Origin of the sequence: Microcoleus sp. w1-18aA5, assembly GCF_036701705.1 — a bacterium.
Lineage (GTDB): Bacteria > Cyanobacteriota > Cyanobacteriia > Cyanobacteriales > Microcoleaceae > Microcoleus.
Genome location: NZ_JAUPTE010000037.1, coordinates 1 through 57384, shown reverse-complemented (window position 1 = coordinate 57384; position 57384 = coordinate 1). Strand labels below are relative to the sequence as shown.

Genomic DNA, 57384 nt, shown 5'->3' with positions numbered 1-57384 from the left:
TCGAGCATCCTGTCCCTTTTCTTGCAAGAGTTCTTGCAGCGAAGTGGCTTGTTCCTCGGTAATCCGCCGTAAAGGAGAGCCGCCACCGATTTGGCGGTAGTTTTCCTGGGATTTTTGAAAGCGCAGGGTCGAAATCAACCAGGCGAGCGGTTTTTGCATCCACGGAAACGGAATGCGAATGATTTCCGGGTCAGCAAACAAGTTGAACAGGAAAGGACGGACATCCTCGATTTGATCTGGCCCGCCCAAGTTTAATAGCAATACTCCCACACGACCCATAGCGGTTACAGCTCTCCCATCGTCTCAGTTCTGTTACTTATCTTTATCATATAACTTAATAATATCTTAAGTCGATAGCAAGGTATACATAATTTTGACTATGGCAACAATTTTTAGAGATTTAAGTTATCGGTATCAGTGTCTCTAGGATTGCGATCGCGCGTCTGGCTGCTTTGAGCGTAGGTGGCCAAGCTCGTTTGAGTCAACTAGCCTGGGAAAATTTGACCGTCAGCGCCGAAACTAAAGTTTTAGACGGTTGCTGCGGTAGCGGTCAAACTAAGCAATTTCTGGTGCAATATTTCCAGGATGTCACAGGACTTGACGCTTGGCCATTATCTCTGCAACGGCCAACGAAAAATGTACCATCAGCCAATAATTATTTAAAAGCTTTTGCCGACTGTCAGTTTGACAGGAGTACACAGCAGCGTTGCGATGCACGAAATGCAACGGGCGCAATTGCGACAAATCTTTCAGGAAGTATACCGCGTGCTTAAGCCCGGTGGTCTATTCATTTTGGTAGATATTCATCGGCATACAAATCCGGTATTTAGGTCAGGGTTGGCTGTATTTTTGTGGTTGTTTGAGACTGAAACTGACTTGGGGAGTTTGTTGGCAGAGGTAGAATGGCGATCGTACAATTCCGAAGAAGCTCAACAACCAAAACTTTATGCTGGCGGCAGCATTCAAGTAATCCAAGTTCAAAAGTCATTAGTCAGCAGTTATTAGTCAGCAGTCATTAGTAATGGACGCGCCAATTATTGACTAAACACTGCTGAATTCTTACTTTTAAAATAAGGAATTTTTACTCATCGCTAATCCTTCATAACTAATGACTAATGACTAATGACTGATGACTAATGACTAATGACTAATGACTAATGACTAATGACTAATGACTAATGACTAATGACTAAACAAACTTTTTCGCTGCTGCCAAAGCAGCCTCAAACTTGAGCAATACATCTTTTTCTGTGTGAATAGCTTTCTCTTGTTCCAGCAGCGGTCGACCAAAGCGAAAAATGCCGTCCTGTTCTACGTGGTCTACATAAGGGAGCGTTTCTGGATGTGGCAAAAATTTTCTGCCGATGGTGTACGGCGTGTGGAAAGAAAAACTAAAATCGGGAAACTTGTCGCTCTTGATTTCGAGATAGTAAAGTGAGTAATAATCTTTGGTTTCGCAGTACACACATTCGCGGCACTTATTTACCAATTTGCGGTTCTGATAAAAAAAGTCCCACTTATCCCAATAGTAGGCATCTTTCATCATTTCCTGGTGGTCGTCGCACAGTTCAAGATATAATTTGTCAGAATCAGCCGGACGGTAGAAGTAAAGCATGGCGTAGGGCATTTCAATCAGTAACTTGACTGCTTGATTTTTTCGCTGGTACCATTCCTGCTGGTGAGTTTCGTAGACTTCCTTATATTTAATTGCTTTAAAGCTGTTGAGCTGATTTTCTTTGGCCCAGCGCGACGCCCAAACAGTCCAGTAAGCTAGCTGGAAGGTTGCTGAAATTTCTTCCGAACCTTGTTCTTTCCAGTCGGCTATGATTTTTTCCCACTCGGAACTAAAAGCTACTCGTGATAGTTCGTTTTCTTCAGGCGTTTCTGTATTGATTGGGGTGGGTATTTCGCGATTATTTTTAATCAGCCCTTTGGGTTCTTTGCGCCAATTATTAATATCGGTTGGCGTTAGACTTAAGATGAATCTTCTGTCGTGAACGGGATATTCTAGATGGATTCCTGATTTGCGGAAAGAGCGGTATTCTAAAATAGGGAGTTTGTCTTGTTCAATCCACTGCTGGCGTTCTGCTGGCGAACACTTGAGTATTGTTTCTAATTCTACCGGATCGACGGCTAATTCACTTTTGAATGTCTCCCAAAATCTTTCTTGTTCGGCTGGATTTGCTTCCAGCAGGGATACAATTCGGTTGACGAGATGATCGGTTTGGTCTTGGCAATTTTCGGGAAGTCCTAAGAAGTCGAGGAGTTTGGTCTTGAGTATTCGTCTGGCTGAGATTAGCTCGGCTAACATGAGAAGCTCCAGTAGAGTCATGACTTGCGCCCTTGAATTGGCAAGATTTGCACAAGTCTTATATATCTTAATAGATTCTCTTGGGTTGTCGGCAATTGAAATGTCGGCGCGAGGGAAGCTACCCCATTGCGCCTGCGGGCCCGTTGCGGTAGGGTATCGCCCAACCTCCGCCCCATCACTAAGCCAAAATACTCAAAACAAGGGCAAAAGACCGATCGACCTTTTGCCCTTTTTGGCTAAAATCGATAATTGCGATCGCGCACCCACAAACTTACAGGCACAGCATGGCCTGTTTTGTCAACCTTTACTTCTACCAAAAAAGATTGTCGCTGCTTCCTTTGAGCTTCGCTAATGTCCTGATTGACTTTTTCCCTTTCATCCTCTGGCATATAATAAGTTTCTAAGCCGTATTCCATTTGCCAACCGTTATATTTGCCCTTAATTGCGATTTGATTGGCGGGCAAATTAACGGGATTTTCTCGACTGACGCGGACGGGTTTCCAGGCTTGGGGGCGCCCCGGATTAGTCGCGGCTTTTGGGGCTTCTAAGATTACATAAAAACTGGTTTGTGGTTTGAGATTGTGCGTATTTTTTGGACAAACAATTCCGGGCGGACAAGGCTTTTTTTCGGTAGGTAAATCTTTCCAGTCGGGGAGTTTTTGGAGATTTGTGAGATCGGAAATATCATATCTCAAAACTTGGTAATATCCGCGCAAAAAGTCGTAAGGATCTACTGGTGCTGTTTGCAGGACAACTGTTTTGCCAGTAATAAAAGTGTAAACTGCGGTGGCGGGTACGGCGGCAATTAGTCCGATTTGCAAAAGTAAAGGAACCCACATTCGCCACGCGGGAAGGCGTTTTGCTTCCGGGGGAAGGGTGAATGATGGGGGATTAGCGCTGGTATTTGCTATTTCGGAACTTGGAGGTGTTAAATCTGGATTTTCGGTGTTCATATTGGGAATTGGGAATTGGTTCGCAGAATAATATCGTTGACCTTTGAATCGGCATAATCATCTTCCGAGTGCAGTGCAAGGGGGACGATCGCACTATAGTAGAATGCTCCTATTCATCGGGGATTTTTGCGAAGTGGCGCTCGAACCACAAACCAGCAGCAATTACGCCTATTCCACACAAAACAAAGACAAATGATTTGAGCAACAATCCTGTGTTATATTCAAATACTCTGCTGATAATTTGCAGGGTAATTAATACCATGCCTCCCCAAAAAGTCCGGCGGTTTCCTAATGCTAAACCTTCTCGGATTAAGCCGACAGCGAGCAAAAATGATAAAACATTGAACAGAAAAGTTGCTAATTGAGGAAGGGGAGTAAAATTGAGGTGGATAAGCGGTATAAAGGCGCTGGCGAGGATTAAAATGCCGATCGCACTTGTAGTCAAATCCACTGCTTTTTGTCTTGGTCGCCGCAGTTCCAAACGTCCCAAACGCAGCCACTCAAACAGCGTGAAACCGGCCAGAACAGCCACATTTGTCAGCAAAACCCAATTCGACTCCGTTGGCGCAGGATTAGGCAAATCTTGCCACCACCAGTGGAAAGAAAGAACATAAAACACACCGGCGAGAAATAGCAGTGCTAAACTGCGGGCGGTAGGTTGAAACAGCCTGCTGTGTACCTTCGGCCAGATTGCATCGTCGTATCCCCACAGCAAAGCGGGCGGTAGGGCGCAAAAAATTGGTGTACCCCAGGTTAGATTTAAGCCTTGGACGATAGAAACTTGTAGGGAAAAAATTATCGCGATCGCACCTATGGCAAAAATAGCACGCGATCGACACCAATAAGCCAGCGGCACAAACATTATACTGGCTGCGATCGGCATTTGCCGCACCAAAACTTCCAGCCAAGAAAACTCGACTTTGGAAGACCAATCTAACACGGCAAGCCAATAGCCCAAACCGATTAAAAGTGCGGACAAAACGCCCAAGGAAGTCAACCGCAAACTGTAAGCCATTCCGAGCACGCCGATTCCCCAAGCAAGGAAAAGTCCGTAGGAAGAACCGCCAATGTGGAACATTTGCGCCATCAAAGCCATATTTGCTCCTAAAATCAGAGCTCCTAACAGCAACAATCCTTCACCTAGGAGTTTGTTTCGCCCTTTTGTTGCGGGCATATTGGGATTGGAGTTTTGGCTTCGGGATGGGGGAATTCGCCACAGATAGAAACCTGCTGCATTGACTGCTACGAAAAGACTTAGCAGCAGTGCAACTCTCACTTCTCGCGACCAAACTTGCCAGTTTGCGGCTACAAAGGTGATGACTCCTATACCGAGGAGGATGCCGCCGAGACTGATGAGAATGCTGAGGAATCGGTTGCGGGAGGCGGTTTCGAGTGTGTTGAATTGGTAGCGTTCCGAAAGTTGTTGGTAGAATGAAGTGTCGATGAGTCCTTCTGCTTGCCAGAGTTTGGCTTGTTCTCGCAACTCGCGTCGAAATTTATCTGAAATCATTTTTAATATTCCAGAGGATTTGAACTGTGATAGTTTTTAATATGTCACTTGTGCGTCGATTGTCGATGGAGGCTGGGACACCTGCTGAACTTGCACAGCAGATTTGATTGATATCCTTCGGCTGTTGAAACCGTTTCTACATAAACAAACTCCCAGCAGAAAGAAACGAATAAATCAAGGAATATAATATTATGGTACAATCTCAATCTAAAAAATTAACTTTTAACGAGTACCTTAATTACTCAAATGATACGGGTCAACGCTATGAGTTAATTGATGGGGAGTTAATAGCTTTGCCACCTGAATCTGAACCTAATAATTTTATTGCTAATTATCTATTTTTCTATCTTGCTAGCAGCGGGCTAGTGCCACTCAGGCTGATTAAAACGCATAATTGCGAGGTTCAAGTTGCCGTTTTGCGATCGGGAGATGCGGCCAACCGCTACCCCGATTTGATAATTCTGGAACCTGAACACATTCCGCTGACAGCAAACAGGCTAACTATCACTTTCGATATGCTGCCTCCTCGGTTTGTTGTGGAGGTAGTGAGTCCGGGTAGAGTGGGCAGGGATCGGGATTACGATCCTCTTCGAGGGCTTCGCCAACGCAAACGAGCTCAGTACGCAGCGCGGGGCATCGCAGAGTATTGGGTGATCGATCCAATAGAAGAAGTGGTGACGGTTTTGCGGCTTAAGGAGGGGCAATATGTTGAGGTTGGGGTGTTTCGGGATGGAGAGGCGATCGTATCTCCGATGTTTCCACAGCTAAGTTTGACGGTTCAACAGATTTTGAGTGGAGAGGTTTAAGGGCGGATCGATAGCTAATTGGTTAGCATTCATCTAACCACCTACCGATTAGTGAAAATCTCCACCCTCCAGTTGATTGAGGCCATGTTTCAATCCCTGATAGGGATTTAGGTTGATTGCAACCTGTAAGTTTCGCTAACAGTCACACCATTTTTAGATAGTGACGTGAGAATATCACCAACCTTACTTTGCTAAATAAGTCTAGGCGGGGAAAATCACATTTCCCCGCCTAAGTCCTGTAACCATTGTAGTTACGTCTAGAAGAATTACACAACACTAAATCCTCACTCATTATGTTTTATCATTTTCTATCAGTTCTCTTAAATACTCACAACAATATTCACACCATGTTTCCTCCCAATCATAACCTATTGTTATTGCTCCGCATTTATCACAATGTGTTAAAGACGTGTATTCATAACATCTTTTATTAGTACAAACCCCCGCAAATTCTCCTTCAAAAATAAGTTCTTTTTCATTACATTTAGGACAATTACCAAAAATATCGTGATCATCACCTGTTTCATAAACATAAATTTCATTAGCTTTCTTTATATCTCGTAAAACCCTTAGTCTAACTTTTTTAAAATTTTTAACTTTTTCTTCACCAAGTGCTTGAATTTCGCGTTTAGAATCTTCAATCATACGGTCATAAATCGGCTTTATTGAAAGTATTTTCACTCTCATTTCATGAGTAATATTAAGCGGAGGAGAAGTAATATTAATTTCTAAATGTTGGTTAAGAAAGCGGTTAATCACATCAATAAAATCAATAATTACCTCTTTAAGTTTAAGAGTATCTACGTTATCAATTTTATAGTGTTCAAAAACATTTCTATAATCCTGTATGTCTTTAATGATGGATTTATCACGTTCATTGAAAACAACTTGATTTTCCATGTTATCTAAGTTTTTTAATCTCTCAGTAGCTTGCTTATAATTGACCGTTTTTTCACCGTTCGTATATATAAGACTGGGTGTATCGCGGTACAACTTCTCTTTAAGTAACAAAATAAAACCAGCATATAGGTGAAGTATTCCATATTTATAATCTTTTTGAGGTTGAGAAATAGGTGTTATAAACCGTTCTTCATATTCACTATTATCATATAATTCATCTAAACCTCTTATAATGAAATCCAAAGCATTTTCTAACAAACTAAGGGTGATATTCTCTATGGTCATTTTTCAAACCTCGTTTAGATGAAATATATTTTTTATGCTTACTCTAAAAATAAAACTTGCTAGCGTCCAACCCCATCAACTTTAAACAGGCATTCTACGGGGTCTAGCGTCACCCTTAAGCCTTGTTAAACTTCTAAACTTAAAAGACCCAGATGATAATCTAGGAGTCTTAAATTTCGTTCTTATGCTTGTGTTTGTTTAGCCACCTAAATATTTACTACCGTCTTCAGAAAATAACGATTTTAAAATTTTCCATTCTTTATCCGTACCTAAACCCTCCCAATATGCCCATATCCAATTCAACCTTAGTGTTTCTACGGTATTCTTTTGTTTCTCTGTCCACTGGGTTTCATCAGCAGTAAGTGGGCGGTCTTCTAGCAAACTAGAAAGTTCATAAAAAAGCTCACCTACTTTAGGTTTATCTAAAACTTCAGTACCAAGGTATTGGTTTTCATCATCAAACAACGGGCTAATTAACTCACAAATTTCGTCTTTATCACTTAAATCACTAATCCAATGTTCGCGTAACTCCATATAAGCTACATATTTGTGGATATTCCAAGTAGAACTATCAGGGTTTTTGGGACAACGTTTAATGAGCTTTTTAATTTCTTTAATTGTAGGTTCAGGCATACATTTTAAATTAGTAGTAATCACAACCAGTCCTAGTAGAGTTAACCAAGTCTATGATTGCGTTTATATCGAGGTGTTATGGGCTTGAAAATAGGTACACCGCAATAGTTGCCTGTAGCATAGTCAAACAGTGAAGCTAATAACTCATGACTATTATTCCCCCACCATTTGTAATAAAGTCTCATCAAGGCTCGCTTCTGATCTTTAGTCCAGGTGGATTGGTCGAGGTTGGTCGGGCATTGGGCTAACAGAGTCTCAATATCATCTGGGGAGGTCATTGAATTCACATGGTTTTTACTGTGACCCATCAAGCGTATCACATAACCTACGACCTCTCAGAACGTCTTGAGCGCTTGATAAATCTCAAAATGTACCACTTCCCAAAAAAACCACAACACCCTCTAAATGGTGCATTTTGCCAGCTTGCCAGTGCCAGCAGTCCGATCGCCCCGTTGCCTCGGAGTCATCCGATCGCCCTGTTGAATCTGGCAATTTGAAGGGGTAACGACAGACTAAAAAAATTACCCCCTCAAAAAAACACCTACCCACAGGCGCAAATTTTATCCATCAACCCGATTCAAATTCCAGTCGTAAGGCAAAAAAACGATCGCCCATCCATCACCCACAGCCGCCTCGGGCCCCAAATAACCACCCACATACTCAGCCACCGAACCCGCCGCCTTGACAAAATCCTCGCCGTACCACTTAAAAATCTTGCTCAAATAAAGCGTCTTTTTCTCGGCATCATATCGCACCTTATCAGGATTGTGAATAAAACGGCTGGCGTCTGCTTCTAGTTGAGTCCGTACCGACTCGGGGAAATAAGCCCCCCGGCGCAGCAGCGGGCACCCGACTGAAGCGCAAACTAATGCAAAATGGATGCGCGGTTCGGCAAATTCCGGCCGCAAAATTGCGTGTTCGATTTGATTGAGACTGTACTTTTTGCCGCCAATAATCGTATTTGAACGAGTGAAAAAATCCAAAAAACTCAGCCAGTTGGGAATTCCCAAAATTTTGGGACGGATCGACGCGATCGGATATACTTCCAGAACTTGAGAAATTGCGATCGCATTATACGCATTCAGCCACAACGCCAGCCGCGCATCCGCATCAGTACCATCCGCCAAATCGACATCGGCCAAACTTTCCAGCCACGCCCTCAAAACATCTGCCCCCTCAGCTTTCCAGCGCCGATAATTGACGCGGCCGAAATCGTCAACGTAGCGTTGCAGCAACTCGTCCCAAATCGTAAAGTCGATCGTACCGATCATTTATTACTACCCCTAATATAAGGCGGGCATTGCTTTAGCTTCTGCATCTATTTAATACTACCGTCAATCGATTTTAGATTTTAGATTTTAGATTTTAGATTGACTTCACGGATAAATGCGGGGGCTTGAGGATTTTCGATTTTCGATTGATTCCACGGATAAATGCGGGGGCTTGTACCACCTTTGAAATTCTTGGTCAACCCAAATAATACCTCCAACGGTAGCATTTTTTAGATTAACCCCCTCAAACGGGCTCTGGATTAAATTAGCTTGAGTAAAATTAGCGCCTTGTAAATTAGCTTGCCGCCAAGAAGCCCCGCTCAAACTTGCCCCTTGCTAATTCGCATTTGCTAAACTAGCGTACTGCAGGGGAATGCCGATAAAATCGCCGCCCGGACACTGGTTAGTTTACCGCAACTAATTGATTTGCTGCGGCTTAGGTGAAATCACTGGTGTAGCCAACTCGAAAATCATTCCCCATGAAACTGCTCCCAAAGTTACAGATTTCCTGCTCTTTACATTCTACAATCTTAAAAGATTCTTAATTTCAATTTCAACGGGGATCGGTTTCTTCCGGCACAACACCCCTCCCACTTTGATCTGCAATTTTTTAAATTCCCCTTACCTCCATAACACACTATGACGGATCGAACCAACTTTTTCGATAAACTGTTAGCGGCTGTTGAAAGCAATCAAAGTTTGCTTTATTTAGCCCTCGACCCCGACCCGGAAACCTTGCCCGCCCTGGTTTCGATGACTGGGGAAGAGACTCAAACTTTTGTAACTGATTTGTTGTCAAAGCTCAAAAGTGCGATCGACCAAACAGCCGATTTAATCTGTGCCTGCAAAATCACCCTCGGTTTTTACCAATCTCTCGGTATTCCCGGTTGGGCATTGCTGCAAGAAATTTTAACAATTATTCCCCCTCACCTGCCAGTAATTTTAGATGCCAAACACTGCGATTTAAATACCAGCACAGTGTTTGCCAAAATTGTATTTCAAGACTGGCGAGTTGACGCTATTACCTTAAGTCCCTATCCCGGATTCGACCAAGTAGCGCCATTTTTGTTATACGCCGGAAAAACTGTTTTTGTGCTCTGTGCCACCGCAAACCCCTCAGCGGCGGCTGTGCAAGAATACCCGACGCCAAACAACCCTTTTTACTTGCAATTAGTCCGACTCTCTCAAACTTGGGGAACTCCCGAAAAACTCGGTTTAGAAGTAGGAGTAATGCCGGATATGTTAGCCCGCATCCGCAAAGAAGCTCCTGAACGCCTAATTTTAGTCGAAGGAGACATCGCCGAAGAAAATGACCTCACAGAAGAAAACGACCTCGCACAACTGCTGGCGGCCGGTTTAAGCACAAATGGTGACGGTTTGCTGCTGCCAGTCCCCCCAAGTTTATTAGCGGGGAAAGAGCCGCACCGAGAAATTGAGAAACTGCGGGATAGTATTAATAAACAGAGGGTGCGGGCGATCGAAGGTAGTCCCACTTGCGAATTGTGGCTGCCCGATGTTTGCTTTTTGCAACCGGAACCTCACCGCGATTTAATCTTGCAACTTTATGACATCGGCTGCGTAGTTTTTGGCGACCACGTACAAGCATCCGGCGCCGTATTTCCATATTACATCGACTTGCGGAAAATTATCTCAATTCCGCAGATTTTCCATCAAATTGTCAGCGCTTATGCAGACATTCTCAAGGATTTAAAATTCGATCGCATTGCCGGAATTCCCTACGGTTCTTTACCCACAGCAACGGGTTTAGCATTGCGGATGGAACGCCCGATGATTTTCCCGCGCAAGGAGGTGAAAACTTACGGGGCGGGCAAATTAATTGAGGGGCATTTTCAGGCAGGAGAAACGATTGTCGTAGTCGATGATATTTTGATTAGTGGCAAAAGCGTGATGGAAGGCGCGGCTAAGTTAAAATCGGCTGGGTTGAATGTGGAAGATATCGTGGTATTAATCGACCACGAACAGGGAGTCAAAGATAAGATGCAGGCCAACGGTTATCGCGCACATTCTGTGCTAGCGCTTTCGGAAATTGCTGAAGTTTTGTATCGAGCAAGTCGCATTGATACCGAGCAATTCAAGCTTTTGACTGCGAAACATTAAACCCCAATTCCTGTAGGCACTGGTTTCTTGTTACCGGGATCTGCCTGGGAACGAGTAAGAACTATGTGTGTCAACTTAAGACTAAAACCCTGTATCTCTCTCGTTTGTATCGAAGTCTTGATCCCCCTAAATCCCCCTTAAAAAGGGGGACTTTGAGTGCTTCCAGTTCCCCCCTTTTTAAGGGGGGTTAGGGGGGATCCAGAGGATGGTGACTCACACAGAAGACTGATACTACGTTTAACTTTAGCTTGACACTAATGCAGTAAGAATTCGTCCCTACAATGCCATTCGATCAACCTTGCAAAACTTCAATTAAAGCATTGCCCATCGCCCGACAGCCAACGAGTTTCATGCCTTCCGACATGATATCACCAGTGCGATAACCTCGATCCAAAACTTCGACAACGGCTTGCTCAATTTTATTAGCAGCTTCCGGCTGATTTAAGGCGTAGCGCAGCATCATTGCCGCACTCAAAACTTGGGCGATGGGATTGGCTTTATCTTGTCCGGCGATGTCTGGTGCGGAACCGTGCACGGGTTCAAAAACTCCCGGCCCGCTTGCTCCCAAACTAGCAGAAGGGAGCATCCCAATACTACCAGTTAGCATCGCCGCCGCATCGGAAAGAATGTCGCCGAATAAATTGCCTGTGACAATTGTATCGAACTGTTTCGGCCAGCGAATTAACTGCATGGCTGCGTTGTCAACATAGAGGTGAGAAAGTTCGACATCAGGGTATTCGGAAGAAAGGGCAATAATACGATCGCGCCACAGTTGCGAAACGTCCAAAACATTCGCTTTATCAACGGAACACAGCCTTTTCCCCCGCTTCCTGGCAGTCTCAAAAGCAACTCGCCCGATTCTGTCAATTTCCGACTCGGTGTAAGCCATCGTATTGACACCGCGTTTTTCGCCTGTTTCCGTCTCAAAAATACCTTTCGGTTTGCCGAAATAAATGCCGCCTGTGAGTTCGCGGATGACCATAATATCCACGCCTTCGACAACTTCCCGTTTCAAACTAGAAGCATCAACCAATTGCGGTAAAATAGTCGCAGGACGCAAATTTGCAAACAATCCCAATCCGGCGCGCAGTCCTAATAATCCCGTTTCCGGGCGCTGTTCGCGGGGCAAATTATCCCACTTGTAACCGCCAATTGCTGCCAACAATACTGCATCGCAGTTGCGGCATTTTTCCAGTGTTTCTTCTGGCAGCGGATTGCCTGTTGCATCAATAGCAGCGCCGCCCATTAAAGCTTCTTGAAATTCAAAGCCGATGTCCAATTGTTGACCGACAAGTTTCAGGACATCTACCGCCACAGCGATAATTTCAGGGCCGATGCCGTCTCCTGGTAAAAGAGTGATGCGGTAGTTTTGAGTCATATCGATTTTGGAGGTTTGATTTGAGATTTGAGATTGAGAGTTAATGGGAATTCTTTGGAAATGCAAGACATTCTCACAAGGCTATAATCATATCAGGATAAGCAACCTCAGAATTCATTATGACATTCCCGACTTACCCGCCTGCTCAAGCTGAACCGCCTTTAGACCCCCGGCAGAGTTTGCCAACAATGTACGATTTACCTAGCGAAGACCCAAAGGAGCCCGGTTTGCCCGATACATTTCATTTAGATCAGCCGCAACTCTTGGAATTCACCTTTTTGCCGCCGGGATGGGATGCGGAACAAGTCTTTACAGCCAGTGACCTAAATTTGTATTACGATGCAACACAACCGCGCTGGCATAAACGCCCGGATTGGTTTGCTGCGGTGGGTGTGCCAAGGCTTTATCAAGGGCGCGATATGCGTTTGAGTTATGTAGTTTGGCAAGAACGGGTAAATCCGTTTGTGGTGGTGGAATTGCTATCGCCGGGCACTGAAGATGAAGATTTAGGGCGGACTGTTCAACAAGCTGGGGAACCGCCGACTAAGTGGCAAGTTTATGAACAAATTTTGCGGATTCCTTACTATTTTGTGTTCAGTCGCTACACGGATGAATTGCGAGCTTTTCATCTTGTAGGAGGTCACTATGAACCTGCAGAATTAATTGATGGGCGGTTATTTATTCCTGAGTTGCAGTTGAGTTTAGGTTGGTGGCAAGGCACTTATAAGAGTATGAATCGTTTGTGGTTGCGGTGGTTTACTGCCCAAGGAGGGTTGATTTTGAGTCCGGGTGAAAGAGCAACGGCGGCGGAACGGCAACTGATAGAATCTCAACAGCAAGTAATTGAAGCTCAACAGCAACTCACAGAATCTCAACAGCAACTGACAGAATCTCAACAGCGAGAGGAAAGACTAGCGGCGCGGTTGCGGGAGTTAGGCATTGATCCTGAACAGTTGGTTTAATAGTTCTCGCACCCAGGCCTGGTGAAACCCGGTTTCAACTCCTCGAATCCGCGCAACAGGAGTGAAATAAGATAAAAACAGTTCGATCGCACGCACGTACAAAAAAATCGGCAAGGAGTCGCACCAGTGGCAGAGGGCGAAGGCATACCAACAGCAGCACAGATTGATTCTCGGGACTATTCTTGGGCTTTTTGGCCCATCGTCCCCCTCTATCCCTACAGCAACCGGCGCACCATCCGCAAGGAAATAGTCAAGGATACAATCTGGACTTTTGATCAACTACAAGGCATTTTCTACGTAGTCGTCCCGATTCGGATGACAGTAATTAAACTAGAACCCGAAGGCCTTCTCGTCTACGCCCCCGTTGCACCGACTCCTGAGTGCATCCGCTTGGTAAAAGAGTTAGTAGCAGAGCACGGCGAGGTGAAGTACATCCTGCTGACAACGGTTTCCGGCATCGAGCACAAAGTTTTTGTCGGCCCCTTTGCGAGGTGTTTTCCCGAAGCGCAGGTATTTGTCGCCCCGCAGCAGTGGAGTTTCCCCGTGAATTTGCCGCTGAGTTGGCTGGGTTTGCCCGCGAAACGCACGTCTGTACTGCCCTTTGACAGCAGCAACACGCCGTTAGTCGATCAATTTGACTGGGCAATTCTCGGCCCCCTCGACCTTGGTTTGGGCAAATTTGCAGAAGTTGCGTTATTTCACAGACGATCGCGCACGCTGATGTTAACAGATTCCGTGGTTTCCATTCCCGAAAATCCTCCCGCGATCGTCCAACTCGACTCGTACCCGCTGCTATTTCACGCCAAAGACAGCGCCTCGGACATTGTGGCAGACACCCAGGAAAATCGGCGCAAAGGGTGGCAGAGAATTGCCTTATTTGCCATGTATTTTAGCCCCAGCGTGCTGGAAGTACCGCCGTGGTCGGAGGTATTTGCTAGCGCGCGCAAAGCGCCAGAACGCTCTAGGAAAGCTTATTTCGGGTTGTATCCGTTCAAGTGGAAAACAGATTGGGTGCGATCGTTTGAGGCTTTGCGGGGAGGAGGGCGGTTGTTTGTGGCGCCGATTTTGCAGACATTGATTCTCAACCGCGCGCCGAGGGAAACTCTCGATTGGGTGGATAAAGTGGCGAGTTGGGACTTTCAAAGAATTGTACCTTGTCACTTCGATAGTGCGATCGACTCCCAGCCGCGTGAATTTCGGCAAGCATTCTCATTTCTGAAAAAACACTCGCCTGTTAATTCCTTACCCGAAGATGATTTTAAATTGCTCAGGCAGATTGATGCGGGTTTGAATAAAACTGGTTTGGTTCCGCCTGCGAAAGACAAGGTTTAATCTTACATCTTCCACCTTTGTTAAGCACAGGCAAGATGCCTGTTCCACACAACTCAATTTTCTTGTGGAACGGGCCGGAGAACCCGTTCCTAAACAGGTAATTAAACAGGGTGCAACATCTCAGTTTAATCTTATACCAAGTTGCGTTCAGACGTACAATCATGAGTGATACCAAGTTGGCGTATAAACCGTAATTCCATGAATAAGAAAAACTTTTTGCTGGTACTCTGTCTGTTGCTACCAAGCCTAGTCATAGGCTGCAAGCAGCCACAAACCTCTCAACAAACATCAAGTCCCTTTGTCCGCACACAAACCACCACCATCCCAGGTTGGAAAAAATTTGAGGGACGCGGTGTACAATTGCAGTTACCGGAGAGTTATAGCGGCGGAGATCTCAGCCAATATCTGGACGTGGTGGTTCAGAAGCTGGAATCTTTGGGGCCCTACTATCAGCAGGTAGCTCAGTCACTCAAACAGAATCCATCCGCATTCGTCATCTGGGCTTTTGACTCGAAGGTTAGTAAAGCAGGTTTTCTGAGTAATGTCGCTATTGCTATAGAGTCAGTTGGACCTACAGTGACAATAGATACATACTTGGATCTGATTCCTAAACAATTACCCAGCGAATTTCGTGTCGTGGAGCAGAAGAAAGTGTCGCTTGACCGCTATCAGGCAGGTCAGATCGTGATAGAAGCAACAATTTCCGGTGTAACTGCCAAACAGATAATCTACACGATTAAGCAAGGGAGCAATATGTGGATTGTTGCATTCTCTACCAGTGCTGAGGAATTTGAAGAGCGCAGGCCCACGTTTGAACAAAGTATTAACACGTTTTCAGTGAGCGATTAGCTCGACTTTTTTTCCAGCGAACATTGTAGGTCTGTTGTATAAGCTGATACTAAGTTGCTTTCAAAGAGCTTATTCTAAAATGTGGGAAATAAGTCATTGAGCGCAAGCGTTCCGGATTAGATGCTAGATTGACAAGTCCATGACAAAGTTCATCGACTACCTTAGACATTGACTTGAATATTCGGTTATTAAAGTAGTTTTCTCGTAAATCTTCCCACAGATGTTCAACGGGCATTAATTCGGGGCTATAAGACGGTTGATTCAACAGCCGAATATTTTCGGCGATTTCCAAATTATTTGACATTTATCACCCTCAACTAGATTCTACATCACAATGCAGCTTGGTATTACATCTTGCACCATTCTCAAGAACAGGCAAGATGCCTGTTCCACAAAACTCAATGTTATTGTGGAACGGGCATCTTGCCTGTTCCTAAATAGCTAATTGAGAATAGTGCAAGATCTCAGTTGACTCAGATATCTGTAGGGACACGGCAATGCCGTGCCCTTACCTTTCGCACTTAAACTCATCAAACTTCACCACTTCCGACTCTGGTTTCCGCGTATCAAAATAGTAGCTGCTAACCGTACCCTCGCCCGTATCAAAAATAGTAAACGCAGTAATATCATTGCTATCAATATACGGCAGTGGCCGCCCGTCTTCTCCCAACAAAGGCGCAACAGTCGGCACTACAGGTTCCAATCCGTTCGGGTCTCCAATAGCGCTGTAATCTTCCCGATATGCCGGCGGCACAAATCGGCGCTTTTCCCCCACAAAAGCACCGTAACTGTTGCCCACATTAGAAGTCTCCAAAAAGTGCATTCCGCTGGAACTTACAAACCGATTCCATAAGTGGGAATGTCCGTAGAATACCAACTGCACGCCCGCTGTTTCTAGTAGCGGCACTACATCCCGAATCAGATAATCTTGCTGTTTCGGATACTCGTAACGCACCATTTTAATCTCGCCATCGAGAGCGCGATCGACTATTTGCGCTGGATCAGTATAAGCAGGTACAATATTGTCACCCAGAGAATGCGGCGGGTAGTGAAACATCACAATTTTATATTTTGCCTGCTGGAATTCCGCACTTTTTAACTCTTGTTGCAGCCAATTATATTGAGGGCTGCCCTTGACAATCGGCTCAAAAATATGCTGTCCGTAGCCCCATTTTTCGGGATTATTAAAATCTTCGTCTCGTTCCCGATACCTGCCTCTCGCACCCGGATCTAAATTCGGAGTCCGCCAGATATTCGCAACGTATAAAGTCACTAACCGCACGTCGCCAAAAGTCACAGCATAGTAATTCTTTTCGCCCGGCAAATTGAAGATCTCGTCATAGGTATCGCTATTAAAACTATTGTTTTTCAGCCATATCTTTCGCACTGAAGAGTCATTATTAGGATTCAAAGATGCAGCACGTTGAGCGTATATTTTTTCGGCAGCCACGCGGGGAAAAGGATCATTAAATTGGTCGTTGAGGGCGCTGGTAGTTGAAAACCTGCCCATGATTTCGTGATTGCCAATGGCGGGAAATAAAGGCGCGTGTTGGATTAGTTCGCCGCCGCTGTAAACGGTTTTGATGCCGTTTTTGTCCAGTTCGGAAAATGCGCGCCCTTGCATAGCGGGAAAGAATGCCCGGCCTCGGTAGTCGTCAAACCATTCGGAAGCGCGATCGGGTATATTAATTAAATCCCCAGCCATGAAAACCGCGTCAACTTTGCCAATTGTTTCACCTACTTTCTGGAGATTTGCTGCTGTCATCGGCATCAATTGATGGTCGGAAGTGAGGAGGATTTTGAGCGGCATTCCTGCTGCTGGTTTTGAAGAAAGAGTGAAAACTTGGCTGCTGACAGATGCGCCATTTTTCCTTTCGCTAGTGACTCGATAAGGAATGGGAACACCGGGCCTTAAATTGGGGACTTCTGCTTCGTGGCGCCAGATGTCGCGGACAATTGGATTACTGTCAATTATGCTTTGTTTCATTTCATCGGAGATGCGCGAGTCTTTGTCTTCGCGAGTGCGGCTTAGCTTGGTAGTATTTGCCGTCAGAGTTTGATTCAAATTTTCGCCGTAAGTAACAGTGTTGCGAGTACCAACAAACTCGGTAAACCAGACAACTCGCACCGAGTTTACTGTTGGAAGTTGCAGAAACGGATCGGTTAAAAGCTGAGGTTGGTTGAGGTGAGATTGCATAATGAAACCTAGCAGTAGGACAATCAAAATCAAAAGACCAAAAAACCAGGGATTGCGAGAATAACCTTGAGAAGTTTCTACTGTATTAGGCAAAGGCGTTAACATAAGTCATTAGTCATTAGTTGTAGGGGTGGGTTTTACCAGCCAAACAGAACTCCCCCCAAATACATATAAACCCGCGCCACCAACTTTAAATTTTAAACTACCAACGTTATCAAAAAGTTAAGAAATTAGTAAAATATCTCCGATAAAAGAAACCTCCATCCTTTTGGGAAATCTTCTTATAGCGGTTCTCAGGAAAGTAAGGTACTCTTCCTGTTTGCCCAATGCCCAATGCCCAATGCCCAAAAACAGCTCATGTTACTGAGAAAGGCTATATCTCTGAATTCTCTTTCTCTGCGCCCTCTGCGCCCTCTGCGGTTCATTAAAAAAAATCTTTCTCAAAAAGGCTTGAGACTTGCGATATAACATTCTTAACACCCTTACTTCAATCTAAAATCTCAAATCTCAAATCTAAAATCCCATGACTCGCCACCTTCTCAAGGCTAACTGCAAAACCGTACACTTAGGCGGTTTCTCTCCGAATATCGAACCTGCTTTAAGGGTGGATTCGGGCGATCGCATCGATATCGAAACCTATTCAGGATATTATGTTGCTGACAAAGCGCCGCCGGAATTTCTCACCCCCGAATTTTTAGATATTTGTCAGAATTTGCCTCCCAACCGCAAAGTTGGGCCGGGGCCCCACTTGCTGACAGGCCCGATTTATGTTAACAATGCCGAACCGGGAGACGTTTTAGAAATTCACATTGAGGATGTTTACCCCAGTTTACCAGTAGGATTTAATGCAATTCGCGCCGGATGGGGAGCTTTGCCTGAGTATTTCCCCGAACCTAAATTGCGGTTTATTCCGCTAGATTTAGAGCAAAAAACTGCTGAATTTCCCACAGGTAGCAGCATTCGGATTCCCCTGCATCCTTTTTTTGGCATTATCGGCGTTGCCAATGCAGGAATCAACCGTTCTTCTATTCCTCCAGCGCGCTACGGCGGCAATATGGACAATCAGGAACTCCAACCAGGAACGCGGTTATTTTTACCTGTTTTTATGCGGGGCGGTTTACTGTCCATCGGCGACGGACATTCGGCACAAGGAGACGGTGAAGTTGACGGTACTGCCATTGAAACTTCGATGAATGGGACTATTCAAATCATCTTACGCAAGGATTTATTTCTGATATTTCCGTTTGCAGAAACGCCCACTCATATTGTGATTATGGGATTTGGTAGAACATTAGATGAAGCGTTTGAGATGGCGGTAAAACAGACGGTTTATTGGTTGCAAAAGTTTGCGGGTTTCCAAGAGGAAGATGCTTATGTTTTGTGTTCCCTCGCGGTAAATTTTCGGATTACGCAGGCTGTCAACAATCCTCAAAAAGGAGTTCACGGAATGATTCCCAAGTGTATTCTGCTCGATGTGAACATTATTGACCACCGAGCGGGAGGTAAAATGATAACACGCGATCGACCCAAAAATTAGGATCGCGATCGCACAAACTACACAAATTTGTCACTGCTGTGGTCGATCAGGATCGCGTTCCTGTGGACAATTAAGCTTAAAATGGATTAAGTTACCAGTTCTACCTAAATCGAACTCAACATGAAAAACCAGACTGACGATGTTGCCAAAAAAGATTTAGTCGATCGAGCTTTTGGGAGTGCAGCAATACCAGATCCAACAGCGTGGGTGCACGAACATTATTTTCTGGCTAATTTCGCCGATACTCTGGCCCACATCCAAGAAAATATGTCTGAAGACAGTTGCGAAATCGGGGAGAATGGTGAGTCGGGCGAGGGAATATTATCGATCGATGCCAAAATTAGAGATATGTTGAGAGCTACTTTTAGCGACGACGGCTGGCAGTATGTCGAAAGTTTATTGTGAGGTTGGTAACATCCATAAGTATTTGTACGTTCATAAATTTAGAGCGTAAGTTATACCAGTTTAAAAAAAGAATCCAACTTTAGGCCGGTGATCTAAACCCTTAGATCATGCGTTATTCCTACTTCTTTAATCTCAAATATCAAATCTCCAATAATATCAGTTTCCTCCCCCAACGCAGACTCGCAACTGGGAGTAGCTGCGTGCATTTTTACCCCAATTTGAAGTAAATTTGACCTATTGTGATCTAGAATACTTTAGATGTGGGAAAAATTACTGTCGCTAGGAATTTCGATCGATCGCAAAAACGCCGCACTTTCTTCGGGCAAAGCAGTATTGATAAACATCCCGCTGCCCAACTCAAACCCAGCTTGCTTGGTGACTCTGGGAATAATTGCGATATACCAGTGAAAGTATTTTGTTCCCCCTTCGGCGATCGGTGCCGATCGAATATTATAGTTGTAATCAGGATTGTTCAATCCGTAATAAAGCTTAGCCAGTACAGTTTTCAAAGTATCAGCAAGATCCGTAATTTCCCCATCAGTAATTTCATCAAACGAAGAGGAATGTCGGCGCGGAAAAATCCAAGTGTGAAACGGTGAAAGTGCAGCGTAAGGGATAAAAGCCACAAAATGTTCACTCTCACAAATCACTCTTTCTCTCGCCGCTAATTCATCTTCCAAAGTCCGGCAAAACAGACATTCTCCCGTGTCGTCAAAATATCTAATAGCTTCGTCGATGCGGCTGCGAAATTGGCTGGGTACAACAGGCGTAGCAGCTATCTGCGAGTGGGGATGTTCGAGAGAAGTTCCGGCAGTTTCTCCGTGATTTTTGAAGATAATAATTGTTTCAATGTGGGGATTTTTTCTAATTTCTACATAGCGCTGGCGGTATACTAAAAGTATGTTTTCAACTTCTTCAACACTCAACAAAGCTGTCGTCAAATCGTGTCGCGGATGTTCGACAATTACTTCGTGCACGCCGATTCCCGCCATCGTGCGGTGAATTCCCGATGATATCCTCATCCATTCTGCTGTCGGGGAGAGGGCGGGATATTTGTTGTGAATTGCCCGGACTTTCCACCCAGTGCGTGAAGCGAAGCTATCCCGTAGGGAATCGCCCAAACGGCAAGTTTCTAAGGTTCCGTCTTCTTCATTTCCCACGCAAAACGGGCAATCGGCACGGTGGCGTGGCACTGCTGCTGTCCACTTTTTTTTGTTTGCGAATTGATCCGGTCTTGTCGCCCGTTCGGTGGCGATGATAACCCAATCTCTGGTAATTAAATTTTGTCTAAGTTCAGACACTTTTTTACCTTCAGTTGCAGGGTTTAACCGTTTATTATTGTATAAAAAAATTAGTATTTTGTCACTCCCTATTGCAGTTTTTTAACAAATCTTGATTTCTAAATCTCCGGCAGTTCCCAACAGAAGTTAACAACAGTTGGCCTCGACGATAGAATGCGATTAAGACTAAATTGTTACAGAATATCTGTCTAGGCAGTACAGGCAAGCACAGATTTCAACCGCAGAGATTAAGCCAACTGCAACTGCACATTCTGCAACTTGCAAATCGCTTTTAACACTTGCGCCAACAAGAGCGATCGCTCTCGGTCAATCAAATTCAATTCCGGTAAAATCTGATAAGTACAAGGATTTCCCCGCGTCACCCGCACAAACCGATAACTTTCGCCATTCGTCGTCAATCCCCAAACAGACGATTGCTGCTGCAAACTTTTATAAGTATAAGTCAGCAATTGGGGTAAACCAGTCAAAGGTGCGATCGCACTATTTTTCGCCTCCACTACCAAAATCCAAAACTGTGACGCCGCGAGTTCTGCATCCGGCTGATTTACCGCTAAGACATCTAAGCGCCCTTTAATTAAAGTATCCCCATCCTCAACCTCGATCGCGATGCTATCTTCCATTGTCAGCACGATCGGAATATCAAAAAATCCTGCTAATCTCATTAACGGTGAAAGCACTAAAAATTTAACGAGTTCTTCGGAAACTTTTCCTGCGGATAAGTAGCGTCGAAAGTCAGTTCTAATTTTTAATATTTCCTGCTGTTCTAATTCTAACAGCGCTTCCAGAGAGAAAAAATCGGTGAAGGCCTCTCCTTCTCGCTCTTCCAGTTTGAGAAGGCGGCGAACGTCATTTAGCGACAGTTGGCTTGCTTCTAAATTTTGGATCATGCTTTTCCCTATCATTCAGATTGAATAATTTTTTTCAAGCAGCTTCACATCATTGTACTATCAAACTAAAATTTATACAATATTTTATATAAAAGTTTTCCCAAAACGAAGCTCGATCGAACTTTATTTGGTCTCAAAAGTCGAGGCAATTATAATTTTCAAATAAACAGCCACAGCCCCAACATTTACACAATTCCCAAAATTCTTAACGAAACTCAAGATATTTTTGCACTCAATTGCGTACAAAATAGTTTAAAGAAGTAGATGCAGTTACAGAAAAAACAATGTCACAAGATACCATCGAATCAATTCTGCATGAAAGACGGCTATTTCAGCCGCCCGCTGAATTCTCCCAAAAAGCTCACATCAAAAGCCTAGAAGAGTACAAAGCCCTCTACGACAAAGCCAAAGCTGACCCCCAAGCATTCTGGGCAGAACTCGCCGCCCAAGAATTAGACTGGTTCCAAAACTGGGATACCGTGCTCGACTGGCAACCGCCTTTTGCTAAATGGTTTGTCAACGGTAAAATTAATATTTCTTACAATTGTCTCGATCGCCACTTAACCACTTGGCGCAAAAATAAAGCCGCCCTGATTTGGGAAGGTGAACCCGGCGACTCCCGCACCCTCACCTACGCGCAACTCCACCGCGAAGTCTGCCAAATGGCGAACGTCATCAAACAATTGGGAGTCCAAAAGGGCGATCGCGTCGGCATTTATATGCCCATGATTCCCGAAGCTGCGATCGCCATGCTAGCCTGCGCCAGAATCGGTGCAGTACACAGCGTTGTTTTTGGCGGTTTTAGTGCAGAAGCTTTGCGCGATCGACTTAACGACGGCCAAGCAAAACTCGTCATCACCGCAGACGGTGGCTTCCGCAAAGATACCGCCGTCGGCCTCAAAACACAAGTAGACAAAGCATTAGCAAATAATGCCACACCAAGCGTTACCAACGTTCTCGTAGTTCAGCGCACCAAACAGAAAATTGACATGGAACCAGGGCGCGATCATTGGTGGCACGATTTGCAAAAAGGTGTATCGGCAAATTGTCCCGCCGAACCGATGGACAGCGAAGATATGCTGTTCGTACTCTATACCAGTGGCAGTACCGGCAAACCGAAAGGTGTCGTCCATACAACCGGTGGTTATAACCTTTATACCCACATGACAACCAAGTGGATATTCGACCTTCAAGATACCGATGTTTACTGGTGTACTGCTGATGTCGGCTGGATTACTGGACACAGTTATATTGTTTACGGGCCGCTGTCCAACGGTGCGACAACTTTAATGTATGAAGGTGCTCCTCGCCCTTCAAATCCTGGCTGTTTTTGGGATGTAATTGAAAAATACGGCGTCACCGTTTTCTATACTGCACCCACTGCGATCCGAACATTCATGAAAATGGGCGAACACTTGCCCAACGCGCGCAATTTGTCATCTTTACGATTGTTAGGAACCGTCGGCGAACCGATCAATCCTGAAGCTTGGATGTGGTATCAGCGCGTAATTGGCAACTCGAATTGTCCGATCGTCGATACTTGGTGGCAAACAGAAACCGGGGGAATTATGATTACCGCTTTGCCCGGTGCAATTCCTACAAAACCCGGTTCTGCAACCCTACCGTTCCCCGGAATTGTGGCTGATGTTGTTGACCAAGATGGGGAACCAGTCACTAACGAAAGCGGCGGTTATTTAGTGGTAAAACATCCTTGGCCGGGAATGATGCGTACACTTTACAACGATCCCGATCGCTTCCGTCGCACTTATTGGGAATATTTGCACCCGAAAGATGGCGAATTCGTGTACTTTGCTGGAGACGGCGCGCACAAGGACAAAGACGGTTATTTCTGGGTAATGGGCCGCGTTGACGATGTAATTAATGTGGCCGGACACCGACTCGGCACAATGGAAGTTGAGTCAGCTTTGGTATCGCATCCAGCGGTGGCGGAAGCTGCGGTTGTTGGCAAACCTGATGAGATTAAAGGTGAGGAAATTGTGGCTTTTGTCACGCTGGACAACTCGCAGCAACCTAGCGATGAATTGGCTAAGGAATTGAAGCAGCACGTTGTTAATGAAATTGGGGCGATCGCCCGTCCCGGCGAAATTCGATTTACTGATGCTTTGCCGAAGACTCGAAGCGGGAAGATTATGCGCCGATTGCTGCGTTCTTTGGCTGCGGGACAAGAGGTTTCTGGGGATACTTCGACTTTGGAAGACCGGACGGTTTTGGATAAGTTGCGGGGAGGTGCATAGGGGTATTTTTGCAACCGCAGATGTAGGCAGATAAACACAGATGAACGCAGATATAATTACATTAGCGTTCATCTGTGATTGAATTGTTCGGTATAATTGAAATCGGGTGCATCCCAATTTTGTAAGGATCTCGCATTCCGCCAGATAATTTATTAGTTATAAGCAGAGACTTACTGCCGGAATCCGAGAACCCCTACGAATATATTTGCAAAAATGAGATGCACCGATTGAAATCTTGCAGAATAGCCAGAAACCGGGTTTCTTTGGGTTTATTGACCATGATGTAATATTTACGGCAATATAGAGTGTAGGAATGTTAGAAAACCCTGGAAATAAAGTTTGGCTTGATGCAGACACAATCGTTGCTACTAGCGATCGGCAAGCTGCTATTCGTCGCTGCCGTGAGTTGGCAGAGTATAATGAATTAAGAGGCGAGGGGCGCTGCACTTTCTGCGGTGTCATTCTCAATAAGAGTGGTAAGTCATACCGCTGTATTTTTGAACGGGAGATAGAGGAATGAGTCAGATGTGGACTGAAGAGCAAATCAGACAAATAATCCCAGATATTGATTCACAGTTAGACGACAGCGATATTCCAACGGTGATTATTAAGGGTGAAGGTAGCAGTATTTTTCTCCAGTTTGAGAACCGTCGCGAGATTGAATTTTTGATAGCCCAATTATCTAACCTACTTATTCATCACGAGGAATTAGATATGGGAGTTACTGTTAAGGGGTATGTGACAACATTTGGTGAGTATAGCTCTCAATAGCCTGCAACACTACTTCTGAAAGAAAACGGCTTTGGATAAATGGCGGGCTGATTCCTAGGGGTATTTTTGCAACCGCAGATGTAGGCAGATGAACGCTGATGAACGCAGATAAGATTACATCAGCGTTTATCTGTGTTTATCTGCGGTTTACCAACTAGAAATCTGAGTTAGTATTATTATCAGCTAATTGAAGAGTGAGTTATCATAGAAAATACTTCAACATTTCTTGAGACGCGCCATGCTCCCAGAAACCGTACAGTTGCAAATTCCTTTTCAAGTCCTAGTAGATGTGATCGCCTCCCTCCAACTCGAAGAAAAACGCCGACTTTGGCAACTATTAAATGAAGAAATTACTCAAGCAGAAACCGACCTGCCCTCTCAAGTTCTAATTCAAAATAACAATGGGTCGGATTACAAACCCACAGGGGAAATCTTGACGGCGGCAGAAATACGCGATCGCTATCCCCGCGAGTGGGTGCTAATTGCTGATACTGAATCCGACGATTTATGGAATGTGATTCGCGGTGAAGTCTTAGCTCATTCACCGCAGCGAGAGGAAATAGACCGAGCTTTGACCAAATTTAAAGATGTCCGGTCAATTTCTATAGAATACACTGGCCCTATTCCTGATGACTATTCGGTGCTGTCGTGACTTCACAAAAACTTTATAGGTGCTCGCGTTACGGAAATTTACTCGTCTTAAAAGCTGCTGCCTCTAGCACAAGTAATACTGTCAGACAATTCAGATTATTAGTTGATACAGGCTCAACTTATACCGTTTTGCGGGTAAATATATTAGAAGCTCTTGGTTGCGATATCCAAAATCCTCTACGCAGAATTAGGACATCAGCAGGTGGTGGTATTGTGGAAGCACCAGTAGTAGCTGTGCCTTGGTTTAATTGCTTGGGCGAGCGTTTAGAAAAATTTCCTATAGTTGCCTACACGTTACCTGCGACCACTTTTGTAGACGGTTTGCTAGGGATGGATTTTCTTGCTCCTATGCAAGCTGTTATCTACGCTAAAGAGGGAGAGATTCGCATTCGTTTATGACTTATCTAGAACTTCTATATTTTGATGGCCGAAACTGATGCTGGGGAAGCTATTAGAGCGTTCCGTCGAGAGATGTAGCCGATCGCAAGCAATATTTGAACTTGGGTGGAGCGATCGCTTGCATACTACAGTTAGGCGATCGCTCTTTTGTTATCCAAAATTCATCGACGGCAAAAATAATTTGACCGAGTTTAGCACCCGGTTTTACACATTCCAGAAGAGCGATTATTCTTTCTCCTTATGCTATGTTAGATATTTTTACTGTAGCAATGAATTATTTGGCTCATCTATTCTTATCAAAAGGCACGCCAGAATCCCTGATTGGCAACCTCTTAGGAGATTTTGTCAAAGGAACGGCTGTCAACCTTTATTCCGATGAAATTAGAAAAGGCATCGATTTGCACCGCAAAGTAGATAGCTACACCGACTCTCACCCAATAGTGCGATCGAGTAAAAGCCTTGTTTGCTCCCACAGGCGCAGGTTTGCTGGAGTTTTGATTGACGTGTTTTACGACCACTTCTTGGCTAAAAATTGGCTGGAATATTCAGAAATCCCCCTCCGGGATTTTTCTCAGGATGTCTATAAAATCCTGCAAGACAACCGCGATATATTGCCTGAATCTCTCCAGCGGGTGCTGCCCACAATAATTGCCCGCGACTTGCTTTCATCTTATCAGGACATCGCCGAAATCGGCATCACTCTTACAAGAATGTCGGCGCGACTCAAACGGACAAATAACTTGGCAAGCGGCATAGAAGATTTGACAGCTAACTATCTGCGCTTAGAATCCGATTTTCGCGATTTTTTCCCCGACTTGATAAAATACGCCACACTTGACAAATATTAATACAAACAACAAAAATGACAGTTGCTATTGATAGCGAACTCGTGTATGATTCAACCGATACCTGCATGAAATCTCAAGTGCAACAGGGTCCAAAATATGGCAACCAGAATTCCGAACCTGCAAATAACTACAGTAGTTGATGGCGACAGCATCAAAATTTCTCTCAACGGCAAAACCGAGTCTCTGCGGCTGATTTGCGTCGATACAGAAGAAAGTCATCCGGGAGGCTCCAAACCTGTAACTGCGGCGGGGAAAGCAGGTACGGAAATGGCTAAAAAATACTTTGCGACAGCAGATGGCGGACTTGCTCAAATTGACATAGAATTTGATACAGACGATTCGGTTGAAGTGGCTCTACAAAAACACCGCGACAACTACGGGCGTCTCCTTTGTTACGTACATAAAGATGGAGAAAATTACAATCTTAAACTGATTGAAGAAGGCTGGAGTCCCTACTTTGTCAAATACGGGCGCTCCAGATTGTATCATCGACAAATGACTGAGGCAGAATCGGCGGCAAAAGCTTACAATCTGATGATTTGGAATCCGATTGTCAATGCCAAAATTCCCTCTCGCAACTATGCTAATTTACTGCCTTGGTGGTCGATGCGAGGCTCAATTGTTGAAGAGTTTCGGTTGTCGGAAGCAACGGCAGGAGCGCTTTCTTTGAGGTTGCACTACCCGAAAATATTAGCTGCTTCTGAGAAAGCTAAATCTATTACTATTTTCTGCGATTTGCAGGCTGGGATTAATAAATGGATCGGCGGCAGCGCTCTAATTCATGCTGGCTCAGTTTATCATAAATTAGATTTGTGGATACCAGATGCTGAAACTGATGAAATGGCTCCCTTGAAGCGGCTAATTGAGAAACGTTATGCGGGTCTGGGACGGGGATATGTGTATGTCAGTGGGAAGATAGAACAGTACAAAGGGAAGCCTCAAATAGTTTTGAAGGATATCAAACAACTTTCAGACTTTCCCCCACAAAAGTGAATTTTACATAAATTTAATAAAAAAAATTGCAGGACAAATGGAACGATGAAGACTGTTCTCCGGGGAACGCGATTGAATTTTGGGCGATTCCCTACCGCAACGGGCTCGCACGCGCGTTCGGGATAGCTTGGCTTCACGCATTTTTTAAAATTGAAGTAGCATTATGGTTAACCATCCACAATTATTGTGTTTTTTTTATTAGGCTAAATCAATTCATACTATAATACTATCATCGCAAATCTGTAGCTGCCAATAGCTGCGACATCCATTCAAACTCCAGAGATTTAAAAGCTATGTGCCAATTACTGGGAATGAACTGCAATGTTCCAACAGATATTTGCTTTTCTTTTGAGGGTTTTTCTGCAAGAGGTGGCAGAACAGACGTTCATCAAGACGGTTGGGGAATTGCTTTCTTTGAAGGTTTGGGATGTCGCCTTTTTATAGACTCAAAACCTGCGATTGCTTCTCCGGTTGCAGAAGTAGTGCGTCGTTATCCCATTCATTCAACTAACGTCATTGCTCACATCCGCAAAGCTACGCAAGGCGCAATTGCTCTAGAAAACTGCCACCCTTTTATTCGGGAACTTTGGGGACGTTATTGGGTGTTTGCTCACAACGGAAATCTCGAAAACTTTTATCCAGAATGTGCCGGAGTTTACAAACCGGTTGGCAAAACTGACAGCGAAAAAGCATTCTGTTTGATATTAGAAAAGCTGCGTTCCACTTTTCCTCAAAGTAAGCCTGCTGTAGCGGAAATTTACCCGGTACTGGAGGAAATTACTAAAAGTTTGGCAGAACACGGAATTTTTAATTATTTACTTTCCGATGGAGAACACTTGTTCACCCACTGTTCTACTAATCTGCATTATATTGTGCGACAAGCACCTTTTGCTAGCGCTCACTCGATCGACGAAGATGTAACAGTCGATTTTCGGGAATTGACCAACGAGGACGATCGCGTGGCTGTTATTGCCACTTTCCCGCTGACTGATAACGAAGTTTGGACGCAAATTCAGCCGGGAGAATTGCTGGTATTTCAGGATGGTTCGCCGCTCAATTCTGGGCTGCTGGAGTTAAGTTAGCTAGATTTAAACTTACATCTTGTACCATTGTCAATAAGCTTTTTAGGAACAGGCATCTTGCCTGTTCTTGAGAATGGTGCAAAATGTAAGTTTAAACAAATTTAAAGCCTAAACAGAGCATCGAACCTGCTAAATGACCAGCTTTCCAGCTTGATTTATGAAGCCAGATTTGCCCTCGCGCTTGACAGCGGCTAAGCCTTCGGAAAAACTGCCTACAGCGGAAACTTAGGGGCGATCGCCCACTAGCCTGCTTGATTGATATATCCCCACCCTTTTGGATGGGTAACTGCTGCTAAACCTTGATTAAAGGAGCGGGTATTGCACAATTAGAGGATGATTCTTGTAGGGTGTCCCGCCTTCAGTGAAAATACACCTGACTGGCTACGATATCCCATCCCACAAAACAATCAAAATCATCCCCCAATTATCCAACGGCTTCCCACTGTCCCCGAACTGACAACAAAGGGATTAATTCGGTTGAATAGCAGCTAGAATTTGTCCGGCTGTCACGGTTTGCCCCTTTTCACAAAACAACTGGGCAACAGTGCCCGCAACATCAGCAGTAATAGCAATTTCCATTTTCATCGCTTCCAAAATTAACAGGCGATCGCCCTCTGCAACCGCATCTCCAACATTAACCAGCACCTGCCAAACATTAGCCGAAACATGAGCGACAACTGCCTCACAGCCGATCGGCAAAGTAACCTCCGCAGCCGTGTCAGAAGCCACATCTGCCGAGGATTCTGCGGCAGATTCAGCTTCAAATTCCCCGGAGGCGGCCCAGCGATCGCGCTCTGCATTAAATGCGGCCTGCTGCTGCGCTTTAAACTCAGCCGCACTGCCCGCAATAGAATGCAAAAACTCATTGTATTCTCTCAAATTAAAAGTGATTTCCTCAACCTTTAATTTAAACTTCCCTTCGATAAATTCTTCCCGACAGCGGTGCAATTCCTCATGGGAAACCGGATAAAATCTGATTTGGTCAAAAAACCGCAAAAGCCAAGGTTTACCAGACTGGAAATCCACCGTTTGTTTGAACCGATTCCACATTTGCACCGTGCGGCCGACAAATTGATAACCTCCCGGCCCTTCCATCCCGTAAACGCACAAATACGCGCCGCCAATGCCAACTGCATTTTCAGGAGTCCAAGTGCGGGCGGGATTGTATTTAGTAGTAACCAAACGGTGGCGCGGATCGAGGGGAGTTGCGACGGGCGCGCCTAAATAAACGTCTCCCAAACCCATCACTAAATAGCTAGCATTAAATACGATTTCTCTGACTTGTTCGATGCTGTCAAGCCCGTTTATGCGGCGAATAAACTCAATATTGCTGGGACACCAAGGTGCATCCGATCGCACAGACTGCATATATTTTTCAATAGCCAACAGCGTTGATTCATCTTCCCAAGATAAAGGCAAGTGCACAATTCGCGCCGGCACTTCCAAATCCTCGATCGCCGGAAGTTCCGCCTCCGCCGCAATCAGCGCCTGCATTAGCTGCTGTTGCGAAATCTGGCGGCCCTCAAAGTGAATTTGGAGCGATCGCATTCCCGGCACTAATTCGATAACACCAGGCAACGGATTTGCTTTCAAATGTTCCATCAATGCGTGCGCCCGAAAACGCAAATTTAAATCCAGCACCAACGGCCCGTATTCAACTAGAATATATTTATCCCCAGCTTGACGGTAAGTAACAGCAACCTGTCCCGGAGATTCGGGAATTTTATGCAAAATTGGAGAAGCGGGAACTGCGGGCAATTCCTCCGCATTTTCCCCAAAAACAGGCAAACTAAAAGTAGCAATTTGCCTATTTTGTGCTAATTCCCGCTGCAAAGCTTCAGCAAAACTCAAACAGTGAAAGCGGATGCTGTCCCCCGGCTTCAGTTGCCCGATTTTCCACAGTTCCGACTTCACAATAGTAGCAGGACACACAAAACCTCCCAAACTCGGGCCGTCAAGACCGAGAATTACAGGCATATCGCCCGTAAAATCGATCGTGCCGATCGCGTAAGCATTATCGTGAATGTTAGACGGGTGCAAACCCGCTTCCCCGCCGTCTTGACGCGCCCAGGTGGGCTTCGGGCCGATCAGCCGAATGCCCGTCCGCGTCGAGTTGTAATGCACCTGCCATTCTGTAGAGAAAAACATTTCGATGTCTGACTCAGTAAAGAAATCCGGCGCGCCGTGAGGCCCGTACAAAACGCCGATTTCCCAATTATTGCTGTAGGTGGGAATTAGTTCCGGTGGTAAAGATAATTCCGCTTCCAGAGTTGCAGTTTGAAGCAGTTTAAGCACATCTCCCGGACGCAGCGTGCGGCCCGCGTGTCCGCCAAATTTGCCCAGTACAAAAGTTGATTTGCTGCCCAAATAATCGGGGACATTTAAGCCGTGTTTGACTGCTAAATAAGTGCGGTAGCCGTCGCCTTGAATAGCTTTTAACTTGAGAATGCTACCAGCTTTTACGGGAATTGCCGTCCAAAACGGCACCGATTCGCCGTTTAGCGTTCCCTTCATAGTTGCACCAGTCAAACTAATAACTGTATCGGCATTAAAGCGCAGAGTTGGGCCTGTCGCTGTGAATTCCAATCCTGCTGTCGATTCGGGATTTCCTACTAAACGATTTGCCGATCGAAATGCCAGATGATCCATTGGCCCGGAAGGCGGCACGCCAACATCCCAATAGCCAATCCGCCCCGGATAATCTTGAATGCTGCTGTAGGTTCCCCCATCCAATACATCGATCGTTAAAGGTGCGTATTCAAAAGAGTTTAAAAAGCGCGTGTTCAGTTCGCCCCGGCTGAATCGGGAATCGTCCAAAATCTGGCGGAGGTAATCTAAATTAGTTTCAATTCCCGCTATTTCACTGGCATCTAAAGCAGCTTTTAGTTTTACGATCGCCTGTTCTCTATTATCCGCGCAAACGATTACTTTGGCTAGCAGCGGATCGTAAAAAGGAGTTACCTCCGTGCCGGTTTCTATCCAACTGTCGCAGCGGACGTTTTCGGGAAATGCAACTTGATTCAGCAACCCGGAACTCGGCTGAAAATTCTTGCCGGCATCTTCCGCATAAATTCGCACCTCAATTGAGTGTCCCTGCGGCCGATATCGGTACTCTTCCAGGGGGAACAAATTTCCCGAAGCCTGTTTTATCATCCACTCAACGAGGTCGATGTTGTTGACAGCTTCAGTAACGCCGTGTTCAACTTGCAAGCGCGTGTTGACTTCCAAAAAATAAAACTGTTTCGCATCGACATCAAACACAAATTCAACAGTACCCGCTGACTGGTAATTTACCGCTTTTCCCAACCGCACTGCTGCACCGTACAACTGATTTCGCTGTTCGTCGCTAATACCAGGGGCGGGGGTTTCTTCAATTACTTTTTGATTGCGCCGCTGCACCGAACAATCTCGCTCGCCCAAGGCTATGACATTTCCTTTGCCATCTCCAAAGATTTGGACTTCAATGTGTCTGGCTGTTTGAATGTATTTCTCTAAAAAAACGCCGCTTTGTTTAAAATTGCTTTGACTCAAACGCTGTACTTTTTCAAAGGCTTCTGCCAAATCTCGATCGCCAAAACAAGCCTGCAAACCGATGCCGCCGCCGCCTGCGGTACTTTTGAGCATCACCGGATAGCCGATCGCCCCAGCCGCTTTTTGGGCATCCTCCAAACTTGCTAAAAGTTCGCTTCCGGGAGTTAGGGGCACTTGATTTGCAGCCGCTATTTCCCGCGCGGTGTGCTTCAATCCAAAGCAGCGCAACTGACTCGGAGTCGGGCCGATAAATGCAATATTTTCGCTTGCACAAGCTTCGGCAAATTCAGCATTTTCGCTCAAAAAGCCGTAACCCGGATGGATAGCTTGAGCTTTTGTTTGGCGCGCAACTTCGAGAATGCGATCGAACCGCAAATAACTCTCGGCTGCGGCGGCTGCACCGATACAAACGGCTTCGCTGGCGGCGAAAACGTGCGAGGCGCGGGCGTCGGCTTCAGAATATACTGCTACCGAAGCAATTCCGAGGCGATCGAGTGTGCGGATAATTCGGCAGGCAATTTCACCGCGATTTGCAATCAAAACTCTGTTAAACATTTGGGTATTTGTATGAATCTTTGATTGATAAGTCAACCGCAGATGTAAGGGAGATGAACGCAGATAAACGCAGATAATTTCTAGATAGGAAAGCTTGGGAATGCTATGCAAGTCTTTTGGGGCAATAGGGAAGGGCGCTAACAATAGTGCTAGCGTCCCCCTCTCACCGGGCATATTAGATTACACAGAATCCCAAACAATCAACTGAATCGGTGTAGGATTGTAAGCATTGCAAGGGTTGTTCATTTGCGGGCAGTTAGAAATAGCAACTAGCGCGTTCATTTCGGCTCGCAAATCAACGGTGCTTCCCGGATCGGAGATGCCGTCAACAATTTCTAGCGTGCCATCTTCGCTAACCGGAACATTCATAAAAAAGTTGATATTGCTGACTAAATCTCGCTTGCCCAAACCGTGGGGAAGAATTGCGGCGAGGAAATTTTCAACACAGGCGTGCTGGTATTTTTTATCGAGTCCAAACCGCACCGAATTGCTCTCGCAGCTACAGGCGCCGCCGGAGGTATCGTGCCGCCCGCAGGAGTCAGCAATTATGGTCATTATGGCTCGCCCTTCGTTAGAAATGAGTTGGCTGTTTGTAGTGACAAAGATGTTGCCTTGATTGACGATCGTATCGGGGGCGCTGTAGCGTTCGGAAGGGTCATCGGCATTGTAAACTAAAAAATCTACTGCTTGATTTCCGCCTAAATCTACAATCCGGAGAATCTGTCCTTTTTTGATGACACGAGACCAGGGATGTCTGGCGGGTAAAACTTCGTTATAAATTGCAGTTTTTGGATCGAGAATTTGTTGGGTAGTTGCAGTCATGGTTCACTTTTTGTGATGAAATTGCAGATTTTTTTACCGCCGATTGATGCGGACAAGATTGAGTGCTGGAATCGAGTCTATTGCACGAACAAAGCATCGGTGTTGATGAACCCGCGCACGGCTTCCGGGTTGGCGGTGCGGCACAAGTCGTCTGGTGCGGGTGCGGGGGTTTTCACAATTTGAATTTGGATGGGTTTTGGATCGTAAATTGAACCCGGATGCAGGATGTGGGGGCAGTTAGAGATAATGGTCAATACGTTCATTTCGGCTCGCAAATCGATAAAACTACCCGGTTTTTCGCAGCCTTCGCGAAACTCCATCGTGCCGTCTGGTTTGACGGCAATGCGAGTAAATAAGTTGAGGTTTGGCATGATATCTTTTTTGCCTAAACCCCAGCGAGTTAGGGCTTTGAGGAAGTTGTCGCGGGAGTTTTTCCAGTCTCCTTCGCCGTATTTTTTGGCATTGCTAATGGCGTTGCTGCATCCTCCTAGCAAATCGTGACAGCCGGAGGTGTCTTGGGTGATGGAAAATAGGATGCGTCCCATGTCTGTGTAGATCACCATGCCTTGTTTGAGAAAGGCGTTGAATTGAATTTTGGCGGTGTCTGCTGCGTTGAAACGTTCGATCGCATTGTCGGCGTTGTAGCACAGCATGGAAACGCCGCGAGATCCTTCTAAATCGGTGATTCGCAGGGTGTTTCCCCGCTTGATGACTCCCGACCAGTACGCGCCGCCCGGTACGGTTTCTTGCATTAATACGAAGCTTGAATCAATTTGTGAGTTTGTGTCGATCGATAGTTGCACCATAAGTTCCTCTTGATGTATTTTTGGGGTCAGCGAAACAAAACAATAGTATGTCTTATATCAAGTCCGGTTAATTACTTATAAATCCTATACGGGCATCGGGCATCGGGCATGATGGGACAAAAGTATTATAACTATTCAACCGGACATGATATTAGCTGCTCAACCCGCCTGATCCCAAAGTAATATTTATACCGGTTTTCAAGCGTGGTGAGGTATGGGGGAGAGTCCAATGCCCAATGCCCAATGCCCAATGCCCAATGCCCAGGAGTACCTCATTTACCTGAGAAAGGTTATACAAACCGATTTCTATTTAAGCAGCCATTGCAACTGCTTCCTGTCCGTGTTTCCGCATCAAATCCATGAGTTCGTCGCGATAATCGTGGAATTTGGCGTGGCGTTTAATGCTGGGAGTGCGATCGGGCAAATTAATCGACATTTCCTTTCTCACTGTACCAGGACGAGCGCCCAAAGCATAAATCCGATTGGAAAGAAACACCGCTTCTTCGACATCATGGGTAATCATAAAGATTGTAATCTGAGTGCGGCGCCACAAATCCAGCATGAATTCGTGCATCGATTCTTTAGTGTGGATATCCAATGCGCCGAAAGGTTCATCCATTAATAACACTTTAGGTTCAGAAGCGAGGGCGCGGGCGATCGCCACGCGCTGTTTCATCCCGCCGGACAATTCCTTCGGTAGCGACGAAGCAAACTGCGTCAATCCTACCACACTCAAATAATAGCTGGCTTGTTCGCGCCGCTTTTTCTTGGAAACGCCTTGAAGTTTGAGGCCAAACTCAGCATTTTCCTGCACGTTCATCCAAGGATAAAGAGTGTAATGCTGAAATACCATACCTCGATCCGGCCCAGGCGAAACAACTTCTTTGCCGTCAATTTTCACTTCCCCTGTTGTCGGCTTGTCCAATCCGGCAATCTGCCTCAACAGAGTAGATTTGCCAGAACCGGATGCGCCTACCGCGCAGATAAATTCGCCTTGCTTGATGGTCATATTGATGTCCTTGAGGACAACTAATTTACCCTTTTTGGTTTCAAAGTTTTTGTGCAGATTGTTGATTTGCAGAAACATGAGTTTATCCTCTGTAATTTAAGTAAAAAAGTGACACAATTTTGCCTTTTAACATCTGCTTACTGTTTCTGACTTGACCATTTACAAGAAACCCGCAGCAGATATTGAAAAAGCAAGTCAAAAGTCAGTCCGATCGCCCCAATGACAATCAGCCCCACAAAAATTTCATCGGTTCGGAGAAATCGACCTGCGACACTAATCCGGCGGCCTAAGCCTTCGGTTGCTGCAATCAATTCCGAGACGATTACCAATTGCCAAGCCGCAGCTAGGTTGATGCGGCTAGCATCAAGAATTCCCGGCAAAACGTGAGGAAAAATAACTTGGGTTAGGATTTCCCAGCGATTACCGCCCAACATATAAGTAGATTCGATCAAGTCTTTTGGAACAAACTTGACTGTATCCATCACCATCAGCGAATTGAAGAAAAAGACGCCGATAAATATCAGCATTATTTTCGGTTCTTCGCCGATTCCCAAGTAGAGAATTAGCAAGGGAATGAACGCTGGTGCGGGCATATATCGCATCAAGCCGAACATGGGTTCCAGCAAGGCGCGAATACTGGCAAAACTGCCCATCAGCACGCCAATTGGTATGGAAAAAACCAAGGCGAACAGAAAGCCCACTCCCACCCGCCACAAACTCGCTACTGTGTCTTTCAAAAGTTCGCGAGTGTTCCACAGCCGACCAAATGCCTCTAAAACTTTGCCGGGGGAAGGCAAAAATTTGGGGTCTACGTTGGCGAAGGTTGTTACTAGCCACCACAGCAGCAGCGGCAGTGCGATTGATGTTACCGTTAACCCAATATTGAGGGGTTGTGGTATCTCTTCCGCAATCCGCCAGAAAACGGTGGGATTTAGGTTTTTTTGCTTGAGGTGGGATTGGATCGATCGCGGATCGGGATTTGGTGGCATGATTTAATTGCGGAACAGTTTGTCGAGTAATTGGAGTAGATTTTGGGGATTATAAAAAGTATTTTTATTAAGCTTTTTTGTGTCTGCACAATCCTAAATGATGCCTTTTAGCTTTTACCTTCGGCATAAGCTTTTATAAAACGATCGTCAAATAATGTGCTGATATCTGGTTGGGTTTTTGCTAAATTTACATCGACGAGAAATTTAGTCATTTCGGCCGCCGCAAACTGCAATGATGTCATGTCGTTTCCCGGTTGAAAGGCTTTCAAGTTTTCCTCGATCGTAAATATCTTAGTGCCATTTTCATATTCTTTGTATTCCTCGACGCTAACTCCAGCGCGGTTGGCTAGAATCTCGTAAGATTTCTCTTTATTTGCTTTCATGTATTCCAATGTTGCAAACCAGGAATTGACCAGAGCTTGCACTCGATCGGGGTGTTCACCGATAAACTTTCGGGTGAATACCAAATGGTCGGAAATCGCCCCCGGAAAATCTTTTGAACTAAACAGTTCCTTGCTGTTCGATCGTTTTAATGCCTGTGTGGTAAACGGCGCAAAAACTGCCACCGCATCCACTTGTCCTCCGACGAAAGCCGCCGCAGCTTTGCCAGTTTCCAGCGGTACAAATTGAATATCTTGCACTGATAAACCTGCTTTTCTTAGCCCTAAAAGCAATAAAAAGTGATCGACTGTACCTTCCTCGGCTGCAACTTTTTTACCTTTTAAATCGGCAACGGAATTGATGCCTTCGGCGACAATTACTTTGTCATTTCCCGTTGAGTTGTCGTTGACTAAAACAATTACTTGGTTGGCGCCGCCTGATATAGAGTTTACGGTATCGCCGAGGGTTTGGCTGTTAGCATCTATCTGTCCTGCTGTGAGGGTGCTGATCGATTCTAAGTAGCCGTCAAACCATTTTAAGTCTACAGCAACTTTGTTGGCTTCAAATATCTTTTGCTCTTTGGCAATTTGCCAAGGAAACCAGCCGGGCCACGCGCTGAATCCGAGGCTAACTGCATCAGCACTTACTGAAGAAGCTGCTTCGCTTTCAGTCGTGGTTTTGATATAAATTGCCGGGTTGACGCAGCCGACAGCGAAAAACAAGGTGATAAAAAATAAGGCGCAGTAGGATAAGGGCGATCGCGTTATTTTTGGGGAGCAATATCGGATATCCATAGCAGATTCTGGTTGCTGGTTAGAGGTGAATATGTTGATCGAGCTTTTGCACCTTCTTTGGCTTCCTTAGCTTCCGCAAACCCCCTTGATATACAAGGATAAAGCCCGAGAGCTAACGAACCGAGTCTTGCTGATCGATCGCGTTTCTCCCGGGCTTTTATCCCGCCGTGTAACTGGCTAGTGTTTCCCTAACATTAAAATATTGGGACAACCAGTCTGCTTCTCTCGGACCAGCACTTGAACTGTCTAAGCTGAGTTAGAAACTGATTCAAATCGGAACCCTAGAAGCGGTTAAATTTTTCGGTTTTTGTCTGTATAAGTCCTGTTTGCAACCCAAGGAGTTATTCGAGACTGTTAGTAACAGCAATGCACTTAGCTTTTTGAAAGGTAAGCATACTGTAGCTTGTAATCTTACTAGATTGCTACGTTTCAAACGGTAACAGCAAAATTGATGCGGAAATGTGTCAAATGTTACAAAAAATGGTTTTTTTGGGAGTTGTTAATTAAAATTTTTGGAATATTAAACCGGGATGAGACAGGGTGATTGGAAATCGCGAAGTTTAGCTGCACACAAAGACGAAACCCGCAAGGCTAGGGTTGAAGATTTCTTGAGAAATACTTCGATCGCCCGCTAACTGGATGCGAATACGATCGACAATGCGGTAAACTAATTTTCTATTTGTAATAACTGAGATGTTCCACCATTCTCAATAAGCCTTTTATGGGCGGGCAGGATGCCCACCCCACAAGAAGAAAGAAATACACTCTTTGTGAAACAGGCATCTTGCCTGTTTTTGAGAAAGGTACTCTTCGGTGAGTAATAACGCTCGCCAAACACAGCCTGTGAAGTCAAATCTTCAATCGAAAATCTAAAATCTAAAATCTAAAATCGACTGACCGTGCATTATGGAAAAATTTAACTACAGTCAGAGTCTCGACATTAATTCGCTGCTCGATCGCTACCGCACAGGCTCGATCGCGCCTGCAGATGCGATAGCCAGCGTGTACGATCGGATCGAACGCTATGCAGATCCGGCAGTATGGATTTATTTAGCACCGCTGGCGGAAACCCTCGAACGCGCCAAAGCTTTGGAAAACCTAGATCCGCAGCAGCTACCGCTCTACGGAATACCTTTTGCGATCAAAGATAATCTCGATTGGGCGGGCGTTCCGACTACGGCGGGATGTCCGCAGTTTGCTCACACTCCAGCGCGATCGTCCGCAGTCGTAGAGCGTTTGTGCGCTGCAGGTGCGATCGCGATCGGCAAAACAAACATGGATCAGTTTGCCACAGGATTAGTGGGAACCCGCACGCCCTATGGAGTTTGCCGCAATCCGTTCGATCGGCGCTACATTCCGGGCGGATCGAGTTCCGGTTCCGCAGCAGCAGTCTCGGCCGGATTGGTGAGTTTTGCTCTGGGTACCGATACCGCAGGCTCAGGGCGGGTTCCCGCTGCTTTTACCAACATTGTCGGGCTGAAGCCAAGTTGCGGATCGATCAGCACTCGCGGCCTGTTACCGGCAGTGCGATCGCTCGATTGCGTTTCTGTGTTCGCTCTCACCTGTGCGGATGCGGCCTCCGTGCTGCAAGTAGCCAGCGGTTTTGATGCTGAGGATGCGTTTTCTCGTCGCCCTGAAACGAAAGTTTTGCCGGATTTATCCCGCTTGCGGGTGGGAGTTCCCGCAGACAGCGAACTCGAATTTTTTGGGAATGCAGAAGCCGAACAGCGCTACCGGGAGGCGATCGCGCGCTTACAATCTTTGGGCTGCACGATCGCACCTATTGACTTCAAACCCTTTGCGGATGCTGCCGAACTCCTCTACGGCGGGCCTTGGGTAGCAGAAAGGTTGGCCGCGATCGGCGATTTCCTCGACGCGCACCCAGAGGATATCGATCCGATCGTCTACGAAATTATCAGCGGCGGCAAACGCTACGATGCCGTCTCTGCCTACCGCGCGTCGTACCGATTGGCAGAACTCCGCCAGAAGGCAGAAATTCAGTGGGAGTCAATGGATGTTTTCGCTGTTCCCACGACAGGCACGATTTATACAGTCGCAGAAGTTGCAGCCGAGCCGATCGCCCTCAACACCAATCTTGGGCGCTACACGAACTTTGCGAATTTGCTCGATTTGTGCGCGATCGCAGTTCCCAGCGGGTTTCAAAGCAGCGGATTGCCCGCAGGACTGACACTGATGGCTCCTGCGTGGCACGATTTATTGCTCTGCCGCCTGGGATCTGCTTTCCACGATCGCTTGGGGGGAACTTTGGGCGCAACCGGTCTGCCGCTGCCAACCCTCCCGGAACCCGTTATCGCAGCCAAACCTTCCTCAGAAGAACGAGTCAAAATAGCCGTAGTTGGCGCTCATTTGAGCGGTGAGCCGCTGAATTATCAACTAATCGAGCTCGGAGGAATTTTAGTTCGCGCCTGCCGTACCAGCCCGATTTACAAGCTGTACGCTTTGACGGGTACTGCTCTGGGCAAGCCGGGATTGGTGCGTCAGATAGAGGGCGGTAGCGCGATCGAGGTGGAAGTTTGGGAGTTGTCGATCTCCGCTTTCGGTGGATTTGTCGCTAAAATTCCCCCGCCCTTGGGAATTGGTACGCTGGTGTTGGAGGACGGCTCGACGGTGCAGGGCTTTTTGTGCGAACCTTATGCTGTGGCGGATGCGATCGATATTTCTGATCTCGGCGGTTGGCGAGCTTATAACTTCCGGTTTTAAGCTAAGTTAGAATGGCAAATTTCTACCCATCTTCAGAATCATGCCATCAGCAGTGCCAATTCGACCAATTCCCGTCACCACCCCAACCCCCACCGGCGGCGGTACCAGTCCCGGAGGGACACCTGGTGGCACTCGCGGCACCAGCGGCCCCGACTCCCTCAGAGGTAGTGCCGGCGCTAACTTGATATTTGGTTTGGGTGGCCCTGACAGCATTTTCGGCTTAGGCGCAGACGATTCCCTCTACGGCGGCGACGGCGATGACTCACTGCTGGGGGACGTTGGCGATGATTTGCTGTTCGGCGGTGCGGGCCGCGACAGCGTTTTGGGTGGCGCCGGCGACGATACTTTCTACGGTGGCAAAGGTTCTGACTCAATGCTGGGCGGCGATGGCAATGATTTGCTGTTTGGCAACCAAGACACCGATACTTTGTTGGGAGGCGCGGGCGATGACTCGCTTTTTGGGGGTGCTGGCGATGACTCGCTGTTTGGTGGCATCGGCAATGACTGTTTATCGGGCGATCGCGGCCAAGATACTTTAACTGGCGGCACCGGAAACGATACTTTTGCGATCGGGCGTTTAGCAGATGGTGATGTGATTACAGACTTTACTGATGGTATCGATCAAATTCGCTTGACTGCCGGCCTCACCTTTGGCGAACTCACCATTTCCGCTGGGGCCGGAACTTCGCCGAGTACAATTATTCAGCTTACAAACACCAAGGAAACTCTCGCTACTTTATTCGGAGTTGCCCGCGGTTCTATCAGTCAGGCAGACTTTATTCTTTAATGGGTAATGGGGAATTGGGAATTGCGAATTGATAATAGGGAATTGGGTACTTTGTAGTTTTAAGTTTTCAATGTTGAACTTGTTAACTCAAAACCGCTTTCGCGTTGCAAGTAACGTTAGCTTTCGCAATCGAAGGAAATCCATCTCCCAACTTTTCATCTTCCTTTTTCCTGCTTACTTCTTCCTTCTTCCTGACATCCGTTACATCCATGACATCCGTTACAAAATCCGTTGCCGAACTTCCGACGGACATCGGACTGAAATCCGTGACATCCGTGACATCCGTGACATCCGTTACAAAATCCGTTGCCGAACTTCCTAATGACTACTGACGGTTTTCTCAATCTCAACAAACCTGCGGGCATGACATCTCACGACTGCGTGGGGCGAGTGCGCCGGCTATTGAAACTCAAGCGAGTAGGACACGGAGGAACCCTCGATCCTGCTGTGACTGGCGTTTTGCCGATCGCCCTGGGCAAAGCAACCAGACTGCTGCAATATCTCCAACACAATAAAGCTTACCGAGGCACGATTCGGTTTGGCTTAACTACTGCTACTGACGATTTAGAAGGAGAAATTATCCATTCTCGACCGGTGCCCGAGTTGAGTTTGGAAAAAGTGCAAGCTGCACTCCCAAAATTTATAGGAAAAATCGAGCAGTTTCCACCGAGTTTTAGTGCGGTGCAGGTGGGAGGAAAACGCCTTTATGAGTTAGCTAGAAAAGGGGAAACTGTAGAAGTTGCTGCTAGGAATGTCGAGGTTTTTCGGCTGGAAATCTTGGATTGGCGATCGGGGGATTTTCCTGAATTGGATTTGTCGATCGCCTGCGGGGCGGGTACTTACATTCGGGCGATCGCGCGGGATTTGGGCGCGGTGTTGAATACAGGCGGTACTTTGGCTTGTTTGACTCGCACCGAAAGTAGCGGTTTTTCGATCGACCAAAGTCTCAGTTTTGAAGAATTGGAACTGCAATTGCAGGAGAATAAATTCTGCCCGATTTTGCCATCGGCGGTTTTGGGACATTTAGGTGCGATCGTCCTTTCTCCTGAATATACCAAACGCTGGTTTCAAGGTCAGCGCCTCCCCATTCCAGAAACGCCGATCGGGCCCTATGAGGAAAGTAGGAACAATCCCCCCGACAACTCAATACCCCAACCTCCCTATCCCTTGCAGGTGTACGATCGAGACGGTAATTTTTTAGGTATCGGTCAAGTAGCCAACTCAGAGACAAGTACCATATTATCTCCTCAAATTGTGATTTAAGTATCTAAAATAAAAATGAAAAAAGGTATAATTGGTACTGGAAAAGTTAGCGGAACTCTAACCGCTAGGAATGCTCTCGATTCACCTAGCTTAGAGCGGTATGGGACGAGATTTGCCTATTAATCTAATCAATCGCTGAGGTAAAAATTGTGAAAATATTGCTGATCGGATTAATCCGAGGCTACAAAATGGGGATTTCTCCTTACCTGCCTAACGCCTGTAGATTTCAGCCAACTTGTTCGCAATACGCGATCGAAGCAATAGAGAGATTTGGGCCTGCCCGCGGCAGCTCAATGGCAGTTAAGCGGATTTTGCGCTGTCATCCTTTTCATCCAGGGGGTTACGATCCAGTACCTCCCACAGATAGCGAGGGCAATTAATTATTAGTTAGAATCCTGATTTTAGTTATTAGTTAATAGGGCAAATAGCCGTTACATCCTCATGGCTAAAACTCCTGGGGGGAATCACTCCCTAAGAGGGTTAAATTCTCACAATAAGTGGTGTTTTTTAACCTAAATTCAGTAAAATTACTGTTATCTTTCAAAACTCAGCAGCTATATAATGGTACAAACAGAGTACAGGGGATGCGAGTTGATATGTCTGCTACCGCAATCGGATACAAAATGTTGTCCCATACTCTGGCTGTACTCAGCCAGAAACAAGCAACGGGGAAACTGGTGTTAGAGCAAGGGGAACAACAGTGGCAACTTTACTTTTTTCAGGGTAGTTTGGTTTATGCCACGGGAGGAGCGCACAGAGCTAGACGCTGGTACAGGGCGATCGGGCAACACTGTCGAAACTTTCAAGTGGATCTCAGAGACCTCGATGCTGGAGAACTGTGGGAATATCAACTGCTTCAGCGAGGGATAGCAGCCAGCGAAATGAGCCTGGAACAAGCTAGGGCGATCGTCCACACCAGCCTTTCCGAAGTGTTATTTGCTCTGATCGGTCAATCGGGTTTGCGCCGGGAGTGGCGTCCGTCCCAGAAATATTTTTCTACAATTACCTCTTCTTTGCTGCTGTCTTTAACAGAAGTAGAGAAAGTTCTGTGTTGTACAGAAGAAATTTGGCAGAAGTGGAAAGCAATGGGTTTGTGGCTGGTAGATCCAGAACAAGCACCGCTTTTAAAACCGTCGGCTCAGTTGCAGCAAAATCGATTTAGTTCTAATTCTTTGATCGCTTTGGGTAACGTATTCAACGGCGAGAATACTCTTTGGGATATTGCATTTAAGAAAAAGCAGTGCGTGACAGTGGCAACTCGCGCTTTAGTCAATTACATCAAGCAGGGTTTAGTAAATTTCCGCACAGTACCAGACTTGCCGTCGCCTATAGAACAGTGGCGCCTGGCCGCAGCTATTGCTGGGCCGGGTCGCCCTTTGATTGCTTGTATCGATGACAGTCCGACAGTTTGCGAATTTTTAGAGCAAATTTTATTGCCGGAGGGCTATCGAGTCCTAAAAATTCAAGACCCCATGCAGGGAGTGGGCCTCCTCGCCAAACAAAAGCCTGCTTTAATTTTTATGGACGTGGTGATGCCGAAGACAAGTGGCTTTGCTTTGTGCAATTTTTTGCGAAAGACACCTGCTTTTCGGGAAACTCCGATCGTGTTTTTGACCAGTCAAGACAGTATAATTGACCGCACACGAGCGAAATTGACAGGTGCTTCCGATTTTTTGAGGAAGCCAGCCAATCCCGAACAGGTTTTGGAAATAGCTGACAAGTATTTGAAGGTAAAAGGCGATCGCTACCCTTCAGCAATTCGCCCCCAAGATATACTGAACTCGCACCAACTTACCTTGGCAAATTCTTGACCCCAAATTAATGAACACAAGAACCCCTTGCTGGGTGCGTCAGGAACTGACGCACCCTACGCTCATTGTAAAATAAAGACGCAATCGAATTTAAGATAATTAATTATGAGTAATGTTACGAGCGATCGCACTCCGCAGGTGAGCGTAGTAATTCCGGCTTACAACTGCGCGGATTACGTCGGCCAAGCCGTAGATAGCGTTCTGCACCAAACCTATGCTAACTGGGAAATTATTGTCATAGACGACGGTTCCAAAGATGACACTAGATTAGTTTTAGAGAAATATGGCGATCGAATTCGCTACATTTACCAAAAAAATCAAGGAGTTTCGATTGCCAGAAATCACGGCATCGAGCTAGCGCGAGGAGAATTTATCGCCTTTCTCGATGCTGACGACTACTTTTTTCCCGACAAATTAGCAGCACAAATGGCTGTATTTGCAGCGCGACCAAATCTAGGAATAGTTCACAGCGGCTGGCGTCTAGTTAATAGTATAGGCGAACCGCTAAAAGATGTCAAACCCTGGCAAAATGTCCCTAAATTAGACTTAGAAATGTGGCTGCGATGGAAACCAGTATTACCCAGTGCGATGGTATTTCGCCGTCAGTGGTTAGAGCGCGCCGGCGGATTTGATCCTCGATTTCCCCCGGCGGAAGATACAGATTTAGTGCTGCGTTTAGCCTTAATGGGATGCGAAGCAGAGTGGTTGCAACAAGTAACTGTTTGCTACCGCCAGCACGAACAAAGCGCCATGTACAAAGGTTTACCGCAGGCTAAATCCCTCGCCGCAGTGATGGACAATTTTTTTGCCCGCCCCGAGTTGCCGGACAAAATACGTTTGTTGGAAAAGCAAATCAAGTACAGTACCTTAGTTTGGATTGCTTGGTATTTGTACCGCACCGGTCATGCTGTTGAGATGGTAGAGTTTTTGCAGCGTTCTTGGAATTATACGCCTTATTTGCCTGTGGAAACAGTAATTAATTGGGCGGAAGCTTTCGCCGAGTTTTCCCAGGATGCGGGAAATGAATTCGATGCAGATTTATTAGCTCAATCTCCCGAGTGGCAGCAGTTAATGCAGTGGATTATTCTCGGTACGCCAGCTTGATTGAAAGCTTTTCCATTGCACTGATATCGTTTACGGTTGCATAGGAATTATTTAACCGCAGAGAGCGCAGAGGACACAGAGGAAGAGAAGAGAGGCTTTTCGCATTTCTGGCCATGTAAAACCTGCATAAACTTTATTAGGCTTCAGTTTGAGTTTCTGCTTCAGTAAAAATTGGTGGCCACAGTTCATAAATTGGCAATTCCCAACCAGGGAAAAGTTCGGCAACTGTCAAAATATCTTCATTTCCCAACACAATTGGTTCACATTCCTGACGATAAACTGTAACAGTTTCTTCGTCCGGGTCAATCAGAATCCCCACTTGTGCTCCGAGTTCTAGAAAATTTAGAATCTTTTTTTCTAGCGGTTTAATGCGATCGCTCTGTGATTTAATTTCTACTACGAAGTCTGGGACTAATTCTCCGAAATAACGGGGACTTTGCCTGAGACGTGCGGCTCGGACAAAAGAAACATCAGGTGCTGTAAGGTTAGCATCAGGTAAAATAAAGCCGCCTGCGGAGTCAAAAACTCGACCCAAACGGCGGGGATTCACCCAAACGAAGAGAAAGGCACTCAAGCGAATGCCAATTTCGCTAGATACAATGTCTGACGGGCCCACAATGATAATTCTCCCGCTTTCTAGTTCAACTTGATAGTCTTGACCGGCTTCTTTGAAGGTTTTTTGGACTTTTTCTAAGTCTTTAAGTGTCATCATACGATTTTAGATTTTAGATTTGATATTTTAGATTTGATATTTTAGATTTGATATTTTAGATTTGATATTTTAGATTTTAGATTTTAGATTTTAGATTTTAGATTTGATATTTTAGATTTTAGATTTTAGATTTTAGATTTTAGATTTTAGATTTTAGATTTGATATTTTAGATTTTAAATTTAAACTTTTATAATTTTCTGCAACTGACGCACTCTAAATCATATTGGTTATTCCTTATTTTGTCAGGTGCGTCAATCTATTTTAGAATTGAAGAATTATCTGCAACTGACGCACCCTACAGGTTGGTTATTCCTTAGCAGAAAAGGAGTTGCCGCAGCTACAGCTTTGGGCGGCATTGGGATTGTGAAATCGGAAACCTCCGCCCATCAAGTCTTCTGAATAATCCAATGTGAGCTCATTGAGATATTTTAAGTGCTGGGGGTCGATCGCAACGGAAATTCCCTCCGACTCGCATACAGCGTCTTCTGGGGCTGGCGCATCGTCAAATGCCATTGTATAAGACAAACCGGAGCAGCCACTCGATTCCACGCCCAGACGAAATAAAGCATTGGGGTTTGGATGCTTCGACTTGAGGCGCGTTACTTCTGTTGCTGCTGTTTTGCTCAGATGAATCATTATGAGTAATTGGTAATTGGTAATTTGGAAGTAATGTTGAGTTTTGAAAATGTAGAATGTGCCTCGCCCTCTACCTTACCCGGAGAATGTAGGGTGCGCCGGGCCGCGCACCTTACCCCTATATTTTTAGCAACTTGAGTTACTTAGCCTTTTCTGTACGGGCATAATCGTCTTGAAAGCGGATAATATCATCTTCTCCGAGATATTCGCCATTCTGCACCTCAATTAAAACCAGAGGGATAACTCCCGGATTTTCCAGGCGGTGAGAAATGCACTGAGGAACGTAGGTAGACTGATTTGTAAACAGAACTTGTTCAGTTTCGCCACAAGTAACTTTTGCAGTACCAGAAACCACGATCCAGTGTTCGCTGCGGTGGTGGTGCATTTGCAGGCTGAGGCGATGTCCAGACTTAACTTCGATCCGCTTAATTTTATATCCTGGGCCTTCTTCTAGAGTCGTAAATGAGCCCCAAGGCCGCAATTCTGTAGCGGCTATTCCGTAGGATGCTGCAGGTGCGTGCAGGGTAGATACTTGAGAAATTTCTTGAATCTGAACCATGATTTTCACTCCTTGAGGATTCCTTGCTGAATCCTTTGGTAAACGACGTTATTTTTTGAGATTAACTAATCTATAGTTAAAACCGAAGCCCACCTGCGGGGATTGGTTAGCCGACTCTAGAGTTTTGCAAGAGTTGTGCTCAGCCCGATCGACCTGCCTTAACAACCATAGCAAAACCAACATAGCTGTTGTCACCTGTTATTCGCTCGATCGCCCCAATCTACATCAAATCTTCATAGAAAGGGCGCTGGTTCTTGAATATTGATTAAAGGTGAATCCTAATCCAGCTCTTGAGACTGCTGCTGCAAAAATTCTAGCATCTGGTTAGAGACCCTCTGGGATGAAACCTGGTTGAATAGTTAGACTTGAATAATTTTGGATAAGTTCTGTGAAGCAGTGATAAGTAAACCGAACATCGTAGAGTTTTTTCAATTCTGCAACCAGCGTGGGAGAAAGCGGACGAAAGCTATCCAACCAGGCTTTGAGTCGATCGACTTTTTGCAATTTTTCAGAAAGGTTCATCGCGGATGAGAAGGCAAAATGCTGGTGGAGAATGTCACCCAGACGCTGAGGATACAGTCGCATTAACAATGCTATAAACTCATTTCTCAAGAACAGGCTTTCCGGCCTGTTCCACAGAGAGTAAATTTTGTGGAACAGGCATCTTGCCCGCCCTTGAAAAGCTTATTAACAATAGTGCAAGATGTGAGTTGGTATCGGAATTACTCATCTCTGTTCCTCTGCGCTCTCTGCGGCCTCTGCGGTTTAATAATTCACATAATTGAAGAGTCTTTAAGCATAAATATTTAGACCTCCGGGTTCCATAGTTAAGTGATCGGCTTTAACTATTTTTTTACTCGAATATAAAAAGCTGGGATTTTTTGGTAACTCTACCTAATTGAGTAGATCCACATATAATACATGATACTAGATCGATCGGCATCCCACCCTCTACTCTAGATCAACATCTTTTCACCACTTTGAGAGACACATCAAAATGAACAGCAACGGACTGCCACAAAAACAAGGCTTGTACGATCCGCAGTTCGAGCACGACGCTTGCGGAGTCGGATTCATCGTACACATGAAGGGTAACAAATCCCACGAAATTGTCGAGCAGGCACTGACAATCCTATTGAACCTCGACCACCGAGGCGCGTGTGGCTGCGAACCCAACACCGGAGACGGGGCGGGGATTTTGATGCAGGTGCCCCACAAGTTTCTCAAGAAAGTAACGGCGGGCCTCAACATCGAACTTCCCGAAGCCGGCGAGTACGGCGTTGGCGCGATTTACTCGTCGCCAAATCAAACTGAACGCGAAAACGGCAAACGCATTTTTGAGGAAATCGCCGCAGAAGAAGGCCAAGAAGTGCTGGGCTGGCGCGATGTTCCCACGGACAACTCGTCCCTCGGCGACACCGCCAAATCTAGCGAACCCTTCATGCAGCAAGTGTTCCTCCGGCGGGCCGCAGGTATCGATGAGGCGGCTTTCGAGCGGAAACTGTACGTCATCCGCAAGCGTGCTCACAATGCCATCCGCAGGACTAACACAGACCCCTACTGGTACAATTCCACTCTCTCCTGTCGGACGATCGTCTACAAAGGAATGTTAATGCCCGTGCAAGTCGGCGATTACTATCCCGACCTGCACGACCCCGACATGGAAAGCGCTCTAGCCCTGGTTCACTCGCGCTTCAGCACGAATACTTTTCCGAGTTGGGAACGATCGCACCCTTACCGCTACATCGCCCACAACGGCGAAATTAACACGATGCGTGGCAACATTAACTGGATGCACGCGCGGCAATCGCTGTTCGAGTCGGAACTATTCGGCGATGACTTAAAGAAAATCCCCAATTTAATCAATATCGAAGGCAGCGACTCGACGATTTTTGACAATGCTTTGGAATTGCTGAATTTGGCCGGGCGTTCTTTGCCGCACGCTGTAATGATGATGATTCCCGAACCTTGGACAGCCCACGAGTCCATGAGTGACGAGAAAAAAGCTTTCTATGAATACCATTCTTGCTTGATGGAACCTTGGGACGGCCCAGCTTCGATCGCATTTACCGATGGTACATCGATCGGGGCCGTGCTCGATCGCAACGGTTTGCGCCCTTCCCGCTACTGCGTTACCAAAGACGACTTGGTAATTATGGCATCGGAAGCCGGAGTTTTGCCGATCGCCCCAGAACGAATTGTATCAAAAGGCCGCTTGCAACCGGGGCGGATGTTCCTGGTAAATACCGAGGAAGGCCGCATCGTCTCTGACGAGGAAATTAAAACCAAAATCGCCACAGAACACCCGTACCGCCAGTGGATCGACCAGCACATGGTCGAAATAGCCAAACTGAAAGATGCGCCTGCAGTAGCAGAATCTCATCCCGAAACATTATTGCAGCGGCAAATGGCCTTTGGCTACACCTTTGAAGAACTGCGGTTGCTGTTAGCACCGATGGCAAAAGATGGTGTGGAAGCTGTCGGCGCGATGGGTGCGGATACGCCGCTGGCGGTGCTTTCTAATCGACCAAAACTGCTTTATGAATACTTCCAGCAGTTGTTTGCTCAAGTTACCAATCCGCCGATCGATTCTATCCGCGAAGAAATTGTAACTTCTGCCGAAACTACGATCGGCGCTGAACGCAATTTGCTCAAACCAGAACCCGAAAGCTGTCATTTGATTGAACTGAAAACGCCGATTCTCAGCAATGAAGAATTAGCTAAGCTCAAACACGTAAATGAGGGCAATTTCCGGTCGATTACACTGCCGATTTTGTTTGACCCCAAAAGCGGGGTAAAAGGTCTTGAACAAGCCTTAGAAGAGGTTTTTGCAGGAGCAGACAGCGCGATCGCCTCCGGGGTGAATATCATCATTTTGAGCGATCGGGGCATCAGTCCAGACAAAGCCCCAATTCCGGCGCTGCTGGCAGTTGCAGGCCTGCACCACCACTTGATCCGTAAAGGTACGCGCACGCGGGCGGGACTCGTGCTCGAATCCGGCGAACCGAGGGAAGTGCATCACTTTGCGACACTTATTGGATACGGTTGCGGCGCGATTAATCCGTATTTGGCCTTTGAGACGATCGCCGATTCGATCCGCGAAGGATTGCTGCTAAATGTCGAGTACAAAACAGCGTGCAAAAACTACGTCAAAGCGGCAACTAAAGGTGTGACGAAAGTTGCCTCGAAAATTGGGATTTCCACAATTCAAAGTTATCGCGGCGCGCAGATTTTTGAGGCGATCGGCTTGAACAAATCCGTAGTCGATAAATACTTTGCTTGGACGGCATCGCGGATTGAAGGGGTAGACCTCGAAGTAATCGCCCAAGAAGCAATTTTACGCCATAATCACGCATTCCCAGACCGCCCATCCAGCGGACATACTCTCGATGTTGGCGGCGAATATCAGTGGCGGAAAGAAGGCGAAGCGCATTTGTTTAGTCCGCAGACAATTCACGCGCTGCAAAAGTCGGTGCGCGAGGGCAGTTATACGCTTTTCAAACAGTATTCTGGGCTGGTTAATGAACAAAACCAGCAGCATTTTACCTTGCGCGGTTTGTTGCAATTCAAACAGCGGGAATCGATACCCATTGAGGAAGTTGAGCCGATCGAATCTATTCTCAAACGCTTTAAAACTGGGGCGATGAGTTATGGTTCGATTTCTAAAGAAGCCCACGAATCGCTAGCAGTAGCGATGAACCGCATTGGTGGCAAATCGAACACCGGTGAAGGTGGCGAAGATCCCGATCGCTACACTTGGACGAACGATCGCGGCGACTCGAAAAACAGCGCGATCAAACAAGTTGCTTCCGGGCGTTTCGGCGTTACCAGCTTGTACCTTTCCCAAGCGCGGGAACTGCAAATCAAGATGGCGCAAGGCGCGAAACCCGGTGAAGGCGGACAGTTGCCGGGTAAAAAAGTATACCCGTGGATTGCCAAGGTGCGGAACTCGACTCCGGGTGTGGGATTGATTTCGCCTCCTCCTCACCACGACATTTATTCGATCGAAGATTTGGCCGAATTGATTCACGACTTGAAAAATTCCAACCGAGAAGCGCGGATTAGCGTCAAACTCGTGTCGGAAGTTGGAGTCGGGACGATCGCGGCGGGGGTTGCGAAAGCCCACGCCGATGTCGTGTTGATTTCCGGCTACGACGGCGGCACCGGCGCTTCGCCGCAGACTTCGATCAAACACGCGGGTTTACCTTGGGAATTGGGACTGGCGGAAACTCACCAGACTTTGGTACTCAACAATCTCCGCAGCCGGATTGTCGTGGAAACTGACGGTCAAATGAAAACTGGCCGCGATGTAGTAATTGCTGCCTTGCTTGGCGCTGAGGAATTCGGTTTTGCGACGGCGCCGCTGGTGACATTGGGCTGCATCATGATGCGCGTTTGCCACCTGAACACTTGCCCGGTGGGCGTGGCGACGCAAGACCCGCTGCTGCGGAAAAACTTTACCGGCGACCCCGAGCACACGGTAAACTTTATGACTTTCATCGCGCAGGAAGTCCGGGAAATTATGGCGCAGTTGGGCTTCCGCACGCTGAATGAAATGGTGGGGCGGACTGATGTTTTGGAACCTCAGCAAGCGGTGGAACACTGGAAGGCTAAGGGTTTGGATTTCTCGAAAATCCTTTACCAGCCGGAGGTTGGGGCGGATGTCGGGCGCTATTGCCAGATGGCGCAGGATCACGGTTTGGAAAAGTCGATGGATATGACTGTGTTGTTGGATTTGTGCAAAGGTGCGATCGAAAACGGCGAAAAAGTCCACGCCAAACTGCCAATTACCAATGTCAACCGCGTTGTCGGCACAATTCTCGGCAACGAAATCACCAAACGCAACTGGGAAGGTTTGCCGGATGACACGGTGCACCTGCACTTCCAAGGCAGCGCTGGACAAAGCTTTGGCGCATTCGTGCCCAAGGGTGTCACCCTGGAGCTCGAAGGCGAAGCTAACGACTACCTCGGCAAGGGGCTCAGCGGTGGCAAAATCATCCTGTATCCGTCGCCAGCTTCTACCTTTGTCGCTGAGGAAAACGTGATTGTCGGTAACGTAGTGCTTTACGGCGCGACTGCTGGTGAGGTTTTCATCCGAGGGATGGCGGGCGAACGTTTTGGGGTGCGTAACTCCGGCGTTAACGCAGTAGTTGAAGGTGTGGGCGATCACGGTTGCGAGTACATGACTGGCGGCAAAGTTGTAGTTTTGGGCGAAACCGGGCGCAATTTTGCAGCGGGTATGAGTGGCGGTGTTGCTTACATTTTGGATGAGGCGGGGGATTTTGCTACTCGCTGCAATATGTCGATGGTGGATTTGGAAAAATTGGAGGATGTTGAGGAAATTAGCGATTTGCGGCAGATGCTTCAAACTCACGTTGATTTGACTGGAAGTGCGAAGGCATCGAAGGTTCTGGCAAATTGGGACTCGATGGTGCCGGTGTTTGTGAAGGTGATGCCAAGGGATTATAAGCGGGTGTTGCAGGCTATTGAAAGGGCGATCGCATCGGGTTTAAGCGGTGATGATGCGCTGACGGCTGCGTTTGAAGAAAATGCTCGCGATGTCGCCCGGATTGGCGGCAGCTAGGGTTTAAAATGAAGTCTAACAAGGGGTTGAAGCCCCTTGTTAGACTCACACTACCTATGCCGCGTATTCGGTTTTGATAGGTTTAGTGCAATACACTCACTGGTAGTAGTACGAGCAACTTTGAGAATTCCATGATTAGAATTCCCACGAACAACAGGGTATTAGCCGAGCGTAAAGTTTTGTTAATAGATTTGGATGGAACTTTAACAAATACCGCAGATATCGCATTGAAACCCATGAAAGATGGGCAGGAGCAAACAGATTTATCACGGATTGAAATCTTTGAGGGTGCTAGAGAATTTATCTCCGAAGCAACAGGTCTCGGATTTCAGTGTATTATTGTCTCTGATTCGCATCCCAAATATGTCAATACAATTGTCAAAGAGTATTTTGGGAATATTGCTGCACTGTCGCTTGCAGATAAACCTAATACCTTAAAGACTCTTAATTTTTTGCGTTCGCAAAGCATAGATATTTCTGATAGTAATTGTTACGTGCTTGGTGACTCTTGGTTAGATATTGAACTGGGTCGAGGACTACGAGTACCAACAGTGTTAACTTCATTCTATCAATCAACAAATTTAGAGATTAGAGACGGGATAGGTGATTATGTTAAAAACATTAAGAGCGGTTCTACATACTACGCTGAGAGTTATGATGACATACTAAATATTCTGAGAAATCCTTTACAGAATTTGCTTTGCTTGGAAGCTGGTTGTAGGGGTGCGGTAAGTTACTTAGCAAGGAAACCGCGTCGTGATGACTTTCTGCCAGATAGAAGCTTGACTGCTCACAGAATTTTGGCTAGGCAGTCTCAGGGTGAGTGCGATAAATACCATACTACGGAGAAATACTTCGAGTTCAATCGGGCGGATAGAAGCAGAGAGTTATTATTTACACTTCGGGATTCTGTCATAACTTATATAGACCGTATCCTAGAGGAAAGAGCCTTTTTATGGGATATATTTACCTATGTCCCGGACAAGCGCACAACGCAACCAAGGAATAAAATGGGGGAATTGTTTAACCTCATTGTTGAACTTGTTGGGCAGAGGACAGCTTCCTGGAATTGCCTCAGTATATTTGAGTGGAATGAGGGAGTAGATTCTTCAACTCGCAGACAACCTTCAGCAGGTGATCGGCGGAGGTTCGTTCGTAGTAACCTGATCTTGCAGGAGGGAGTGAATGTCAATGGCAAAAATGTCATAATAATTGATGATCAGTATACTACTGGAGCTACAGCAGATGCTCTGGCAGAGAAGCTACGCGCTAGAGGAGCAAATAATGTTCTGTTCATTGCTTTGTTTCATCTGATAACATCTGTAAATAGCAGTAAGCTCTGTCCTAGATGTTCAGTCAATGGTCAGACTAAACAACTGCAAGTAAAGATTAATAGGCAAACTGGGCAGAAGTTTTACTCCTGCGTTCCACCTCAATATAAAGGCGATGGATGCGGATACACGGAGAACATAGTATGAAACGAAATTCGGAACTAAGCTTGATTATTCTCGCATTCTCTCTTCTCAAGGGAGTCGGGGCTGTATTTGTAAAGAAAAGTCTGGTTACTATACAAAATATTTACCATTATTGGTCAAGTGAAAATGCTAATGCTAGCCTTACTAAACTTCTAGCATTGGTGGGAAAAAAGTATTCAGGTTTAGAAATTGAAAAAGCTATTTCTCAAGCTGAGGATATACTAGCTGAATGTGAATCTTATGAAATTGGTTTCACTTCTGTTGTAGATGCAAACTATCCTAAGAAGCTTTTGGATTTAAAAGATCCTCCACCGATACTTTTTTTTAGGGGAAACCTATCTTTACTAGATCAAGATATCGTTACTCTCATTGGGACAAGGAAGCCAAATGAAAATGGCAAAATAATTGCCGAACGAGTTGGTAAATATTTTTCATCAAAAGGTTGGGTCATCTGTAATGGTTTAGCTGATGGCATAGACACTTTTTCAATTCTAGATCGGGAGAACAATTGCTTTGCAAAGGTAATCGGAGTGGTAGGCAGTGGATTAGCTAAACCCTCTTTCCGATCTTTGCCAAAGCAGTCGGAAATTAATATTGAACGCATCTTGACAAATGGTGGACTTGTTGTCTCTGAAATTCCTCCTTTGAAGAAGCAAGATACTTTTTCAGTTGTGAAATCTTGTCGCATTCAAGCAGGGCTTGGAGCAGGTGTGATTCTTATCCAAAGTTCTCTTAACGGAGGCTCACGTTTCACGGTGAAAGCTTCGGTTGAGTCTAACAGACCCTTGGGAATCATACATCCTGTGGAACCAGATATGCACCGCGAGGATTATAGTGCTAATAGAAAAATCATTGAATATGGGGTTCAAGGGTTAAATGAGTTTGTAGAGTTAAAAAACAGCAAAAGCTCCAACTCTAAAATTGTGGTTTTATTAACTAAACAGTCATATCCAGTGCTTGAGTCAGCTTTAAAAGAAGAGAAAATATCAAAGTTATTGCTCACTATCTAGCAGTCATTTTGAACTGATTCTGTTGATTCCTGATTAACAAGTTAACAGAGGACAATATGAACTATCAACTTTATTCAGATGTCATCTTGCTGTGCAACTTTCCAGAAGAAGGACTTTATGCCGGCGAGATCGGTACAGTTGTAGAACAGCATCACGTTGAAGGACTAGAAACAGGTTATAGCGTTGAATTCTTCGATCTGTTGGGAAACACTGTAGCAGTTGCGACGCTACCTGGAAGTTATTTGCGATCGCCCACAAGTGCAGACAGACCTACAGTTAGACTGGTTAATAGTTTTGCTGCGTAAGTAGAGGAAATAGTGCAATGGATAAACTAACTGAGTATCCCAAGCTAATTTAATTGAACTCACCCCTGAATTGCTGTAAAGCCACCCGTTTGATATAATGTTGTTACTAGATTGTAGAAGAGCAATCAAAAAAAAGGGATAATTATGACCGTCGAACAAGCCATTTTGGAAAATGTGAAGGTCTTATCGCCAGACCAACAACAAGAAGTCTTAGCTTTCATTAAATTCTTGCAGTCCGATAAATGGGAAGATATCTATAAAGGAAAATTCAAAGAACTGCAACAAGAAATTCGTCAAGACACTGACATCGATACTGATAATGACCCCATTGAAACTGTCCTAGAAGGGATTCAGCAAGGCTTCCATGAGGCAATTACCGGACAAACTCTCCCTTTGTCTCAACTGTGGGACGGCATTGATTTTCTCATCCTTTGCTGAGCTAAATGACTGTAAATTCACTCCAAAGTTTGCAAGGTTTCCAAAATAGACAGTCCTCAGATATATATCCACACTTCTCATAGAAACCCATTGCGGTTTCATGTGCGACTGTAACGACCGTAATATCATCTTCCCCACCAACCATCTCTCGGATGCGAACCAATAATTCACTTCCTATTCCTCGTTTTGCATAAGACCTGTCCACACCTAAGTCTGTGACAAAAAGGAAATAAACAAAATCCGTAATACCAAAGGCTACCCCGATGAGCTTCCCTTGATCATTCCTAGCCGTAACAGCAACTGAGCGAGCAGTCAAGAGCTTCCTTATCCTTTCTTCAAAACGCTCTTTGGGATACTGACTACCAAGATCGCTCCTTTTTAAGAAGTCGTAATATTCCTCAAAAGACAAGTTTTCGTTCTCTTGATAGTCAATCATCTTACTTACTCAAATTTTTTCTTAAATTACTGCATATTTTATGTCCTGTCAAGAGAAAGTCAAAATATTCTGAGAGTTTTCCAGTATCTACCAGGCTACCTGGAAGTTATTTGCGATCGCCCACAAGTGCAGACATACGTACAGTCATGATATTGTCCGAAGGCGATCGCCCCTAAAATATTTACAAAACTAAATCTGGTATGCGCTCTATATCTAGCTGTTAAAATAGACAAACCTGAGCGTTAAAATCGCAAATGTATGACAGCGTTCCTACACACTATGCAATGGAATATCTAACTTTTAGAGAAGGCGATGGAGAGGACATACAGGCGATCGTCAATATTCACAATTCTCATGCGCGCGGTCAAAATACGTCGATCGAGCGCGGCTTTTTGCTAACACAAATTACTGAAGATGAGATTGTCCAAAGCTTAAATAATTCATGCAGATATTTTGTTGTCGCTAAAACCGATGGGAAAATTGTGGGATTTGTGGCTATATCACAACCCAAAATATCTGATGAAATCTTGGATAAAATTATCTGGAAAGATGAGGTTTTTAAGAAAAGAGTCACCAGCGATCGGCATTTTTATCTCGAAAGAGTAGCAACAAAGTTAGATTGGATGGGTAGAGGTGTTGCTCAATTTATGTATAAAGAAATTTATCAATTTTTTCCAAATTCATTTATTTCGCTGTTTATTGTTACCCAGCCAATAGCTAATACTCGTTCCCTAATGTTTCACCAAAAACAGGGATTTGAACAAATAGGAACTTTGCAAGTTGACCGATTTCTCGATCTAGAAAATTATGAATGTATTGTGATGTTTAAAGAAACTTGAATTTATCATGAGTGGGTCTCCCAACAGAAGCCGAATTCAATCCAGCCTAACAGGAATTACTAGAAGCGAGGGAACTGTTATCTCCGCGAATTCCAATCTCAAATAATACCAATTCACTATGAAGGTACACTAAATTTAGGCTAAAAGTAGAGGAGATGCAATATGGCTAACAAATTTAAGGT

At 45.7% G+C, this 57384-nt stretch carries 55 protein-coding genes, 1 pseudogene and 1 riboswitch (1 of these 57 only partly in view); of the genes and pseudogenes, 29 read left to right on the top strand and 27 right to left on the bottom strand.

Annotation, left to right across the window (positions count from 1 at the left end; translation table 11 throughout):
- Positions 1–279, bottom strand: the 5' portion of a protein-coding gene (gene hemH / locus Q5691_RS15365) for a ferrochelatase (RefSeq protein WP_333209476.1). Its footprint begins 885 nt before the window's first position; the window shows 279 of its 1164 coding nt (coding positions 1–279); the start codon lies at positions 277–279; its stop codon lies off the left edge, out of view.
- Positions 280–452: 173 nt separating this feature from the next.
- Here hemH and Q5691_RS27715 point away from each other — a divergent pair, with 173 nt between their 5' ends.
- Both Q5691_RS27715 and Q5691_RS27710 read left to right on the top strand, forming a co-directional pair.
- The gene (locus Q5691_RS27715; RefSeq protein ID WP_445305832.1) at positions 453–773 is read left to right on the top strand and encodes a hypothetical protein; all 321 of its coding nucleotides are present in this window, start codon (positions 453–455) and stop codon (positions 771–773) included.
- The gene (locus Q5691_RS27710; protein WP_445305831.1) at positions 712–1005 is read left to right on the top strand and encodes a class I SAM-dependent methyltransferase; all 294 of its coding nucleotides are present in this window, start codon (positions 712–714) and stop codon (positions 1003–1005) included. Before Q5691_RS27715 ends, Q5691_RS27710 begins: the two co-directional genes overlap by 62 nt.
- A gap of 184 nt (positions 1006–1189) precedes the next feature.
- Here the strand turns inward: Q5691_RS27710 and Q5691_RS15355 are convergent, their stop codons facing one another.
- The 3 genes from Q5691_RS15355 to Q5691_RS15345 form a co-directional block, all read right to left on the bottom strand.
- Positions 1190–2311, bottom strand: coding sequence for a hypothetical protein (locus tag Q5691_RS15355; protein WP_333345501.1), 1122 nt, complete (start codon positions 2309–2311; stop codon positions 1190–1192).
- A gap of 236 nt (positions 2312–2547) precedes the next feature.
- On the bottom strand, positions 2548–3264 hold the full coding sequence (locus Q5691_RS15350) for a GDYXXLXY domain-containing protein (protein ID WP_333209473.1): 717 nt from the start codon (positions 3262–3264) through the stop codon (positions 2548–2550).
- Positions 3265–3373: 109 nt separating this feature from the next.
- A complete protein-coding gene (locus Q5691_RS15345) occupies positions 3374–4774 on the bottom strand; it encodes a DUF2157 domain-containing protein (protein WP_333345499.1) in 1401 nt (466 codons plus the stop codon).
- A gap of 191 nt (positions 4775–4965) precedes the next feature.
- Between Q5691_RS15345 and Q5691_RS15340 the strand changes: the two genes are divergently transcribed.
- Positions 4966–5580: a Uma2 family endonuclease gene (locus Q5691_RS15340; RefSeq protein WP_333345497.1), complete on the top strand. Its 615-nt coding sequence runs from the start codon at positions 4966–4968 to the stop codon at positions 5578–5580.
- Positions 5581–5871: 291 nt separating this feature from the next.
- Here the strand turns inward: Q5691_RS15340 and Q5691_RS15335 are convergent, their stop codons facing one another.
- The 5 genes from Q5691_RS15335 to Q5691_RS27705 all read right to left on the bottom strand — a co-directional run bounded on the left by Q5691_RS15335 (position 5872) and on the right by Q5691_RS27705 (position 8993).
- Positions 5872–6765, bottom strand: coding sequence for a hypothetical protein (locus tag Q5691_RS15335; RefSeq protein ID WP_333345495.1), 894 nt, complete (start codon positions 6763–6765; stop codon positions 5872–5874).
- Positions 6766–6963: 198 nt separating this feature from the next.
- Positions 6964–7422 carry a hypothetical protein gene (locus Q5691_RS15330; protein ID WP_333345493.1) on the bottom strand — a complete coding sequence of 153 codons (459 nt, stop codon included), beginning with the start codon at positions 7420–7422 and terminating at the stop codon, positions 6964–6966.
- A gap of 339 nt (positions 7423–7761) precedes the next feature.
- Complete coding sequence (locus tag Q5691_RS15325) at positions 7762–7890, bottom strand: hypothetical protein (protein ID WP_333345491.1); 129 nt, start codon at positions 7888–7890, stop codon at positions 7762–7764.
- A 68-nt stretch (positions 7891–7958) separates the two neighbouring features.
- Positions 7959–8669 (bottom strand): DUF547 domain-containing protein, encoded by a 711-nt coding sequence (locus Q5691_RS15320; protein WP_333345489.1) that lies wholly within the window; start codon positions 8667–8669, stop codon positions 7959–7961.
- Positions 8670–8774: 105 nt separating this feature from the next.
- Complete coding sequence (locus Q5691_RS27705; protein ID WP_445304831.1) at positions 8775–8993, bottom strand: pentapeptide repeat-containing protein; 219 nt, start codon at positions 8991–8993, stop codon at positions 8775–8777.
- A 315-nt stretch (positions 8994–9308) separates the two neighbouring features.
- Between Q5691_RS27705 and Q5691_RS15315 the strand changes: the two genes are divergently transcribed.
- Positions 9309–10787, top strand: coding sequence for a bifunctional orotidine-5'-phosphate decarboxylase/orotate phosphoribosyltransferase (locus Q5691_RS15315; protein WP_333345487.1), 1479 nt, complete (start codon positions 9309–9311; stop codon positions 10785–10787).
- A 292-nt stretch (positions 10788–11079) separates the two neighbouring features.
- Here the strand turns inward: Q5691_RS15315 and leuB are convergent, their stop codons facing one another.
- The gene (gene leuB / locus Q5691_RS15310; RefSeq protein WP_333043089.1) at positions 11080–12165 is read right to left on the bottom strand and encodes a 3-isopropylmalate dehydrogenase; all 1086 of its coding nucleotides are present in this window, start codon (positions 12163–12165) and stop codon (positions 11080–11082) included.
- A 119-nt stretch (positions 12166–12284) separates the two neighbouring features.
- Between leuB and Q5691_RS15305 the strand changes: the two genes are divergently transcribed.
- From Q5691_RS15305 to Q5691_RS15295, 3 genes are all read left to right on the top strand, one after another.
- Positions 12285–13127 carry a Uma2 family endonuclease gene (locus Q5691_RS15305; RefSeq protein ID WP_333177029.1) on the top strand — a complete coding sequence of 281 codons (843 nt, stop codon included), beginning with the start codon at positions 12285–12287 and terminating at the stop codon, positions 13125–13127.
- A 126-nt stretch (positions 13128–13253) separates the two neighbouring features.
- Positions 13254–14459, top strand: a complete 1206-nt coding sequence (locus Q5691_RS15300; protein WP_333345484.1) for a DUF4336 domain-containing protein — start codon at positions 13254–13256, stop codon at positions 14457–14459.
- 198 nt (positions 14460–14657) lie between these two features.
- Complete coding sequence (locus tag Q5691_RS15295) at positions 14658–15308, top strand: hypothetical protein (RefSeq protein ID WP_333227230.1); 651 nt, start codon at positions 14658–14660, stop codon at positions 15306–15308.
- 49 nt (positions 15309–15357) lie between these two features.
- Here the strand turns inward: Q5691_RS15295 and Q5691_RS27700 are convergent, their stop codons facing one another.
- Both Q5691_RS27700 and Q5691_RS15290 read right to left on the bottom strand, forming a co-directional pair.
- Positions 15358–15612: a transposase gene (locus Q5691_RS27700; protein WP_445304800.1), complete on the bottom strand. Its 255-nt coding sequence runs from the start codon at positions 15610–15612 to the stop codon at positions 15358–15360.
- A gap of 204 nt (positions 15613–15816) precedes the next feature.
- Positions 15817–17610, bottom strand: a complete 1794-nt coding sequence (locus Q5691_RS15290) for a metallophosphoesterase (protein WP_333345482.1) — start codon at positions 17608–17610, stop codon at positions 15817–15819.
- Positions 17611–18028: 418 nt separating this feature from the next.
- Between Q5691_RS15290 and Q5691_RS15285 the strand changes: the two genes are divergently transcribed.
- Entirely contained in the window at positions 18029–19042 is a 1014-nt protein-coding gene (locus Q5691_RS15285; protein ID WP_333311636.1) for an acetamidase/formamidase family protein, read from the top strand.
- A gap of 120 nt (positions 19043–19162) precedes the next feature.
- Positions 19163–19447: a hypothetical protein gene (locus Q5691_RS15280; protein ID WP_333209451.1), complete on the top strand. Its 285-nt coding sequence runs from the start codon at positions 19163–19165 to the stop codon at positions 19445–19447.
- Positions 19448–19701: 254 nt separating this feature from the next.
- Here the strand turns inward: Q5691_RS15280 and galT are convergent, their stop codons facing one another.
- Together galT and Q5691_RS15270 are read right to left on the bottom strand one after the other, a co-directional pair.
- The gene (gene galT / locus Q5691_RS15275) at positions 19702–20748 is read right to left on the bottom strand and encodes a galactose-1-phosphate uridylyltransferase (RefSeq protein ID WP_333214175.1); all 1047 of its coding nucleotides are present in this window, start codon (positions 20746–20748) and stop codon (positions 19702–19704) included.
- Between the two features lie 227 nt (positions 20749–20975).
- Positions 20976–21635 (bottom strand): restriction endonuclease subunit R, encoded by a 660-nt coding sequence (locus Q5691_RS15270; protein ID WP_333214177.1) that lies wholly within the window; start codon positions 21633–21635, stop codon positions 20976–20978.
- 284 nt (positions 21636–21919) lie between these two features.
- Between Q5691_RS15270 and acs the strand changes: the two genes are divergently transcribed.
- From acs to Q5691_RS15230, 8 genes are all read left to right on the top strand, one after another.
- The gene (gene acs, locus Q5691_RS15265) at positions 21920–23890 is read left to right on the top strand and encodes an acetate--CoA ligase (protein WP_333345480.1); all 1971 of its coding nucleotides are present in this window, start codon (positions 21920–21922) and stop codon (positions 23888–23890) included.
- A gap of 313 nt (positions 23891–24203) precedes the next feature.
- Positions 24204–24410 carry a hypothetical protein gene (locus tag Q5691_RS15260; RefSeq protein WP_333214181.1) on the top strand — a complete coding sequence of 69 codons (207 nt, stop codon included), beginning with the start codon at positions 24204–24206 and terminating at the stop codon, positions 24408–24410.
- A complete protein-coding gene (locus tag Q5691_RS15255) occupies positions 24407–24661 on the top strand; it encodes a hypothetical protein (protein WP_333104263.1) in 255 nt (84 codons plus the stop codon). Before Q5691_RS15260 ends, Q5691_RS15255 begins: the two co-directional genes overlap by 4 nt.
- A gap of 238 nt (positions 24662–24899) precedes the next feature.
- A complete protein-coding gene (locus tag Q5691_RS15250; RefSeq protein ID WP_333214182.1) occupies positions 24900–25313 on the top strand; it encodes a hypothetical protein in 414 nt (137 codons plus the stop codon).
- Complete coding sequence (locus Q5691_RS15245; RefSeq protein ID WP_333214184.1) at positions 25310–25711, top strand: retropepsin-like aspartic protease; 402 nt, start codon at positions 25310–25312, stop codon at positions 25709–25711. The genes Q5691_RS15250 and Q5691_RS15245 overlap by 4 nt, the downstream gene beginning before the upstream one ends.
- 269 nt (positions 25712–25980) lie before the next feature.
- Complete coding sequence (locus Q5691_RS15240; protein ID WP_333311974.1) at positions 25981–26559, top strand: ACP phosphodiesterase; 579 nt, start codon at positions 25981–25983, stop codon at positions 26557–26559.
- A gap of 96 nt (positions 26560–26655) precedes the next feature.
- Positions 26656–27552, top strand: a complete 897-nt coding sequence (locus Q5691_RS15235; RefSeq protein ID WP_333345478.1) for a thermonuclease family protein — start codon at positions 26656–26658, stop codon at positions 27550–27552.
- Between the two features lie 293 nt (positions 27553–27845).
- Positions 27846–28634 carry a class II glutamine amidotransferase gene (locus Q5691_RS15230; RefSeq protein ID WP_333214192.1) on the top strand — a complete coding sequence of 263 codons (789 nt, stop codon included), beginning with the start codon at positions 27846–27848 and terminating at the stop codon, positions 28632–28634.
- A gap of 129 nt (positions 28635–28763) precedes the next feature.
- On the opposite strand, the pseudogene Q5691_RS27695 reads toward Q5691_RS15230, so the two are convergent.
- The 7 genes and pseudogenes from Q5691_RS27695 to Q5691_RS15200 form a co-directional block, all read right to left on the bottom strand.
- Positions 28764–28850, bottom strand: a pseudogene (locus Q5691_RS27695) (WG repeat-containing protein); the annotation flags it as partial.
- 252 nt (positions 28851–29102) lie between these two features.
- Positions 29103–32720 carry an urea carboxylase gene (gene uca / locus Q5691_RS15225; RefSeq protein ID WP_333345476.1) on the bottom strand — a complete coding sequence of 1206 codons (3618 nt, stop codon included), beginning with the start codon at positions 32718–32720 and terminating at the stop codon, positions 29103–29105.
- A gap of 180 nt (positions 32721–32900) precedes the next feature.
- On the bottom strand, positions 32901–33542 hold the full coding sequence (locus Q5691_RS15220) for an urea amidolyase associated protein UAAP2 (RefSeq protein ID WP_333345473.1): 642 nt from the start codon (positions 33540–33542) through the stop codon (positions 32901–32903).
- A gap of 77 nt (positions 33543–33619) precedes the next feature.
- Positions 33620–34348 carry an urea amidolyase associated protein UAAP1 gene (locus Q5691_RS15215; RefSeq protein ID WP_333345471.1) on the bottom strand — a complete coding sequence of 243 codons (729 nt, stop codon included), beginning with the start codon at positions 34346–34348 and terminating at the stop codon, positions 33620–33622.
- A gap of 310 nt (positions 34349–34658) precedes the next feature.
- Positions 34659–35435 carry an ABC transporter ATP-binding protein gene (locus tag Q5691_RS15210; RefSeq protein WP_333214200.1) on the bottom strand — a complete coding sequence of 259 codons (777 nt, stop codon included), beginning with the start codon at positions 35433–35435 and terminating at the stop codon, positions 34659–34661.
- A 59-nt stretch (positions 35436–35494) separates the two neighbouring features.
- Complete coding sequence (locus Q5691_RS15205) at positions 35495–36346, bottom strand: ABC transporter permease (RefSeq protein ID WP_333252030.1); 852 nt, start codon at positions 36344–36346, stop codon at positions 35495–35497.
- A 107-nt stretch (positions 36347–36453) separates the two neighbouring features.
- On the bottom strand, positions 36454–37521 hold the full coding sequence (locus Q5691_RS15200; protein ID WP_333214204.1) for an ABC transporter substrate-binding protein: 1068 nt from the start codon (positions 37519–37521) through the stop codon (positions 36454–36456).
- Positions 37522–37665: 144 nt separating this feature from the next.
- Positions 37666–37817, bottom strand: a riboswitch (guanidine-I (ykkC/yxkD leader).
- Between the two features lie 610 nt (positions 37818–38427).
- Between Q5691_RS15200 and atzF the strand changes: the two genes are divergently transcribed.
- Entirely contained in the window at positions 38428–40242 is a 1815-nt protein-coding gene (gene atzF, locus Q5691_RS15195; protein ID WP_333345469.1) for an allophanate hydrolase, read from the top strand.
- Positions 40243–40282: 40 nt separating this feature from the next.
- Positions 40283–41029, top strand: coding sequence for a calcium-binding protein (locus Q5691_RS15190; RefSeq protein ID WP_333214208.1), 747 nt, complete (start codon positions 40283–40285; stop codon positions 41027–41029).
- Between the two features lie 82 nt (positions 41030–41111).
- Here the strand turns inward: Q5691_RS15190 and Q5691_RS15185 are convergent, their stop codons facing one another.
- Positions 41112–41282 (bottom strand): hypothetical protein, encoded by a 171-nt coding sequence (locus Q5691_RS15185; protein ID WP_333214209.1) that lies wholly within the window; start codon positions 41280–41282, stop codon positions 41112–41114.
- 68 nt (positions 41283–41350) lie between these two features.
- On the opposite strand from Q5691_RS15185, the gene truB reads away from it, so the two are divergent.
- The 4 genes from truB to Q5691_RS15165 all read left to right on the top strand — a co-directional run bounded on the left by truB (position 41351) and on the right by Q5691_RS15165 (position 45207).
- Positions 41351–42292 (top strand): tRNA pseudouridine(55) synthase TruB, encoded by a 942-nt coding sequence (gene truB, locus Q5691_RS15180; protein WP_333311969.1) that lies wholly within the window; start codon positions 41351–41353, stop codon positions 42290–42292.
- A gap of 149 nt (positions 42293–42441) precedes the next feature.
- Complete coding sequence (yidD, locus tag Q5691_RS15175) at positions 42442–42672, top strand: membrane protein insertion efficiency factor YidD (RefSeq protein WP_190732478.1); 231 nt, start codon at positions 42442–42444, stop codon at positions 42670–42672.
- Between the two features lie 216 nt (positions 42673–42888).
- Positions 42889–44103: a response regulator gene (locus tag Q5691_RS15170; protein WP_333214213.1), complete on the top strand. Its 1215-nt coding sequence runs from the start codon at positions 42889–42891 to the stop codon at positions 44101–44103.
- A gap of 105 nt (positions 44104–44208) precedes the next feature.
- On the top strand, positions 44209–45207 hold the full coding sequence (locus Q5691_RS15165; protein ID WP_333345466.1) for a glycosyltransferase: 999 nt from the start codon (positions 44209–44211) through the stop codon (positions 45205–45207).
- Positions 45208–45343: 136 nt separating this feature from the next.
- Here Q5691_RS15165 and Q5691_RS15160 read toward each other — a convergent pair whose 3' ends face one another.
- From Q5691_RS15160 to Q5691_RS15145, 4 genes are all read right to left on the bottom strand, one after another.
- The gene (locus Q5691_RS15160; RefSeq protein WP_333345505.1) at positions 45344–45916 is read right to left on the bottom strand and encodes a Uma2 family endonuclease; all 573 of its coding nucleotides are present in this window, start codon (positions 45914–45916) and stop codon (positions 45344–45346) included.
- A gap of 310 nt (positions 45917–46226) precedes the next feature.
- The gene (locus Q5691_RS15155; RefSeq protein ID WP_333070615.1) at positions 46227–46556 is read right to left on the bottom strand and encodes an iron-sulfur cluster assembly accessory protein; all 330 of its coding nucleotides are present in this window, start codon (positions 46554–46556) and stop codon (positions 46227–46229) included.
- Between the two features lie 139 nt (positions 46557–46695).
- A complete protein-coding gene (locus tag Q5691_RS15150) occupies positions 46696–47115 on the bottom strand; it encodes a phosphomannose isomerase type II C-terminal cupin domain (protein ID WP_333311967.1) in 420 nt (139 codons plus the stop codon).
- A gap of 324 nt (positions 47116–47439) precedes the next feature.
- Positions 47440–47700, bottom strand: coding sequence for a hypothetical protein (locus Q5691_RS15145; RefSeq protein WP_333345464.1), 261 nt, complete (start codon positions 47698–47700; stop codon positions 47440–47442).
- Between the two features lie 412 nt (positions 47701–48112).
- Between Q5691_RS15145 and gltB the strand changes: the two genes are divergently transcribed.
- The 5 genes from gltB (at position 48113) to Q5691_RS15120 (ending at position 55927) form a co-directional block, all read left to right on the top strand.
- Positions 48113–52699: a glutamate synthase large subunit gene (gene gltB / locus Q5691_RS15140; protein ID WP_333345462.1), complete on the top strand. Its 4587-nt coding sequence runs from the start codon at positions 48113–48115 to the stop codon at positions 52697–52699.
- A 131-nt stretch (positions 52700–52830) separates the two neighbouring features.
- Positions 52831–54177 carry a hypothetical protein gene (locus Q5691_RS15135; RefSeq protein ID WP_333345460.1) on the top strand — a complete coding sequence of 449 codons (1347 nt, stop codon included), beginning with the start codon at positions 52831–52833 and terminating at the stop codon, positions 54175–54177.
- A complete protein-coding gene (locus Q5691_RS15130; RefSeq protein WP_333345458.1) occupies positions 54174–55184 on the top strand; it encodes a DNA-processing protein DprA in 1011 nt (336 codons plus the stop codon). The genes Q5691_RS15135 and Q5691_RS15130 overlap by 4 nt, the downstream gene beginning before the upstream one ends.
- A gap of 56 nt (positions 55185–55240) precedes the next feature.
- Positions 55241–55489: a DUF4926 domain-containing protein gene (locus Q5691_RS15125; protein ID WP_333345456.1), complete on the top strand. Its 249-nt coding sequence runs from the start codon at positions 55241–55243 to the stop codon at positions 55487–55489.
- A 144-nt stretch (positions 55490–55633) separates the two neighbouring features.
- Complete coding sequence (locus Q5691_RS15120; RefSeq protein ID WP_333311962.1) at positions 55634–55927, top strand: hypothetical protein; 294 nt, start codon at positions 55634–55636, stop codon at positions 55925–55927.
- A 1-nt stretch (position 55928) separates the two neighbouring features.
- On the opposite strand, the gene Q5691_RS15115 is transcribed toward Q5691_RS15120, so the two are convergent.
- Complete coding sequence (locus tag Q5691_RS15115) at positions 55929–56363, bottom strand: GNAT family N-acetyltransferase (protein WP_333311961.1); 435 nt, start codon at positions 56361–56363, stop codon at positions 55929–55931.
- A 254-nt stretch (positions 56364–56617) separates the two neighbouring features.
- Between Q5691_RS15115 and Q5691_RS15110 the strand changes: the two genes are divergently transcribed.
- Positions 56618–57202 carry a GNAT family N-acetyltransferase gene (locus Q5691_RS15110; protein ID WP_333217089.1) on the top strand — a complete coding sequence of 195 codons (585 nt, stop codon included), beginning with the start codon at positions 56618–56620 and terminating at the stop codon, positions 57200–57202.
- Positions 57203–57384 lie beyond the last annotated feature (182 nt).

Excerpts from the sequence above, each read along its gene's own strand:
- Q5691_RS15145 (WP_333345464.1), bottom strand. The coding sequence starts at position 47,700 with ATGCGACTGTATCCTCAGCGTCTGGGTGACATTCTCCACCAGCATTTT.
- Q5691_RS15155 (WP_333070615.1), bottom strand. The coding sequence starts at position 46,556 with ATGATTCATCTGAGCAAAACAGCAGCAACAGAAGTAACGCGCCTCAAG.
- Q5691_RS15135 (WP_333345460.1), top strand. The coding sequence starts at position 52,831 with ATGATTAGAATTCCCACGAACAACAGGGTATTAGCCGAGCGTAAAGTT.
- Q5691_RS27700 (WP_445304800.1), bottom strand. The coding sequence starts at position 15,612 with ATGTCAAATAATTTGGAAATCGCCGAAAATATTCGGCTGTTGAATCAA.
- Q5691_RS15270 (WP_333214177.1), bottom strand. The coding sequence starts at position 21,635 with ATGATCCAAAATTTAGAAGCAAGCCAACTGTCGCTAAATGACGTTCGC.
- truB (WP_333311969.1), top strand. The coding sequence starts at position 41,351 with ATGACTACTGACGGTTTTCTCAATCTCAACAAACCTGCGGGCATGACA.
- Q5691_RS15285 (WP_333311636.1), top strand. The coding sequence starts at position 18,029 with ATGACTCGCCACCTTCTCAAGGCTAACTGCAAAACCGTACACTTAGGC.
- Q5691_RS15120 (WP_333311962.1), top strand. The coding sequence starts at position 55,634 with ATGACCGTCGAACAAGCCATTTTGGAAAATGTGAAGGTCTTATCGCCA.
- acs (WP_333345480.1), top strand. The coding sequence starts at position 21,920 with ATGTCACAAGATACCATCGAATCAATTCTGCATGAAAGACGGCTATTT.
- Q5691_RS15115 (WP_333311961.1), bottom strand. The coding sequence starts at position 56,363 with ATGATTGACTATCAAGAGAACGAAAACTTGTCTTTTGAGGAATATTAC.
- Q5691_RS15165 (WP_333345466.1), top strand. The coding sequence starts at position 44,209 with ATGAGTAATGTTACGAGCGATCGCACTCCGCAGGTGAGCGTAGTAATT.
- Q5691_RS15205 (WP_333252030.1), bottom strand. The coding sequence starts at position 36,346 with ATGCCACCAAATCCCGATCCGCGATCGATCCAATCCCACCTCAAGCAA.
- Q5691_RS15345 (WP_333345499.1), bottom strand. The coding sequence starts at position 4,774 with ATGATTTCAGATAAATTTCGACGCGAGTTGCGAGAACAAGCCAAACTC.
- Q5691_RS27710 (WP_445305831.1), top strand. The coding sequence starts at position 712 with ATGCACGAAATGCAACGGGCGCAATTGCGACAAATCTTTCAGGAAGTA.
- Q5691_RS15340 (WP_333345497.1), top strand. The coding sequence starts at position 4,966 with ATGGTACAATCTCAATCTAAAAAATTAACTTTTAACGAGTACCTTAAT.
- Q5691_RS15210 (WP_333214200.1), bottom strand. The coding sequence starts at position 35,435 with ATGTTTCTGCAAATCAACAATCTGCACAAAAACTTTGAAACCAAAAAG.
- Q5691_RS15290 (WP_333345482.1), bottom strand. The coding sequence starts at position 17,610 with ATGTTAACGCCTTTGCCTAATACAGTAGAAACTTCTCAAGGTTATTCT.
- Q5691_RS15240 (WP_333311974.1), top strand. The coding sequence starts at position 25,981 with ATGAATTATTTGGCTCATCTATTCTTATCAAAAGGCACGCCAGAATCC.
- Q5691_RS15130 (WP_333345458.1), top strand. The coding sequence starts at position 54,174 with ATGAAACGAAATTCGGAACTAAGCTTGATTATTCTCGCATTCTCTCTT.
- Q5691_RS15200 (WP_333214204.1), bottom strand. The coding sequence starts at position 37,521 with ATGGATATCCGATATTGCTCCCCAAAAATAACGCGATCGCCCTTATCC.
- atzF (WP_333345469.1), top strand. The coding sequence starts at position 38,428 with ATGGAAAAATTTAACTACAGTCAGAGTCTCGACATTAATTCGCTGCTC.
- Q5691_RS15235 (WP_333345478.1), top strand. The coding sequence starts at position 26,656 with ATGGCAACCAGAATTCCGAACCTGCAAATAACTACAGTAGTTGATGGC.
- gltB (WP_333345462.1), top strand. The coding sequence starts at position 48,113 with ATGAACAGCAACGGACTGCCACAAAAACAAGGCTTGTACGATCCGCAG.
- Q5691_RS15150 (WP_333311967.1), bottom strand. The coding sequence starts at position 47,115 with ATGGTTCAGATTCAAGAAATTTCTCAAGTATCTACCCTGCACGCACCT.
- Q5691_RS15280 (WP_333209451.1), top strand. The coding sequence starts at position 19,163 with ATGAAAAACCAGACTGACGATGTTGCCAAAAAAGATTTAGTCGATCGA.
- Q5691_RS15215 (WP_333345471.1), bottom strand. The coding sequence starts at position 34,348 with ATGGTGCAACTATCGATCGACACAAACTCACAAATTGATTCAAGCTTC.
- Q5691_RS15255 (WP_333104263.1), top strand. The coding sequence starts at position 24,407 with ATGAGTCAGATGTGGACTGAAGAGCAAATCAGACAAATAATCCCAGAT.
- Q5691_RS15315 (WP_333345487.1), top strand. The coding sequence starts at position 9,309 with ATGACGGATCGAACCAACTTTTTCGATAAACTGTTAGCGGCTGTTGAA.
- Q5691_RS15350 (WP_333209473.1), bottom strand. The coding sequence starts at position 3,264 with ATGAACACCGAAAATCCAGATTTAACACCTCCAAGTTCCGAAATAGCA.
- Q5691_RS15125 (WP_333345456.1), top strand. The coding sequence starts at position 55,241 with ATGAACTATCAACTTTATTCAGATGTCATCTTGCTGTGCAACTTTCCA.
- Q5691_RS15355 (WP_333345501.1), bottom strand. The coding sequence starts at position 2,311 with ATGTTAGCCGAGCTAATCTCAGCCAGACGAATACTCAAGACCAAACTC.
- Q5691_RS15160 (WP_333345505.1), bottom strand. The coding sequence starts at position 45,916 with ATGACACTTAAAGACTTAGAAAAAGTCCAAAAAACCTTCAAAGAAGCC.
- Q5691_RS15230 (WP_333214192.1), top strand. The coding sequence starts at position 27,846 with ATGTGCCAATTACTGGGAATGAACTGCAATGTTCCAACAGATATTTGC.
- Q5691_RS15250 (WP_333214182.1), top strand. The coding sequence starts at position 24,900 with ATGCTCCCAGAAACCGTACAGTTGCAAATTCCTTTTCAAGTCCTAGTA.
- Q5691_RS15335 (WP_333345495.1), bottom strand. The coding sequence starts at position 6,765 with ATGACCATAGAGAATATCACCCTTAGTTTGTTAGAAAATGCTTTGGAT.
- leuB (WP_333043089.1), bottom strand. The coding sequence starts at position 12,165 with ATGACTCAAAACTACCGCATCACTCTTTTACCAGGAGACGGCATCGGC.
- Q5691_RS15170 (WP_333214213.1), top strand. The coding sequence starts at position 42,889 with ATGTCTGCTACCGCAATCGGATACAAAATGTTGTCCCATACTCTGGCT.
- Q5691_RS15305 (WP_333177029.1), top strand. The coding sequence starts at position 12,285 with ATGACATTCCCGACTTACCCGCCTGCTCAAGCTGAACCGCCTTTAGAC.
- Q5691_RS15320 (WP_333345489.1), bottom strand. The coding sequence starts at position 8,669 with ATGATCGGTACGATCGACTTTACGATTTGGGACGAGTTGCTGCAACGC.
- Q5691_RS15295 (WP_333227230.1), top strand. The coding sequence starts at position 14,658 with ATGAATAAGAAAAACTTTTTGCTGGTACTCTGTCTGTTGCTACCAAGC.
- Q5691_RS15260 (WP_333214181.1), top strand. The coding sequence starts at position 24,204 with ATGTTAGAAAACCCTGGAAATAAAGTTTGGCTTGATGCAGACACAATC.
- uca (WP_333345476.1), bottom strand. The coding sequence starts at position 32,720 with ATGTTTAACAGAGTTTTGATTGCAAATCGCGGTGAAATTGCCTGCCGA.
- Q5691_RS15190 (WP_333214208.1), top strand. The coding sequence starts at position 40,283 with ATGCCATCAGCAGTGCCAATTCGACCAATTCCCGTCACCACCCCAACC.
- Q5691_RS15220 (WP_333345473.1), bottom strand. The coding sequence starts at position 33,542 with ATGACTGCAACTACCCAACAAATTCTCGATCCAAAAACTGCAATTTAT.
- Q5691_RS15185 (WP_333214209.1), bottom strand. The coding sequence starts at position 41,282 with ATGTCCGTCGGAAGTTCGGCAACGGATTTTGTAACGGATGTCATGGAT.
- Q5691_RS15110 (WP_333217089.1), top strand. The coding sequence starts at position 56,618 with ATGTATGACAGCGTTCCTACACACTATGCAATGGAATATCTAACTTTT.